A 47969-nucleotide genomic window follows, 5' to 3' on the forward strand; every position below is an offset into this window, starting at 1 on the left:
CTCCGCAATAGGCGCCACCCCTGAGGCGAGTTTCAGGTTGCTTTCAGGGCAGTGCGCCACCCGTGCCCTTTTCCTGGCCAGGAGTTTTATGTCATCTTTATCAAGCGAAACGCAGTGGACGGCAAGGAGCCTTTCGTTCAGAAGACCGAGCCTGTCGAGGTGGCAGACTGGTGAGGTCCCGAATCTCGTCTGTATTTCATGCGCCTCCCAGTCCGTCTCGGCAAGATGGATGACCGTCATGGCCCCATATTTGTCAGCCATATCCCTTGCTTTGATAAGGAGATCAGGCGAGCAGGTGTAGGGGGTGTGCGGGTCAACGGTTATGGTAATCCTTGGGTGGCCTTGCCACTTTGAGATAAGCCGTCCTGTCTCTTTCAGGGCCTCGATGCCTGATGAAAAGGCAGGGGAGGGGAAGTCAAAGACCCCCTCACCAATCCAGGCCCTTAACCCGATCCTGTCCACTACCGATGCGACTGTGTCTTCAAAGAGATACATATCCACAAAGCCTGTGGTCCCGCACCGGATCATCTCCGCACAGGCAAGCTCTGTCCCAATTGCTACAATCTCAGGCGTAAGGCGCGCCTCCTTTGGGAATATGTGTTCCTCAAGCCAGGTCTTGAGTGGCAGATCGTCTGCAAGGCCTCTGAATACGGTCATGGCTGCATGGGTGTGGGCATTTATGAGTCCTGGGGCTATGAGGCCATTGGGTCTGTCAATCCGTTTTGCGGCATAAAATGCCGTCTCTATTCCATTTTTTGGGCCAAGCGCAATGATTTTACCGTCCTTGACGGCCACAGCCCCGTCTTTTACAGGCGGGCTGAAGGGGTCTGTCACCAGAAGCTCCCCTGTAACGACGATATCTACTTTTTCCAATTGCGCCACTCCTCCAAGATATTTACTATGAGTTGCTCCAGGCGGCCTTCGGCCCTGTGCGCCTGCTCGATGACATCTTCTATCAGGATGGGCCTGAAGTTGTCAGGATCGTTTATATTTGCGATGACCGAGAGACCGATGACCTTCATCCCGGCATGAACTGCAGCGATCACCTCAGGCACAAGGGACATGGCTACAGCATCTGCGCCTATCATCCGAAGGAATCTGGTTTCTGCAGCTGTCTCGAGACTAGGTCCTGGCACGGCAACAAAGACCCCTTCTTTCAGCTTGATCCCCATACCTTCGGCCAGACTCAAGACTTTTTCCCTGATTTCTTTCGGATATGCGCATGAAAGGTCTGGAAATCTGGGCCCTGCAGCGTCTATGTTTGACCCCCTTAAAGGGTTATCCGGTATGAGATTTATATGGTCTTTGATCAGCATGATGTCGCCTTGGATAAGATCTGGGTTTAGCCCACCTGCGGCGTTACAGGTGATGAGGAGTCTTGCCCCAAGAAGGGCCATGATTTGCACAGGCATGGCCACTTCTCTTGCAGAGTATCCTTCGTAGTAATGGAATCTTCCTTGGAACAGGGCGGCCTTTGTCCCGTTAATGGTACCGACAAGGAGCTTGCCAGCGTGCGTCGGAGAAGTCGAGATCGGGAAGCCTGGTATGTCTTTATAGTCCTTCGACCAGGTCACATCCATGGCCCTTACTACCCCGCCAAGCCCTGTCCCGAGCACGAGGCAGACATCAGGAATTAAAGGGAGTGTCTTTTTAAAATAAGTAAGCGATGTGTTTAGCGTTTCATGCATGATGACGTTATTATGAATAAATGAGTGAATGGGCAAAGTCAATGATGCATTCAAATTTGTTGAAAAAGCCCTTGCTTTTTTGATTAAAGCTTGCTATGAATTTATAAAATTTAATCTTAAAGGAGGCGCTACAAAGATGAGGGTCAAATCATTAGGGTTGATAGCAGCGTCATTGTTGGCATTCGCACCTGTCCTGGCCTTTGCCGGCGACAAGGCTCCTGCCGACATAAATCTCAAAGAGAAGTTCGGGGTTAAGGGCAACAAAGAAGCGGTCATTTTTCCGCACGCAAAACACCAGGCTAATCCCAAGCTTACCTGCGATAAGTGCCATGAGACTGCACAGGGTGGAAAGCTCAAGGTAACTATTGAAAAGAAAGAGGGTATGAAAAACGATTTCCATGATAAGATGTGTTTTCCCTGTCACACTGAGATGAACGTACCAAAGGGCAAGGTCTGCACAACCTGCCACAAGAAGTAGCAGTATTGTAGTTTTTCATGCTAAGACCCCTTCAGGCTATGCCGGTCTGAAGGGGTCTTTGTTTATGGGTGACGATAAAAACACAATGGATGAACAACGATCGGCATATCTCTATTCACCAATAGATCCAGACCTTTTGAGGACGCTCGAGCCAATTGAGACCATTGGGCAAGGTAGGATCACAATAAACGGTAGGACCTTGGTCGACTTTGCATCCAATGATTATTTGGGCATTTCTCAAGATCTTGCCCTTGTAGAAGGCGCAATGGAGGCTATGAAAAGATGGGGTGCAGGCGCTAGGGCCTCGAGGCTCATGAGCGGCGATATGGAGATTCATCATGAATTAGAGGATGCAGTGGCCGGGCTCAAGGGCACAGAGGCCGCACTCCTATTTGGGAGTGGTTATCTTGCAAATCTCGGTATGATAAGCGCCCTGTGCGGAAAAGGAGATGCGGTCTTTGCGGACCGCCTGATCCACGCCAGCATGGTGGATGGCATACTCCTTTCAGGCGCGCGTCTTTTCAGATTCCGACACAATGACCTTGATCATCTAGAGGGTCTTTTGAAGCAACATAGAGGCAGACACAAAAAGGCCTTAATACTTGTTGAAAGCCTTTACAGCATGGAGGGCGACGAGGCCGATGTTGCAGGTCTTATCGAGCTTAAAAGGCATTTTGACGCCCTTCTTATGGTGGATGAGGCCCATGCGGTTGGGGTCTTTGGTGAGTACGGCGAAGGCCTGGTGACGATGTCACAGGCCAGGGATGTGGATTTGATGGTCGGGACGTTTGGCAAGGCCTTTGGCGGCTATGGTGCATTTGTGGCTATGTCCAAGGCGATGAAGGGGTTTTTGATCAATCGGGCAAGGACATTTATATTCTCTACCGCACTACCTCCGTCTGTGATAGGCACCAATATCGCGGCCGTTCGACTTGTCAGTAAAGAAAGGGCGATGGGACTTAAGGTCCTTGAGATTTCTGGATATCTCAGAACCAGGCTTCGGCAATCTATGGGCATGGACGTCGTCGGCCGTTCCCAGATCGTCCCGGTTATGGTTGGAGGGAACGAAGATGCGGTGAGGATTGCCGAGCGGCTTAAGGCCGTCGGTTTTTTTGTAAAGGCCGTCAGGCCGCCCACTGTCCCACGAGGAACAGCGCGCATCAGGCTCTCTGTCACTGCATGGCATTCAAAAGGAGACATCGACGCCCTTGTGGAGGCCATGGCAAGGTGAATTTCATTTTTATAGACAAGGGATTTGGTGCATCCCTGGTGTTGCTCCCTGGTTGGGGATTTTTGCCGGAGATATTTTCAAGGCTTGATCTCCCATTTAACTATATCCTTCCGACCCGGCCTGTCAACGGCGACATCTCACGTGGACTCTATGATTTTTTACACGCCTACGGTATACAATCGGTCCTGCTTTTTGGTTGGTCCATGGGGGCGTATCAGGCCGTTGATTTTTGCCTTGATTACGTCTGGATGGTTTCAGGCCTTATATTGGTCTCGCTGCGTCCATCTTTCGCGAAAGAGGAGCTATTGGCACAGGAAAGGGATCTTGAGGCGGATTTTGAGGGGGCGATGAGGCGTTTCTATAGGAGGGCGTTTTTGGGGCAGAAGGAAGACTATAGGTGGTTCAAGGAGGAGTTGCTTGATATCCATTTGTCACGCATAGATTTAAATGGACTTAAAAAGGGACTTGAATATCTTGCGCAAAAAGACGCATCCAGCCTTTTTGCGGCCCAATGTATCAGTAAGAGGCCTTGGCTCTTTTACGGGGCAAGGGATGTTATCTCGCCCTTTAACTCCATGTTTTTCAAGGAAATGGTCGGGGAGGTGAGGATTGAGATCATTAGAGCTGCTGGACATCTGCCATTTTTATCTCAAGAGTTTAGAGGGAGATTTCTCAGGTCTTGAAATCCAGTGTCGAAAGGTCATTCAGCAAGGCCTCTCTGACTTACGATGCCCATGCCGATGTACAGCTTGAGGTTGCAGGGCGTCTCATTGCGATGCTGACAGGGAGATCGTTCGGGCATATACTTGAAATAGGCTGCGGGACCGGCCGATATACCCTTATGCTTGCAGAGGCGTTTAGAGAAGCCGAGATCGAGGCCGTAGACATATCCCTTGCTATGTTGGAGGAGGCGAGGAAGAAATTTAAAGACCAAAGGATTAGTTTTTATGTGGCTGATGGGGAGCGCCTTCCTGCATTCATAACAGGGCCGTTTGACCTGATTACTGCAAACAGCGTATTTCACTGGTTCGATGATTTGGCTGGTGCGCTTGTGAGATATAGGGATCTCCTCGGACCTGGCGGGACAATACTCTTTTCAGTTTTTGGACCTAAGACCCTTTGGGAATTGAAGACTGTGCTGGATGAGGCGTTCGGCCGCTGGATTTTGCTCCCAGCTGTTGCCTTTCCAGACTATGCAGGTTTGAAGGGCATGATATCCGATCTTTTTAGACATACAGCTATGGAGGAAGTCGTGGTGTTAAGGGAATATAGGGACACACTCTCTCTCTTTCGTAGTCTGAAGGCCACAGGGGTTGCATCTTCTAGGGGCGGCCGTCCGCTGAGATTTACTGCCTCTAAGCTCTCTTTTATAGACGGTCTTTATAGGAGACGGTTTGGTTCAATAATGGCCTCATATCAGGTCTTTTTGTGTGAAGTAAGCTGATGTCTTTGCACGTACTTGAGGTTTTGACAAGGTTTTTAGGGGGTTCACTTTATCCTGCCATGCCTTTGCGTAAAGGACTCGAGGTGGCCAATGGATGGGTCTCTCTTTTTGATTCGGCAGGGATTTTAGGCTTTGACGCCCTCTGGGATTCGGGCAGGCTCAATCGTTTCGGCGAAAAGCCAGGTCGTGACATCTCCACTATGGAGCTTGGCGGTAAAACGCTTTTTGTCAAGCGTTATTATAAAAAGAGTCTATTGTCTTCCATATTGTCGAGGCTGGAGGGCAGCGTCGTCGAGTGGGTGGGCGCGCACGTCCTTAAGGACCTTGGATTCAAGAGTTTTGAGCCCGTGGCCATAGGTTTTGACGGTTCTGGTAGGTCAATACTCGTGATAGCAAAGATTGAAGGCGAGCGTCTTGAAGACTTTTTTAAGAGAGACGTTCCATTTGAGTATAAGGTAAATGTGACAGAGAGGTTGGCTGATTTTGCTGCAAGATTTCATGCCTGTGGTTTCACCCATCAGGATTTCTACTTGTGTCATCTGTTTTGGAACAAAGAAACTGGCGAAATCGGTGTGATCGATCTCCAAAGGTTGCGAAGGACGGGTCACCTTATCTTGCCATGGGTGATAAAAGACCTTGCACAGATCGGCTATTCTTCAAAAAACGTCCTTAAGATAGAGGAATGGGCCGAACTGTCAGATATTTTTTGGGATACCTATACTTCTGTGCTCCCGAAGTTTAAGGATGGGCGTATCGTGGAAAAGATCCAGAAGAAGATCGCCAGAATTGAAAGGCACGACATTAAGCTTAAAAAGGGGTCGGCCAGATGAATTTGGCCGTCATTCGCAGGGAGTGCAGCTTTGACATAGGCGGGGCCGAGGCCTATTGCGCAAATATCTGCAACCGGTTTTCCAGCCTCGGCCATAAGGTGACATTAGTAGCCGACAGGGCCGAGATAGATTCCGCATGTCTTCTAAGGGCAATGGTAATGGGCCGTGGAAGTATTATGAAAAATCTGAGCTTTTTTGTCAATTCAAGAAGGATATTGAAGGTCGGGGGCTTTGATCTGACCTATGGCCTTTCTAGAGTGGCCCCTGTTGATGTCCTTCGCATCTCAGATCCACTTCATGCCGCCTGGCTTGATCTTGGTTATCCATGGACAGGGAGGCTCAGGAGATTCATGCCGAGACACAAGATGCTCCTTTGGATGGAGAGGATGGCGATAGAGGAGGCAAGGGCCATCATAGTCAATTCTAATATGGTAAAAGCACAGATTGAACACTATTACGACATGGCCTTGGATAAGGTCCATGTGGTGTATAATGGTGTGGATACAAGCCTTTTTGCACCCATGCTGCCAGACGAACGAGAGATGGTCAGGCTTTCCATGGGGCTGCCAGCTGATATCACGGTGTTTCTTTTCGCTGGTACTGACCTGAGGCGCAAGGGCCTTGCCCCCTTGATCCATGGGCTTGACAGCCTTTCTTCTTGTTGTGATTTTGCACTCTTGATTGCAGGTGTCTGCAGCGACAGGGCCATGGAGGCAGAGATAAGGCGTCTCGGCCTTTCAAAAAGGGTCAGATGGCTTGGCTATACAAGGGATATGGCCCGACTTTACGGCATATCGGATCTCTTTATATTGCCCACTCTCTATGACCCGTTTGCAAATGCAGTCCTTGAGGCAATGGCGTGCGGGACGCCAGCCCTCACTACAGTGAACAATGGGGCATCAGAGGTGGCCCGTGAGGTTGATGAATGGCTGGTGATCAAAAACTCTACAGCCGATGCTATTCACGGCGCCTTAAGGCGTTTTGTCGGGTTGTCAGGCGACATGAGGTCTTTTCTGAGGGGGAAGGCAGTCTCTGTCGCCGCTAAGTACAGTTGGGAGGCCCATATGGCTTCATTGCAGACGGTTTTCCTTACCAAAGGTGTCAACCTTGCCTGATGTCCATCTTATTTTGTAGGTGTGTCTTGTTTGTTTTATAGGCCGGCTTGACATAAAGACCATTATGTTCATATTAAGCGGGAGATATTTAGGGCAGGCAGATGGGATTTGAGTCGTCTGCAGTGTCCGTTTCGATTCATGAAAGGTTTTTATATGTCAAGATATCCTGAAATAATCGGCTGGTTTTGTTCGCACACACCAAGGTCGTCGGCCTTGACCAATCTCTTTCTGGCTGGCCTTATGTGGTCGTTGGTAGGGACGTTTCTTCTTTTGAGGGGTGGACTGAACATGAATGGGTTCGTAGGTCGCCCCGTCTATCCGGTTTTCCTTGCAGCGTGGGCAGCGGTTGGCCTTTTGAAAGGTCGGCTGATCTTGGACAGGGCTGCAGTCAAGGTGCTTGAAAGGATAGTCGAAAGGGGCGACGGCAGGTGTATGGGCGGTTTTCTTGGTGCTAGGAGTTGGGGGCTCATCCTAGCGATGATCATGCTTGGGCGTATCCTGCGCCTGAGTCCCCTGCCTCCGAGTTTTGTCTGGGGCGTATATACGGCCATCGGCACCGGACTTTTGTTTTCAAGCCGCACATTCTGGGCGAGATGGATCGGGGAAATCAAGGCAAGACATCCCGTGGCATAGAAGGCCCATTGTTGCAATTGGTCTGATCGTGCTGGCATATCTCCCTGACGGTAATGCCTTTAGTCGAGATGTCAGGGCGAGGCGACGAACCTTGGGTATATTATTTATTATGCAAGGGCTTGGGCATGAAAACCTCACATGGTCTTGAGGGAGTGGACATGATTGATCTGTCGAATTTGAGAACAAGACTGGATTATGAGGAAGACAAGAGGCTTTCGCCGTATGCCGCAAGGAGCACCGAGGCCTTTCGCGAAATGGAGGAGGAGCGCATAAGCGCCGGCCACAGGCAGTGGTTTTCCATCGACGCCGACCGGATACTTCACTCACTTTCTTACACAAGATACATAGACAAGACGCAGGTCTTTTTCCTTATACCGAATGATCATATCACGCACCGCGTACTTCATGTCCAGCTCGTCTCAAAGATTGCAAGGACCATCGGCAGGCTGCTCCGTCTGAACGAAGACCTTATAGAGGCCATCGCGCTCGGCCACGACATAGGTCACCCGCCGTTCGGTCACGACGGTGAGCGCTATCTCTCAGAGATATGCATAGAGCACGGTATTCCGCCGTTTATCCACAGTGTGCAAGGCGTGCATTTCTTAAGACATGTCGAGCGCAAGGGCAAGGGGATGAACCTGAGCTGCCAGGTCCTGGACGGAATCTTGTGCCATGATGGCGAAAGGCACCTTAAGTCACTGAAGCCGTTGAGAAAAAAGGACTTTAAGTTCCTTGACCGCGAGATCGCAATAAAATTATCAGATCCTGACGTCGATCTGAGTCCACCCATGACCCTTGAAGGTTGCGTTGTAAGAATGGCGGATGTGATAAGCTATATAGGGCGGGATATCGAAGATGCCTTACGTATAAACCTCATAACGAAGGACCAGGTGCCGATGCAGTGTAGGGAGACGCTTGGAGAGACGAACGGCACTATAGTCTATCGCCTTGTTGAAGATCTCATCTCAAATAGTCTTGAAAAAGACGAAATTGCATTCAGCCAAGAGATGGCCGACGCCCTTTTTATGCTTAAGGAGTTTAATTATGAGTTCATTTATAAAAATCCAAAGATAAAGACAGAATCAGACAAAATAAAATGGCTTTATAGGATACTTTTTGATCGATTTTTGAATGATTTGAATCTGAACCGTAAGGAATCCGTAATATTTAAAGACTATCTTGACGGCATGGATCCGTCTTACAGGGAGGCGTTCAGTCCCCCTGAGATCGTAAGGGACTTTATCGCAGGCATGACTGATGCTTATTTTTTGAGGATGGGGAAGGATATCCTTATCCCGAGGCCATTCCCCGCTAGGTTTTAAGGCGTAACCCGCATTGGCATCCGCCAGTCGGGCGTACAAATGTAGTTTTTGAATCTTCTGAATATTGTGTCGATCTGATAGGAGATGTGTGTATGAAGGTGGTGGCATTCAACGGCAGCGCAAGGAAAGATGGGAACACGGCTATTCTCTTGAATGTTGTGCTCGAGGAACTTAAAGCCGAGGGCATTGAGACCGAGCTCTATTCCCTTGCAGGAAGGTCGATTCTAGGGTGCATCGCATGTTATCAATGTTTTGAGAAAAAGAACAGGCGGTGTGCAGTGGAAAACGATGTCGTTAATGACTGTATCCAGAAGATGGATAAGGCGGATGGCATACTGCTCGGTTCCCCTACGTATTTCGCCGATGTGTCCGCCGGGATGAAGGCCCTGATCGAAAGATGCGGCATGGTAGGGAGGGCTAATAACGGTATGTATAGACGCAAGGTCGGTGCTGCTGTTGTGGCGGCCAGGCGCGCGGGGGCGGTACACGTGTTCAATTCGATCAATTTCTTCTTTACAATCAGCGAGATGATTGTTGTTGGTTCGAGCTATTGGAATATAGGCATGGGTAGGCAGCCAGGTGAGGTAAGTAATGACACGGAAGGTATACAGACCATGAAAGACCTCGGCAGGAACATGGCATGGTTGCTGAAGAGGATCAATCCATAGACGGTATCAATAACGTCGGTTTGATGGCGGAAGACCAGCGGCCTGATCGGCAGGTGTGAACGGTGCGGTGTTGGGGGCGTCCACAAGCCTTGCAAGGATTGAAAGGAAGGTCTTTCGAGGTATTTCTTCTGCCCCTAGACTCAGCAGGTGCCTTGTTGTCATTTGGCAGTCGATGAGTTCAAAACTCCAGGCGTCAAGTTGGCGCACAAGTGTTACAAGGGCGACCTTCGATGCATCTCTTTCGGTACTAAACATGGATTCTCCGAAAAATACCCTGCCAATCGCCACGCCGTAGAGTCCACCGACAAGTCTGCCGCTGGCCCATGCCTCCGAAGAGTGGGCAATACCCATATTATGGAGTCTTGTATAGGCTGCGACCATCTCATCACTGATCCACGTCCCTTCACCGGCCTCGATCCTTGTCTCCCTGCATGCCCTTATTACGTCGCTAAAGGCGGCGTCAAAAGTTATCTTGAATTTCGCCTGTCTTATTGTCCTTCTGAGACGTCTTGAGACATGAAGTCTTTTTGGATTGAGGACAAGCCGTGGATCTGGCGACCACCAGAGGATTGGCTCCCCAGGGCTGTACCATGGGAATATGCCCAGTCTGTAGGCCGCAATGAGCCTCTGCGGGTCAAGATCTCCGCCTATAGCTAGCAGCCCGTCGGATCTGGCCGATTCTGGCGGCGGAAAGACGGGGTCGTTTCCAAGCACATAGACCGGCATCTCCCTATCCCTTTTATTTCAGACCTTCTGTCGGCAGCCCGGCGGGATCTTCCTCAAGTACGCCGGCCAGTCCGGTTTTTATCGCATTGGTCGCCAGGCCGTCTGCAATCTCGTTTTCGACATGACCATTGTGTCCTCTGACCCATTCCCAGTGGATGTCATGGACATTACAAAGCGCATCAAGCGCTTTCCAGAGATCGCTGTTTTTTACCGGTTTCCCCGATGCGGTCTTCCAGTCCCTCTTTTTCCAGAGGTGGATCCATTCAGTGATGCCTTGTTTGAGATATTGCGAGTCGGTCATCATGACGATGCGGGATGGTCTCTTGATCGCCTCGAGCGCCCTTATGGCGGCAAGGAGTTCCATCCTGTTGTTTGTGGTATGACTCGACCAGCCGGACAATTTCTTTTCGTGTCCCCCTGATCTGAGGACTGCACCCCATCCGCCTGGCCCTGGGTTTCCTGAGCAGGCACCGTCGGTAAAGATAAAAATGACGTCATTCATCTATCAGCCATCAACTTTGTTCGGAGATTTCTCTGAGCGCCTCTGGTCCTATTGATGTGGCGACCGTTCCGGCCCGGCCCGGCAGCTCCATAAAGGAAAGTTCACGAATCGGCACTGTACCGCCAAGCAAGATAGCTGCCATGTCCTTGAGTCTGACGATATTGTATTTGGTCTTGAGCATTCGAAGGAGACGGATGAGAAATCTGCTGAACGGTCCGCCTTCAACCTCTGCATGTATCGGGATCACCGGGTATTTTGCCTTGTATATCTGGCGCAGGATGGCCTTGAATAGGTCTTCATTGTCACGTATACCTATGGTCAGGAGTTCCTCGATGCATGGGCCTGTAGATGGGATTTGAAGGGTCTTGAATATCCTGTCGCCTATCGATAGCCTTGCCGGTTCGCCTCCCCTCAGGTCACTTGCATATAAAAGGCCGAGTTCGTCTTGGATCTCGAGGCTTTCGGGTGTAACCTGCCAGCCTGGGGCTGCAACCGCCTCAGGCCGTTTGTCCAGTATATCTTGAAATGCGGAGAATGCCCTGTCAAATTCGCGGGCAATCTCCTCGCTCGTCATATCAGTAAGTCTATCCTGCCATTTTCTGTGATCCCAGGCATGAACTATGGCCTCGTGTCCATCGGCCTCGATTCTTCTGACAAGATCAGGAAATGCAATTGCTATAGGCCTGGCAGGTAGAAGTGTCCCTGAAAGAATGGTCCTCAGGCCATAGAGCCTCGGGGCCCCTGTCTTTAGCATCTTTTTCAGAAACAGCGGGTCGTTAAAGAGCCTAAAGATAGCCTTCCCTGCATTGTCAGGTCCGAACGAGAGACAGAAGGTAGCCTTTATCTCTTCCTTGTTTAAGATGTCGAGGAGTTTCGGTACACCCTTGGCCATACCGTCATGTGTATCAACGTCTATCTTTAGGGCAAGCAACCGGCCTCGTCCGGTATTTTTAAGTTTAAGATCCATTCAAAAAATATCCTTGCACACCTTTTTCATGGTTTGTCTGGCACGTCTGTGTCAAGATGCCTCTCGCCGGAAGGCCGTATATCAATTAGGCTATAGGGGGCCTCTTGGAAGGACGGATCGAGCAAGGGTCCTTTTAAAGTATGGGTTTTAGAGGTAGTCAGGCCTCATCCAGCGTACCGAGGTCTTTTACAGTCCCATTGCTCTGGTCGAGCACATAGGCAGAGATGGTACGCCTAAGGGCCTCTTCGAGGCCGATCTTAGGCGTCCAGCCGAGGACCGTATGTGCACGAGTGATGTCGGGCACCCTATAACCTACGTCCTGATAATCAGGTCCGTAATAGACCTCGGCAGGCACTTCCCGAAACTCGACTTTGTCGGCAAGGGCGGCGAGGGACGGGAATTCTCTGACGACCTTTATCATGGTCTCCGCAAGTTCTCGCACAGAATAGTCATTGTTCGGGTTGCCAATATTGAATATCTGGCCGTCGCATCTTCCATTTTTATTTTTTAATATCTCGATCAGACAGTCCAGGCCGTCATCGACATATGTAAAGCAGCGCCTTTGGCGTCCGCCGTCAACTAGAGTTATTGGTTCACCCCTCAGTATGTGCCCAAGGAACTGCGTCACCACACGTGAGCTTCCCTCTTTCGGTGTAGTGAGGCTGTCAAGGCCAGGGCCTATCCAATTGAATGGCCTGATGAGCGTAAACTGGAGCCCCCGATCCCTTCCCATCGCCCAAATAACCCGATCCATCATCTGTTTGGCGCAGGCATAAATCCAGCGTTGTTTGTGTATTGGCCCATAGACCAATAGGCTTGTTTCTTCATTAAATATGGGATCTTGGCTCATGCCATACACCTCGCTGGTAGAGGGGAAGATGACCCTCGTTTTGTATTTGGCGCATTGGCGTACGATTCTTAAATTTTCCTCGAAGTCCAACTCAAAAACCGCGAGCGGATCCTTGACATATGAGGCTGGTGTGGCTATGGCCACGAGCGGTAGGCATACATCACATTTTTTTATATGGTATTCGATCCATTCCTTGTTGATGGAGATATCCCCTTCAAGGAAATGGAACCTCGGATCGTGTATGAGTCTGCCCAGCCTGTCGGAGGAGAGATCCATTCCGTATACCTCCCACTCAGTCTCGGCCAGGATGCGTCTGACAAGGTGGCTTCCTATGAAACCGTTTACGCCGACAATTAAGATCTTCAATTCAAGTTCTCCGTTTGCTAGATTTTTATATGTAATAGATTGGTCTATCCAAGGCTGTATTTGATTATGAATCTGTCTCCATCTCTGACCAATTTTAGGACATCAGGGCATTTATTAGGCGGTATATCATCTTCGCTGGCGTTAACCAGACGAAGAATGCCCTTACCTGTCTGTACGAATACATTGCATCCTTCAACCTTTATCGTGCCCGGGATAAGTCCAAGCTCCATGTCGCTCAATGGTTCAGCCCACCAGATTATGAGTTTTTTGCCGTTTAGGAATGAAAATGCCCCTGGATAAGGCCAGGTTACCGCCCTTATGAGGTTGTATATGTCACGGGCCGGTAGATTCCAATCAATTATACCATCCTCCGGACGTCTCCCGCCGAAGTATGTGGCAAGGCTGTGATCCTGTGGTGTCCGTGGCGCCGTGCCGTCCAGGACCCTAGGTATAAATTCTTTAAGGAGTTCGTAGGTCGCAGCCTCCATCTTCTTAAACAAGGTGAAGGCCGTATCGGTCTCCGAAATATCGACTTCTTTTTGTGCTACGATGTCGCCTGCATCCGCCTTCCTTACCATATGATGCAGCGTGACCCCTCCTTTGGTTTCGCCGAAGATTATCTGCCAGTTCACCGGACATCTGCCGCGGTATCTTGGGAGGAGCGAGCCGTGGAGGTTTAATGCGGCTATCTTCGGAATAGCGAGGATCTCTTCTTTTATCATATTTCTATAATAGCAGGAAAGTATGACGTCCGGTGAAAGCCTACGGATGAATCCCACCCACTCAGGCGTGTTTACATCGTCAGGATGGTAGACAGGTATGCCCATCGATCCAGCCATCGCCCTGAGAGATTCAAACCATATGTTTTCATTGGGGTTGTCTTGATGGGTTATCACTGCCGAAACGTCCACGCCGGTTTCTTTCAAGGCCTTTAGGGCGACACACCCCATATTGTGGTAACCGAAAAGCACTACCGACATCACTTACCCCTTTGGCCTTTTATAAACCAGGCCACATGTTTAGCCATCAATTTCCCCTTGCTCGTTTCCCACGGGTTGACGGATTCCCTGATGTCAGGTCCTCTCGCTGCACTACTTGTGCCAAAGATAATACCGGATAGTTCATTGGCATATCTCTGGGTAGTAATAATAAGTTTATCCCCATTGCCCCCATTTAGAAAGGCGCTGACGTCATTTTTATCCTTCAATATCTTGATCGGGCCTGGCATGTCTAGATAAAATACCAGGTTGGTTATAGTCTTCGGATAGAATGCGACAGAGCCTTGCGATATATTGGGCAGCCTTTGGCGGACATCTTCCACAAATGCCCTTTCTGTTCTGTAGTTGTCGAGCATATTAAATTGTATGCAAAAAAGGCCGCCCATGATTATCGCCGTGCTTAACAAAACTGCGGCGGTCTTTGGGGCGATGCCTGTGAGGGACTTGAGCGTTTCAGGTAATATACGTCTTAAAAACAGGGGTAAAAGGGCCATGAGTCCGATTAATACCGTCGCGATCTTGAACGCAGATGGGGTATAAAACCCAGTGAATCTTTCAAGTATGGGCAATATAACAGGGCTTAAGACCTCGATAAATGAGGCGGCGAGGACAATCCATGTCTGAATGAGCAGTGCAGTCTTTTTAAAACCGTTTTCCCCTGTCTTTTCAAGAAATACTGCAACCAGCAGGGCTGAGAAGGGGAATATGGGCAGGATGTAGTAGCTTCGCCTTGAGCCTGATGCAGTAAAAAAAAGGAATATTAGAAAAAATACAGTAATAAGCCACGTCGTTTTTTCGTCTAGTCGTTTCCATGAGGCGGTTGTCTTTGCCAGCGCCGCTATCAAGAGTGGGCTCCATGGCATGAAGAGCAGCGGGAGATAGTAAAAATAGACATAAAAAGGCTCTTTATGGTCAAATGGTTCGAAAAAACGCTGGATGTTTTCTTTGAATACCATAAACAATCCGTTTTCGCTGTAGTTTTTCGCTGTAATTGTCGCATAGACAAAAGGAGAGAGATATATCGCAAGCCCGATCATAAGGGCCAGGATGTGCCCTTGCGTAAAGATGGCCTTCCAGCGACCCCGTCTTAATAGATCGGGGGCGATGGCGATCATCGGTATCACTACTGAGGTCAGGCCCTTTGTGTGCGCCCCGATAAAGCATATGAGATAGAAGACGATGGAGATGTAAAAGGCATCCATGCCCTTCATATTTTCAAGGCCATCCCGTCTTGACCAATACCATGCTACTGCCAGGATGGAGGCTGCCAGATTTTCTGTGTCACTGACCCCGGTACGGGACCAAAATATCATGCCATAGGCGGTCAAGAGTATCCATCCAGCCACCAGGCCTGTTTCCCTTGACCACAACCTCCTGCCGAGGTCCATGACGGCCCAAAGGCTCAATGCCCCTGCAATAGCACTTGGAAGCCTCAAGGCCCATTCATTGAGTCCGCCTGTAATAAAAGAGGCAAGGGCTATTAGCCAATAGCTAAGAAGCGGTTTATCAAAATAGGGTTCCCAATTGACGGTAGGATGGAAAAAGTCGTGTTTTATGAACATCTCGCGTACTATCTCGGCCCAGCGTCCTTCTGCTACATAGAGGCTTCTTCCGCCCAACCCCCAGAAGAGTATGATCACCGCGGCGGCCCAAAAAACGGCCGTAAAATAGTCCTTTTTCGTCCTTATCGCTATCGTGTTATTCATTGCGGTATATCTCCCTAAGCACATAACCCGGCCGGCCCCTTACTGCCTGGAATATGCGGCCTATATAATCCCCGATCAAGCCGAGTGCAAAGAACTGGCCGCCGACAATAAAAAAAAGTACGGCAAACAAGGTGAAGACCCCTTCTGCCGCCCAACCGGCGCCGAAATATAGCCTCATGGCAAGTATAAACGCGCCCAAAAAGAGACCCAAGGCGGCGACTGCCGCACCCACAAAAAAGAGTATCCTCAACGGCCACATGGAAAAGCCAAGCATCAGGTCAAGCTGAAGACCCAGGAGTTTCATGAGTGAGTATTTAGAGCGCCCGCCCGCCCGTTCTTCATGTCTGACAGGTATCTCAACCGGATTCCTGGCGAAAAAAGTGGCGAGGGCAGGTATGAATGTTCGATATTCTGGATTTGAAAGTATCCCATTCACCACCTCGCGGCTGTAGCCTCTTAGCATACAGCCGAAATCTTGAAGCGATATGCCCGACATCTTTGTCGTAAGTTTGTTTGTAATGCGGGATGCGAATTTCCTGAACAAGGTGTCTTTCCTGCCCTGCCTTATTGTTCCGATTAGGTCATGGCCCTTTCTGAATGCGTCGAGGAGTCTTGGTACCTCTTCTGGTGGGTTTTGGAGGTCTGCGTCAAGGGTGACGACCCACTCCCCGCGCGAGATCCTGAAGCCTGCCATGACAGCTGAATGCTGCCCAAAATTTCTCGCCAGATCTACTACCACCATGCCTTTGCGCCGTTTCTTCTCCTCAAGGAGGAGTTTTAATGTGGCATCCCTTGAGCCGTCGTTTACACAAACCACCTCCCATGATTCTGGGATGGTATTGAGTGTATCGAAGAGCCTCTTTAACAGGGCCGTTACATTTGCCTCTTCATTATAGAATGGAATTACCACGGATACCTTTGGTTTGGTTTCGCTTGCCATGTTTCGTCTTTAGCTATCTCTCATATCGTTTGATTATACGTTTCATAGCCGATATCACATCAGCCTGATCATTTTCTTCAAGCGTCGGATATAGTGGGAGTGAAAACAGGCGCTCGCTGTTCCATTCGGCGTTGGGGAGCATCCCTTTTTGAAAACCATAGTGTTCGCGGTAGTATCTTTGGAGATGCACGGCTGGAAAATGCAGGCCGGTTCCGATGTTTTCTTCCTGCAGCGCCAGGATGAATTGATCTCTGTCTATAGTAAGGGCCTCTATCTCAAGCCTGACGACAAAAAGGTGCCATGTATGTCTGTGTTTGTATGGTACACTCCCAAGGGGCGTTATTCTGGGAACATCGGCAAGGAGCTTTCTGTAATTTGATGCGAGCTTGGCCCGTTTTTCATTGAATTTTTCCAATTTTTTAAGTTGATGTATGCCGATTGCGGCCTGGATATCCATCATATTGTATTTAAAGCCTGGTTCTTCCACCTCATACTGGGGGCTGCCGCCTTTTGAGTAGCGCCTCCATGCATCCCTTGATATGCCGTGAAACCTGAGTCTGCGCATCCTGGCAGAACGTTCTTCATTGTTGCAGACTATCATTCCACCTTCACCTGTGGTTATGTTTTTGATCACATGAAAGCTGAAGACAGCGGCATCCGAGCCATTTTTGCTGTTTCCGATGACACGGCCTTTATATTCAGTTCCTACGGCATGGGCCGCGTCTTCTATGAGATAAAGCCTATACCTTTTGCATATCTCAGAAAGGGCGTCCATGTCGCACGGCGCACCTGCGAAATGCACCGGGATTACAGCCCTTGTCCTTGGAGTGATTGAACGCTCGACGTCGTAAGGGTCGATCTGGAGCGTCTCCTTGTCCACATCAGCGAATATAGGCCTTGCCCCGCAGATTTCGATGGTATTTACCGTGGATGGCCAGGTAATGGGTGTTGTGATAACCTCGTCTTCAGGACCAAGGTCAAGCGTCTTGAGCACCAAATGTAGCCCCGAAGTGGCTGAGTTTACTGAAATCGCAGCCTTTGCACCGGTAAGCTCCATAAACGCTTCTTCAAGCTTGAGTACCTTCGGTCCAGTGGTGAGCCATCCTGAGCGGAGGCTGTCGATTACCTCGCTTATCTCTTCTTCGCCTATTGTAGGTCTTGAAAACGGCAAAAAATCTTCCCTTGTCGGTCTATTTGATGTCATTAGCCGCTCCTTGTTATGAGATATACCCCGAGACAGATGGTAATTATGCCAGCCCATCGCATTGGGCCGACCGCCTCCCCGAAAAACGCCATGCCGGATAGCGCAGCTACTATATAGCCTACGCTTAAAAATGGATATGCAAAGCTTACATCGACTCTTGAAAGGACGAGGAGCCAGACCACAAGGCTTATGACATAACAGGAGAGCCCAAGGAGCACATAGGGGCTTGATGCCACTTTTACTCCTATCGGGATCAGATTTTCCATTGAAAAAGTGAATTCTCCTATTGTACGCATCCCTTGTTTCAGGGCGATTTGGGCGAATGCATTGAGAAATACCCCAAGCAGAATGATCGGCAGATATCTGTTCATAATTGCCTTACGGTTACAGCCGTGACCTCCTTTTTGTGGATGTGGCCTATGGCGGTCTGAGTAAATGCAAGGGTGTGTCGAGTCCTTTCTTCAAGTTCAAGTATGTCTTTTTTGTATCCAACCATAATAAATTTTGTGGGAAGCATATATCTTTTAAGGTCTTTTACGGACTTCGGTATAAACAAGATGTCTTTTGACAGTGTTTTGCTGAACAGGGCGTATTTGACACCATCACCATCTTGTTTTATGCCATAGAGGACTATTTGCATCGGTCTTTTCAGATCCCTTTCGGCGTCCATTACAAAACTCTTTCCTGATTCGGCCTTGGATAAAGCGGGCTCAAAGATGAGTTCGTATCCTGAAATCCCACATGCCAGGATGAGTGCGGTCATGGACGGGAGCACCGTCTCAAGACTTGCTCGTTTTATAATTAAAAGCCAGCCCGCGATGACCACCGACAACCATATTAAAACCATGAAGGTCGGCACGGCAAGGCCAAATGGCGGCCTGAATACGCATACAAGGCCGACAATCAACAAAACAGCCAAGACGATGCCGGCAAGTCGGAGATATAGCCTATTATGTCTTGGGATGGGCGTGTTTACCACATTTTGGACGGCCATGCCAATGAGGATCGAAAGCGCCGGCAGGAGCGGCACAAGATATCTCCCATGTCTTGAGCTTGCGAGGCTAAAGATCAAAAGGACCGAGAAAAGCCAGGCCAATGAAAGCCGTAAGATATTATTTTCGGAAACGCCAATGACGAACGATCTTGCGCCTGACGCCTTTGATCTGAACGTCATAATCCCCCACGAAATTATCCAAATCCACCAGGGCCCTATACCCTGGGCTAAAAATATAGCGTAGTAATATGCAGGTTTATTCGCCTCCTCCCCAACCCTTCCAGTCACCTGGGCGGTCAGTATCTTTTGTGCAAGTGCTGTTCCGCCGGTATGCCAGGCGTAAAGAAGTTCACCCCCCATCAAGAGCGCACCCAATAACCCGATGAAGATGAAAAAGGGCAAGAGATCCCTGAATCTGCCACTCAGGATTAGATACCCGCCCCAGATGGCCAACGGCAGAATGACCCCTATTAGACCTTTTGTCAGGAACGCAAGGGATATGGCAAGGGCGACGAATAAATAATGCCTGAAGTTGATTTTCTTATTTTGTAGTAGATTTTTATCCTTCGAAAACAGGTATAGGATAGAAAGGCCGACAAAAAATGCAAGCAGCATATCGATCGCCGCATGGGCTGCCTCTTGCCAGAACTGGGGGTTAGATGCAAGTATCACGGCCGAGAAAAGACCTACACGTCTTGAGACCTTTGAACCGAGCTTGGACGTAATGGCCACGAGACCTGCAGCAGAGATGGCGCTTGGCAATACAGCGCTGAGTGTCGAGATATGTCCGGTGGGCATGGAAAAGACTGCTTCAAGCCAGAAATAGAGCGGGGTGTAGTCCGGATAGATATTGCCGAAAGCGGTTGGGAAAAAGCCCAGGCCTCTTTCGAGCATCTCGCGCGCTATGAGTGCAGTCCTGGCCTCCAAGCCGTAGAGGTCCCTGAGTGGTGCAGTCCAGATATATAATACGAAGGCTGCGACGGCGACAATGATGTGCCATGGTCCTTTATTATCCCTTTCATAGTCGGATGAATCCAAACTGAATAGCGTCAGGGCCTGCCTCCATTTAGTTTTTCTGATGACAAAATCATTAATAATTATACAGGCCAGAGATTAACAATTGTTTCCAGCAAGATTAAAAATCGGTAATGATTCAAGCGAGATCCCCTGAAGCGCCAGATATGATAGGGCCTTCTCCAGCCGGTATGAATATAATGAAAGTTGATCCCTTTTCGAGCGTGCTTTTGACCTCGATTCTTCCCCTGTGGGCATGAATCACCGCCCTCACAAGGCTGAGACCCAACCCTAGACCTCTTTGTGAACGGCTTTTATCCGCACGGAATAGGCGGTCGAATATCCTCGGCAAGTCATCCTGAGTTATTCCGGCACCTGTGTCTTTGACGGAGATGATGAGCTCCTTTCCTGTTTCAGTCTTGTCAGCGTTTATGAAGACACTCCCGCCCTTTTCTGTGTATTTGATCGCATTGTCGAGCAGATTGGCTATGGCTTGGCGGAACCGATTTGGATCGATCCGAGCCAGCAGACCCTTAGGTGCCGTCACCGATATGCTTATACCCTTGGTTTCCGCTACGTACTGATAGAGTTCAGCTATGTCTTTTATGATGCGGCCAACATCTGAATCCTCGAATCTGAGCCTTAACGTCCCTGTCTCGGCCTCCGAGATGTCCATGAGGGTGTTGAGCATGGAGGATATGCGCTCCGCCTCCTCTGCGCAATCCATAAGGGCCTCACGTAGCCTTTCCTTGTCGTTGTCAGCTGCCAGTGTAGTCTCGATCACGGCCCTGATGCGAGTGATGGGGGTCCTAAGGTCGTGGGCTACGTTGTCGAGGGCCTCTTTCATGCCGTTTACAAGGGTCTCAATCTTCTTCAGCATCTCATTAAAGAGCCTGATAAGCTCGTCCAATTCATCCCCTGTATTGCGGGACGGCACCCTCGCGCTTATTTTTCCGCTGCCTATTGTCTTTACGGTGGAGATTAGGTCCCTGATGGGCCGCAGGGTACGGAAGGCAAGGAAACCCCCGCCTATTAGGCTGAGCATGACGGTCGAGGCTATGATGCAGGCGAATATAATCTGGAATTCTTCGAGCAGATCTTCTTTAGCATCCAGGCTTCTCCCTACCTCTATGATAGTTCCGTCGGCAAGGCGGCTGTAGGCGGTTTCGATGGTGTCTTCTTCGCCCTCGCTCTTCAGTCTTAGTTTTATAAACAGCCAACCCTTTTTATTTTGCGGGATATTTTTTTCAATTTCATCTTTAAGTGTGTTGTAAAGTGTGTTGTACGGCCTTGGTATGTTTAAAAATAGGGTTTTGTTTTTTGCGTCGGCTATCCTTACAAAGAAGGTCGAGGCCTTATCTTTGGCCTGTTCGAGCCTGATCTTGTCTATGATACCCCTCCAGCCTTCGATTTTATATGCCAGGTTGTATTCGTTGAGTTCATCTTCGATAATACCTCGGTTGTCGTCTTCAATAGCAGAGGTAAGGAGCACGTAGGCTATTCCGAATATTATGAGTGAACTGATGAGGAATATAGATGAATACCAAAGGGTCAGCCTGAAGCCTATCGCCCTCGGCATCTTCAATATCTCAGGAATTTTTAAGGACATAACCTACGCCGCGAATGGTATGGATCAATTTTTTCTCAAAGTCTTTGTCCACTTTGTTTCTGAGTCTCCAGACCATTACGTCAACCACGTTTGTCTGTGGGTCGAAATTGTAGTCCCACACGTGTTCGAGTATCATGGTCTTCGAGACGACCCTGCCCGCATTGCGCATTAGATATTCAAGGAGCGAAAATTCTTTGGGTTGAAGTTCTATCTTTACTTCCCCCCTTTTTACCTCACGAGTGAGTATATTCATAGAGAGGTCACCAACGGTGAGGGTAGCAGGTTTTGGTGACCTTGTATGCCTACGGATAAGGGCCTGTACGCGGGCAAGGAGTTCAGAGAATGAAAATGGTTTGATGAGGTAATCGTCGCTGCCTGTCTCAAGCCCTTTAATCCTGTCTTCAACTGATCGTTTGGCGCTTAATATTATAACTGGTGTGTTGACGCCCCTATGTCTCATCTCTTCGATAAGAGACAGGCCGTCAAGGTTGGGCAGCATTATGTCTATTACAGCTGCGTCGTACGGTTCGGTCAACGCCAAATGGAGGCCTTCATCGCCGTCTTGCGCCTGGTCCACTGCGAAACCAGCTTGTTTCAGGCCGGATGCTACAAAAGAGCTGATCTTCTCGTCGTCTTCAACAACCAGTATTCTCATGATTTCAATTAATGTGCATCGTATATTTTTATTTTTTTAATGTGTCATTCCTATGCGCGCCGGGATTTGTAGTATACCCGCCTGCAGCAGGCAGGCCTGTCACTGATATATGGATTCAGAGTTTTTACGTCTCTTTGGAGATGGGGACCTTTTCATCTTTAAGTGTCAACCGCCTTCAACCAGTTTAGTGATGCGCTCCTTGGCTTCGGTGTCTTCATTCAAAGGGATGCATGAGTCAATATCGAGTTCGGCGAGGGCGAGCTTTGTTGCAAACGCCAGACATGATGCCTCTCCACAGGCCCTGCAGTTGGTCTTTGGAAGTAGTTTGTATATATCGAACGCCTGAGGGCGTTTACGTTCCCGATTGTCAGGGGTGATCGCCCCCCGCCTTTCCCACAGGGCATTTAGGTAATTTACGGCACTCGATACAGCCTCTCTGCCTTCGATGAGGTCAGGTACGGTTGCAACGGCCAGTTCATAAGGCCTTAAAGCAACTTTGTACCTGCCGAGTCTGAAGATGATCACCGGCCCTTCAGGGTCAAACGATATCACCCTTGCCTCAGCGTTCACATAGGGCATGACGGGCGACAGGTCTTTTTCTGTCTTTATTTTTGCCTTGTAGCAGGCCTTGTCTACATGACAGGCCACGGCTTCGAGTACGGGTTCTGTATATTTTACAAACTCTTCCATGCGACTCCCCCTTTTTTTATGAGATTTTCATGTATGATGCGTCTTTTCCTTCGAGATGAAATAGAGATTTCTGAGATATATAAGTATCCCGAAGGCCTGACCTGCAATAAAGACTATATCGCGCCTTAAAATTGCATAGATTAGCAGCACCAGGCTTCCTGCGATGCTCAGATACCAGAATGCCGTTGGGATCATGCTCTTTTTGCGCCTTTCAGAATATATCCACTGGATAAAAAAGCGCATAAAAAACAGAAACTGGCCGGTAAATCCTATCGCAAGGACTAAAATTTCTTTTTTTGTCAAATTTTCCAGGATCATAGCAGATATTTGTTTTGATAACCTCGTGGGGTGATCATACGGTTGTTCCAGACAAAGGTCAAGGAGTTACCTATGATAACCGTTGTCTGCATGTTGATTGCTGCATTGCACATGGCGTCAAGGTCTGTGATGGTCACTGACTCTTCGTCCCTTGTGGCTGCCATGACTATGCCAACAGGGGTTTCGGGCGGACGGTATTCAAGGATGATGTCCCTGGCCCTCATGATGTGTCCTTCCCTGCGTTTGGATCTGGGGTTGTAGAGTACTATCACCATGTCAGCGGATGCAGCGGCCTTGAGCCGCATCTCTATGACCTCCCATGGGGTAAGGAGATCCGAAAGGCTTATGGCTGCAAAGTCGTGCATGATCGGGGCGCCAAGCCTTGAGGCGCAGGCATTTAAAGCAGCAATCCCCGGAATGACCCGGATATCCACATCCAAACCATCTGCCCTTGCCAGTTCGAATACAAGACCGGCCATGGCATATATCCCGGGGTCTCCGCCCGAGACAAGGGCCACGGTCTTCCCGTTTCCCGCGAGATCAAGCGCCTTTCTGCAGCGCTCGACCTCTTTCATCATCTCTGAGGAGATGACTTCCTTGCCCGTAAGCAGGGCAGGTATGAGTTCGAGATAGGTCTTGTATCCGATGACCACGTCTGCCTTGCTGATTGCATCCATCGCCGCCGGGGTGACGTGCTCAAGCCCTCCTGGACCTGTTCCTACCACGTAAAGTCTGCTTCGGCCACCGCCACTGTAACTTCCTTCCATTTGGTCTTCTCCACTAAAAGTCTTTTTGTCCCGGCGCTCAGTATGGCCGCGGGCTCACATACCCCGCCTACACCTGTGGCCTCCATAACGATCATTGAAGACTCCCTGATCGGAATTTTGCTGAGGAGGTTTTTTGAATAAAATTCGACGTCTACGCCGAGCATCCTTGCATATTTCATCAGCCCGTCTTCATCCTTTTTTATGTCGATTGAGGCGAGATTGCGAATGGAAAGGGGGGAAAGGCCATTAATTTTAAATGTTTTGTTTACAGCGTGGGCGATTTTTTCCATTGATGTGCCCCGGTTGCACCCGATTCCTACGACAAGGTTCCTCGGCCTGAGGAACAGCGGACCTTTAAAAGACCATATACGGTTCGATACAACAATATCGGCTGTATCCGGCGCATCAGTCTTTACAAGTCCTGGCGGAAGGGCGGGGAGCCTGACCTCTGAATATATGCTGACCGAGCCCTTATTTACAAGCCTGGCGCTTACACGGGTGAGCGCCTTTCCGTCTTCCACCGCAAGATCAAGCCCTTTTGCCCAGAGATCAACGGCGGCCAGACCTAGGATGTCCGATGCAGTGGTTATCACGGCCTCGGCGCCTATGCTCTCTGCAACACGCCTTGCAAGGTCGTTTCCGCCGCCTATGTGTCCTGAAAGCAGGCTTATGGCGAATCTCCCTACCTCGTCCACCACCACTACACAAGGATCTTTTTTCTTGTCCTTAAGATGAGGTGCTATGGCCCTTACGACAATGCCGGTCGCCATGATGAAGACAAAACCGTCGTAATCCGTCCATATGCGTCCGACTGTCTCACGGACAGGGCTGGGCTCAGGGATCACCTCGGCCCTGCCGGTCTTGGAAAGATCATCGGCGATCCTCTTTGCAAGCCCTTTCGTCCTGTCTGTAAGGGCAAGAATCGCTACATTCATTTCCTATACCCATGTGTGAAGTCTTTTGCATAAAGCCTCGATTTTTCGTAACTTTCTTTTTCTCCAAAAACCTTGCCAACGGCTATGACGGCGGTCTTTTCAACCCCTGCATCCCTTGCCAGCCCTGATATGGTGGAGAGCCTGCCCCTTATTATCCTCTCTTCAGGCCATGTCGCCTTCTCTATCACTGCGACAGGCGTATCGTTCGGATATCCGCCGTCTATCAGATCATGCACGACCTCGTCTATCATGCCGGCGCTCAGGAGGATCATCATGGTGGCCTGATGCCCGGCGAGCGATTTAAGCCCCTCGCCTTCGGGCACAGGGGTGCGGCCTTTGCGTCTTGTAATGATGACGGTCTGTGAGATGCCTGGGATTGTAAGCTCGGTCTTTAACGCCGCAGCCGCCGCGGTCACAGAGCTGACACCAGGTATGACATCAAACGGGATGCCAAGGTCTTTGAGCGCGTCCATCTGCTCCTGTATGGCCCCGTAGATGGCAGGGTCCCCTGTGTGCAGGCGCACAATCCTCTTTCCCTCTCTCCATGCCCTGGCCATGATTGCTGTTGTCTCATCGAGTGTAAGCCCTGAAGAGTCATGGGCCTCGGCCTTTATGTCCTGAATCAGGGCCGTTGGCACGAGGCTTCCTGTATAGATCACCACATCTGCCTCATCGAGCAGCCTCCTGCCCTTTAATGTGATGAGCTCGGGGTCGCCTGGGCCCGCCCCTACAAAAGAGACCGGTTTCATCGCCGAACCCCTGTTCCAGTTGCCTTTCTTACAATAATGGTGGAAAAGTAGTGAAGCGGCCCAATGGATGAGGACTTTATGTCACGAATGACCCTTTCGTCCTCAAGACTTGAGCGCTCAATAAGTACGGCCCTTTTGGTCAGGCCGAGCTCATCCAGGATAGCTGTGATTTTATCCATTACGTTATGCACCTTCATAAGGACTATCGTATCAAAGGTCAAAAGGGCGTCTCTTATGCGTATGTCTTCAAATGTCGCAGGGATGACGACCATCTGTTCATCTCCAAGACACAAAGGGATGGTTGCAGAGGCCGCACCCGCGCTTATGGATGATACCCCGGGGATGATTGTGACATTAAAATCTGGCATGAGATCCATCAGGGTCTCGCAGACATAGAAACCAGTGCTGTATATGCCTGGATCGCCCATTGTCGGGAAGGCTACGTCTTTGCCCTGTAAGAGCCTTGCTGATATGGCATTTGCCGCCTCCCGCCAGGCCATGACCATGTCTTTGTCCCCAAGGCCTTTTCTGACCTTTTTCATGGGGAAGTGGACATCAAGGACCTCCTTACCTTCCCTTGAGACCAGGCGTTCAATGATGGAAAGGGCCACGCTTCCGCCATTTTCTCTCCCCTTTGGCGCAAGCCAGACGGGAGATTGTTTTAAGACATCCAAGGCCTTTAGTGTCATAAGCCCTGGATCCCCCGGTCCTACGCCTACAACAAAGAATTTTCCGGTCATTTTACCCCTGTTATAATGGAAATTGGATTTAGATTTAAAGACGTCCCGTCTTCGAGTTTCCGTCTCGTGACGCTTATTTCGCTTATATCTACTTCAAGCCCTGCCTCGCACATAAGCCTTGGGGCGAGATCCCTGGTCTTTGCCGTTACGGCGTTTATCACGATCCGCCCGCTGTTTTTAAGCCTTCTGGCAGTGGATGCGATGATCCCAGGGAGGCTTCCGCCGCTTCCGCCTATAAAGACCCGGTCAGGGTCCGGAAGGCCGGACAGCACGCCAGGCGCCTCGCCATGGACAGGGGTTATGTTCCAAACGCCAAATCTCATTATGTTTGTGCGGAGATTGAACATCTCAGCCCCATCTTTTTCGATGGCGAATATCTTGAGCCTAGGCGAGATGCGCCCGGTCTCTATGGAGACGGAGCCGCTTCCAGCCCCTATGTCCCAGAGTACGCCCTCTTTCGGGGGTCTGAGCCTGTGGATTGTAACGGCCCTGACCTCATCCTTGGTAATAAGCCCGCGGCTGTGCTCGATTTGAGACTCAGTGAGGCCGAAGACAAATGGATGATCTTCATCCTCAGCCCTTGTCTTCCTGATGACGATCATGACATTCGGCTCGGCGAATTCCTGGCCTACCGCCTCATCAAGTCTGCCCTCAAAGACCCGCTCGTCTTTCATCCCAAGCCTTTCCCCCACAAAGACCAGATAATCACCGCGGCGATCAGGCGGCAGGGCGTCAAGGAGCCTCTTTACTATGAAGGACGGGCTGCGCACGCTATCGGTCAAGATAAAGACCTTTTGATGCGGAAGGATGCGGCCATGGATATCGTCAATCTCCCTCCCGTGCAGGCTCAAAAAGTGTGCGTCGTCCCATGGCTCCTTAAGGCATGAAAAGGCAAGCTGCATGGAGGAAAGGGCAGGGTAGATCGTTATGACGTCCCTTTCAAATTCCTTGATGATCAGGCGGCCTATGCCGTAAAAGAGCGGGTCTCCGTCTGCAAGGACAGCGACATCTGTTTTGTTTAGCGCATCCCTTATGGCCTTTATGGCCTCTTTTATCGGGACGATCGGAATGATGCCGAGGTCTGCGCTATGGATAAAAGAACGGAATCTCTCAGGAGTTACTGCATAGCCACAAGATAAGATAGCATTTCTGCCCATTTTCGACGGACCTTCAGGCCCTATGCCGATAAGGTGCAACCTATGCACGTTCAGCCACCTCGCCTGAATCTATCAGATAGACCGAGACCGGGATACCTGCCACACCCTCTGCAAATGCCTTTGCCCTTTTGCACACAAGGCAGATTATCTCCTTTTCCCCAGCCTCCTTTAGCCGCCAATAGATCTCCCTTGCGGTGTTCGCATTATAGAACTTATCGGAGTCCTTGAGGCCGAGGTCTTTCAGGAACGAGACCATGCCGCCGATCTCGAGCACTCCATGCCGCACATGGGTCTGAGGGATGCCCATTGCGGCCTTTACAAGCTTTGCCCACATACACCCAAGGTGCAGCCTTGAAAAGCCGTGGGCCCTGGCCTCAAGGAGGGAGAATTCGAGGTAGTCGCCCATCATCACATAGGCCTCTTCAGGAAGCCCCAGTTCCGCCTCAAGGACTGCCTCTGATGTGCGGCCGGTGGAGAGCGCCACCTCTGAAAGCCCCGCTGCCCGCGCCACATCCATGGATGCCTTGATGGTGGCCGTCCATGCCTCGGCGGATATGGGCCTTACGATACCGGTGGTGCCGAGGATGGAAATCCCTCCCAATATTCCAAGGCGTCTGTTCAGGGTGTGCTCCGCAAGTCTCTCCCCATCCGGCACGGAGATGGTGACCTCGATGCTAAATGCCTCTTTGTTCGCACAGGCAGCCTCGGAAATGGCCTCTTCCACCGCCTTTTTGATCATCTTTTTTGGCATAGGGTTTATGGCTGGCTCGCCAACCTGTACAGGCAGTCCTGGCTTTGTAACAATGCCGACCCCTGGCCCCCCGAGTATCCTGATCCTATCTTTCCCTGTCTCGATAACCCTTATCAAGGCCTCTATCTCGGCACCGTTCGTTACGTCAGGGTCGTCCCCTGCATCCTTGATTATTGACGCAACTGCTGTGTAAGGGCCGGCCAGGGCTGCCATATGCACGGCGAATGTCACCCTGCCGCCTTGTGGAAATGGTATCTCGACCCGTGGCTGAAGGTCTTTTGTAAGGAGACAGAGTGTTGCAGCCTTTGCCGCTGCAGCTGCACAGGCCCCTGTGGTATAGCCTGAGCGGAGTCTTTTCATGTCTCACATTCCGCAAGACGAAGGAGTGCGTTTACAATCGCGGCGGCCGCAGGGCTTCCGCCTTTTCTGCCGAGGATCGTTATGAAGGGGTATGGCCTTGAAGACAGAAGTTCCTTTGATTCCGCTGCATTTACAAAGCCGACCGGAGTACCGACCAGCAGCGAGTTGCAGCCGTTCCTGTCTATATATTTGACGGCGCTTAAAAGTGCGGTCGGGGCGTTTCCTATGGCGATTATACCAATATCGTTTTGATCTATTCCGATCTCTATGGCCGCATCGGCCCTTGTACGACCCTCTTCCTGTGCCTTCTTCGCGGCACCAGGATCCGCGATCAAACACATGACCCTGCCGCCGAACCTTGAAAGCCTTGTCTTGTCTATACCTGCGGCAACCATGTTTACATCGGTCAGCACGTCTTTTCCCGCCCTTACAGCCTCGATTCCGGCCTGAATGGCCTTTGGATGAAATTTCATCTGGGAGGCGATCGAGACGTCACCAGTGGCATGAACCACCCGTATAACTACGGAGAGCTCATCCTGGTTAAACGGTGTCTGTCCGAGTTCCTCCCTTATTATCCTGAAACTCTCTTCTTCGATCTCGTCTGGCCTTGAAAACCTCAGCTCAAATTCCATGGCCTCCTGCTCCCTTTGAAAACTCGATGAACCTCCTGACCGCCCACGGTGTGTTGCCGAAATGGATGTGTATGTAGCTGCCCAGCGTATTTTTGATTAGGTAGCCACTGAACCTCCCGTCTGCAAGCCGGAATGTACGATCGACCTCAGGCGGCATCTCTTCTATGGTCGAATAGTGGAACTCATGGCCTTTGAGCCTGGGGATGCCATGCTGTGCAAAGGCGGTCCGCAAACCCTCCTTGTACATAGCCGCAAATGGTCCAGAGACAGGTTCTATCTCCCTGTATCCGAGTGCTGACAAGCGGTAGTTCATCTTGGCTCTGACCGGATATATGCCGACCATTGGATAGAATTTTTGGTCAAGGCCTTCTATACCCTGGGTAAGGTACATAAAACCGCCGCATTCGGCATAAACGACCCCGCCTCTAATCGACCAGTCCCTGATCGAATTGAGCATCTCATGGTTTTCAGAGAGCCGTTCAGCATAGAGTTCAGGATAGCCGCCGCCAAGATATATAGCATCTATACCATCAGGGATGGCTGTATCTGAAAGTGGACTGAATTCTGTTATCCTCGCCCCCATTTTTCGGAACAGATCGAGATTGTCTTCATAATAGAAACAGAATGCCTCATCTCTTGCAATTCCTATGGTTATTTCATGCCCTTGGGTGTATCCGTCATTGTTGTTCTTAGGACCGTCTCCGCCTGTCTCGGAAATAGTACAGTCCAGATTCAAAGGCTCTTTGATTTTAACTGGTTTTATCTGGAGGTCCATAAGTCTTTCTAGATCAATGAAATCGGACACCGCACAGGAAAGCCTTTCTACAGCCTTTTTATCGAGCGGGGCGTCGTTTGCCATAAATAGCCCGAGGTGGCGGCTTGGTATCTCAAAATTCAGGTCCCTTGGGAGGTACCCCAGAAACAGATCAGAGTTACAGTGCCTTTTAATGGCGTCTTTTAAGAGATCAAGGTGCCTTTGGCTCCCGACCCGGTTAAGAATTACGCCTTGGACAAGACCCGGGTCAAACACCTCGAAGCCCTTTATAATAGCGGCGACCGTTTCTGCCATTGAACGTACGTCAATGACCAGGATAACCGGTAATCCAAGGCATCTTGCGAGAGATGCACTGCTCGAGACCCCGCCGTCAAAAAGACCCATAACCCCCTCGACTACGGCTATATCCGCCCCTTTTGCATGGTCAAAGAAGGTCTCTTTTACAAAATCCTCCCCGCACATCCATATATCCAGGTTCCTTGACATCCTTCCTGTCACCATGTGGTGCAGGGTGGGGTCTATGAAGTCGGGCCCGCATTTAAAGGGTTGGACATCGAGACCCTTTGACTTAAGGGCCGCCATGATGCCAAGTGCCACGGTGGTTTTACCTACTCCGCTTTGGGTGCCGGCGATGAGGAACGTCTTCATAGAGACATTATTCACTTCTCTCCGCATATCTCTATACCACTGTCTTTAGCGGCATCTTTTATATGTCTTACAAAGATGTCTGCAAATGCATCGTTTTCACTAAGACCGTGGATGTCTGCGATCACCTTTATTCCAGCTGACTCAAGCCGCCGTTTCCACGAAGTATTAGCGTCGCCTGCCATATCATTTCGTGCATGGTCACCAGCCACTTCCATGAATGGTTTGAGCAGCACCTTTCTTATCTTTTCAGCCTTAAGTTTGTCCATGACTTGATCAAAAGATGGAAAGCCTTCTACTGTACCTATGAAGATCTTGGCATCCGGGTACATGGAGCGCATGACGTCTTGGAGTTCTGCATAGGCTCCTGACGAATAATATTTGTTTCCATGTCCCATATAGACAAGGGCCGCCTTTTTTCTTTGGGCCTCTCGGACATCTTCCGCTACAGCCCTTGCCGCTTCCTTAATATCGTCTATATACGGATGGACATCGCCGTTTGCGCCAAGTGCGGGTCTGCCTATAGCCAGCCTTTCAAACGGCATATTTTTGGTTTTAAGGGTTTTTATGGCCTCAAGCCCCTTGACATAAGAGACAAGGTCGTCGTACTCCTCGCCGTTATATATGTGTAGCGACTGAACTATTATATTAGAATAGCCTTTGTCTTGAAGGTCGGCTATGGTCGCCAACGGGCCTTTTACGCTGAAGATATCGGGCGGCAACGACTTGTTTGCTGCCTTAAAGTCCTTATCGTGTATCCTCTTGTGCCATATCTTGCGGATCATGTTTGATGTAAATGCGACCTTGACCGGTACGCCGGGGCAGGCATCTTCGACCCGTTTTTTGATATTCATGATGCCGGTAAGTGCCTCAGGATAGCTGGTTCCAAAGGCGGCAAGCACGATAGCGGCGTTTTCTCCTTTTGTCTCTTTTGCAGAGACGCTCACGGATTGCAATCCCAAAGATATTAAAAGCGTTATTATTAACCATGCTGATTCTTTGATCATTTTTTACCTCCTTAAGATCTAGTAGATTTTTTACATAAAACAAAAATCCCGAATCAAACGCCTTGGTTGATAGGCAGTTGGATTCGGGACAGCCCTTTTTATCCGCTTAAATCCTTAAAATTTATCGTTTCAGCCCAAATGGGCGGCCGTTGCTCTTTTTGCCGCGAAGAGCGCGGTTTCTTAAGACAGGCAGGTCTTCTGACTAACGGATCTTCCTAGCGGCTGCAAGTCTTCCCAGGCGATTATTATCTTGCCCAGTGACTCGTTGCAGTTGCAGCCTTAGTCCCCGATCACAGCGGCGGGCCCGTTCCTGATTTGCACAGGATTCCCTATTAAGCCTTACGACACCTGGTTTAGATTTTGGATGTAAATTATTTGCCTTAAAGGGGCTTGTCAAGATAGCGTTTATTTGCAAGGAAGACTTCGCACGCTTTTGATGGATTTTGTGTTATGGTAAATAAAAAGTAAATAAAAAATTAGATAAACCGCACAACCGGTAAAGATGCCAGAAACGATAAAAACAAGCCGCAGCCCGACTGGTTTTTCTGTGCCCTATCAAATTGTCGCATTTAGTATCTTGATGTTGTTTTCGATTGTCGTCGTAATAAGTGGCATAGGCACATATAAGATATCCATCGATGGGGCAAGGAACCTTATGGAGAAGCGGGCGGTGGACATAGCGGTGAACATTGGCATCACGCTAGACCGATTCGGCTTCAAAGAGGAGTTCTTCGAAGAGTTGATCCGCTCAGAGAGATGGAGAGATCTGGCCTTTTTAAGTTTGTATGATCAGGAAGGCACGATCATCCTACATTCAAATCCAAAACTCCTTGGTAGGGAACAGAAAGACGAATATATAGAGAAGGTTATAAGAGATGAATCTCCGCTCATACATTTTTCAACCCTTGCTACAGGCGAAGAGGTCTTTATTTTGGACTTCCCATTGCAGCTACACAAGAGGTTTCTGCGCGTATATCATTCATCTAGATTTAAAAGGGGCATGAAAAAGGATATGGATCAGGAAAAGACAGAAAAGGTATTTTGTCTCAGGGTGGCTATTCATCCATATCCTGCAAATGGGATCGTAAGGAAGGCGAATTTTCAGATAATCCTGGTAGGATTCTCGCTTGTGATACTTTGGGTGCTTGCCATTTTTTTCTTCCTTGCCTGGCGGCGCGGAGAGAGATTCAGGGCGCGGCTTCGAGAGCAGGAGAGGCTTGTGGCCCTGGGGGAGATGGCGGCGGTTCTTGCGCACGAAATCAGGAATCCATTGAGCAGTATAAAGGGGTTTGCCCAATATCATCTTGAACAGGGCGACCTATCGCCGGTCTTAAAGGAGGATATGGGCATTATCGTCGGGGAATCGGAGAGACTCGAGCGTCTTACATTCGATCTCCTGGCCTATGCCAGACCTGCTATGCCGCATGAAGAAGAATTTGATCTTGAAAAATTCTGTAAAGAGCTTGTAAGGGGTCTGGTCGTACCTTCCGACAGAATCAGCATTGTTTTAGACTGCAAGCAGGCAAAGATACGCCTGGATAAGGCTAAGCTTACACAGATAGGGATAAATCTACTTCAAAACGCGGTTGATGCTGTGCATGAGCATGGCGGCGAGGTCGGAGTCGCCATGCGATATGGTGAAGGAAGGTTTGTTATGGATGTCTGGGACAGCGGCCCAGGTCTTCCGGGGGAAGTAAGACAGCACCTGTTCGAGCCGTTTGTTACTACAAAGGCTAGAGGTACCGGGCTCGGCCTTGCCATTGTCAAGCGTCTGACAGAATCCCTTGGCGGTTCAGTAACCATTAAAGATCGAGGTCCTGTAGGGCCTACTGGAGAGGGTGGCGGTACGTTGGCAGAGGTCATTATACCGATTCCTGAGCAGGAGGAAGAATCTTGAGTAAAGAGAAGATGAAGCGGATATATATTTGTCAGTCTTGTAACTATCGATCATTTAAATGGCTTGGTCGATGCCCTGACTGTGGCGTATGGAATTCATTCACAGAAGAGATTGAAACCTGCGCAAGCGCGATATCCCTTAATGCTGGCGGTTGTCCTGAGCGTATGTCAGAGATTGCGACGCGAGCCGAAGGATGCCGCATAATCACCGGCATAAAGGAGCTGGACAGGGTCTTGGGTGGAGGGTTAGTTCCTGGTTCGGTTGTCTTGCTCGGCGGTGAGCCGGGGATCGGAAAATCCACGCTCCTCCTCCAGTTCCTTGGTCATATTTCTGGTCTCGGCAATAAGGTTTTATATATAAGCGGCGAAGAGTCGCCTGAACAGATAAGGATGAGAGCGGAGAGGCTCGGCATCGAGATGGGCGGGAAGGAAGATTTTTGGTTGGCTGGTGAGGTGATGCTCGAACGCATAGAGAGATATGTATCTGAACTGTCACCCATGTTTTTGGCGGTAGATTCCATCCAGACCGTGATTTGTGAGGATTTGGAATCGGCCGCAGGGAGCATCTCACAGATTAGGGAATCGGCTGCAAGGCTCATCCGCATGTCGAAACCGAGGGGGTTGAGCGTATTTCTGATAGGTCATGTCACAAAGGAAGGTGTCATTGCTGGTCCGAGGGTCCTTGAACATCTAGTGGATACCGTACTCTATTTTGAAGGGGAAAGGGGCCACGCCTTCAGGATATTGAGGACCGTAAAGAATCGCTATGGCCCGACCCACGAGATCGGAGTGTTCGAAATGACCGGCGAAGGTCTTAGAGAGATAGTGAATCCTTCAGAGATATTCCTTACCAGCAGATCGGAGGCCGTAGCCGGTTCGGTTGTGACGGTTTGTCTCGAAGGTACAAGACCAATGCTCGTTGAGATACAGGCCTTGGTGAGTCGGTCTTATCTTGCCAATCCCAGACGGACATCTACGGGTTTTGATGCAAATCGCCTTGCCATGCTTGTAGCTGTAGGCGAACGGCATCTGGGGACTGTGCTCTATGACAAGGATATCTTTATTAATGTGGCAGGCGGTCTCAGGATAATTGAACCAGCCGCCGACCTCGCGGTCCTGATGGCCATTGTTTCGAGCCTTAAGGGGATCCCGATCCCTGGAGGAACAGCTTTGTTCGGCGAAGTCGGGCTTACTGGTGAGGTCAGGGCTGTTACAATGTCAGGCGCCAGGCTGAATGAGGCAGCTAGACTAGGCCTTAAATGTTGTTTGATACCTTGGATGGGTGGTAAACAGTCAGATACGCCAAAGGGTCTTGATGTGGAGTTTGTGCGCGACGTCAAGGTATGTGCTGAGCGCCTAGGCCTCTGATCCCTTCTGTGGATAAAGAAATTTATTTGCTTTCCTTGACAGCCAGATGTTATTGCCATAAATTCACAAAAATTGATGCATGTTTTTATACACGATGAAATCAACAATTTAATAATAAAAGGAGTAAAATTATGTCTGCTGACAACGTGTTGCATGTTGGTGATTCCGATTTTGACTCAGTGGTGCTTAAGTCTGACCTACCTGTCTTGGTTGATTTCTGGGCTGCCTGGTGTGGGCCTTGCAGGGCCATCGCCCCTGTTATAGATGAGCTTGCATCTGATTATGCAGGAAGGGTCAAGATAGCCAAGATGAATGTGGATGAAAATCCAATCACCCCTGGAAGGTATGGTATAAGGGCCATTCCAACCCTGATTATCTTTAAGGGCGGCAAGGTAATGGATCAGATAACCGGCGCTGTCGGCAAGGGCGCTATAGAAGCGGTCCTAAACAGGTTATTGTCCTAATGTCAGAGCCGCAACTGATCATTATAGGAGGCGGACCAGCCGGCATGGCCGCTGCCCTCTATGCCGGAAGGGCCATGATCAATACCCTTTTGATCGAAAAGATAGCGCCAGGCGGTCAGATGTTATGGACAGATAAGGTTGATAACTATCTTGGCTTTCCAGACGGGGTGCTGGCCTATGAGCTGGTTGAGAAGATGGCTGCCCATGCGAGGAGATTTGGCGTAAAAGAGATGGCAGGCGAAGTCTCTAACATCGAATCCGATGAGGCGCATGGCTGTGTGCACGTAAAGGTTGGCGATAAGCTCTTTTCCCCTAACGCCGTCATTGTGGCCACAGGGGCAAGCCCGAGGAGGCTTGGTGTAAAAGGTGAGGCTGAATTTACGGGCAAGGGGGTTTCTTATTGCGCTACATGTGACGCTGCGTTTTTCAAAGACCAGAAAGTGGCGGTTGTAGGTGGTGGCGATACGGCCGTGCAGGAGGCCGTTTTCCTTACAAGGTTTGCCAGCAAGGTCTATATTATACATCGTAGGGATCGATTCAGGGCAGTTAAGATACTGGCGCAGCGTGCCTTGTCCGATCCTAAGATAGAGCCTATATGGAATACAATAGTCGAAGAAATAGAGGGCGATAGTGTGGTCAGTGCACTTGCCCTTAGGAACAAGGTAACCGGCGAGCCGAAGAGGCTGCCGGTGGATGGGGTTTTTGTCTTTATAGGCATGGATCCAAATACAGGGTTTGTGCCTGATGCTGCAAAGAAAGACGGACAGGGTTTTTTGATTACCGATGAATGGATGCGTACATCGCTTCCAAGGGTGTTTGCGGCCGGAGATTGCAGATCCAAGCCGCTGCGGCAGATAATCACTGCTGTCGGAGACGGCGCTACGGCCGCTTTTGCAGCAGAACAATTAATCGAGTGAATTAAAGTGATCACTAAATGAGAAAGACAACGTCTCTAATCAGGTGGATCTCCGCCGCGTTCCTGGTTGTATTTTTCGTTAGCCTCGTGTCAGGTTGTGGTAAAAATATTTTCAGCCGCAATGTAAAGAAGACCGGAGAGGAGGAGATGCCGTTTTCGTCTCTGTATCCAACAAGCAAGGCAAGCAGAGGCAATGAAAAGGAGATGGTCATGGAGGCCATGTACGACTATGAAAGGGGGCTTTATTCAACAGCTGCCGAGCAATTTCAGAAGATAAAAGACCAGTTTCCTTTCAGCCCTTATGCCACATTGGCCGAGCTTCATTTGGCGGATTGTAAATTTTATGAGGGTGAATATGAAGAGGCTGTAACCCTTTACGAAGAGTTTGAAAAGCTTCATCCCAACAATGAAGTTGTCCCTTATGTGATCTATCAGGAGGGCAGATGTTACCACAGGCTCATGTCAACTGCAGATAGGGATCAGACGGATACGCGTAAACTCATTGAGACCTATGATCGCCTTTTAAAGCGCTTTCCCAATAGCCCTTATAGCTTTGAGGCAAAGAGGCGCATAAAAGAAGCCAGGCAGATGTTGGCGGAACATGAGTTGGTCGTGGCCCGTTGGTATATACGAACCGGGCAGTATCCACAGGCAAGGGCGCGTCTTCAAAATGTCCTAGATCTATACCCTGATACTCCTGCAAGCATTAGTGCTCAAAAGCTATTGTCAAAGATAGCTCATTCAGGCACAAGGGCAGATCGGGTTGCGGGTGGGCGCGAAAAAAGGGGCTGGATATATAGGCTGTTTCCATTTTAGCCATAAGGCCTTATCAACGATCGGCGCGGATTGATTTTATAAGGTCTATAAAGGCGAGTGCAAGCGGCGACAGAGTTCTGTCTTTACGCCATAGGAGATAAAATCTACGCCGGAGATCCACGCCTTTTAGTGAGGCTGCATGAAAGATGCCCGTGCGGATTTCTTCCTCGACCGCCTTTCTTGAGATTATCGCAAGACCGAGTCCGGCCTTTATCGCCTGCCGCACTGCCTCTGTACTCCCTATCTCGGCTACTATATTTAATCTGTCAAAGCAAGGCCATCCTGCGGACGTAAGCGCCCTTTCCGCTGCCAGCCTGCTGCCCGATCCCTTTTCTCTGACTATGAACGGTTCATATAAGACGTCGTTGAGGTCTATCTCGCTTAAACCGTCTAGTCTATGGCCTTTTGGGACGATCAACACCATTTGATCGTCCATGCATGGCTCAAATATCAGCTCAGGTCTTTCCAGACATGCACCTGCAATGCCTAGTTCTATCTCTCCGGATGCAACCATATCGATGATCCCTGCCGTATCACTGATGCGGAGGACAATGTTTACGTCTTTTCGTGAGGTCTTGAATCGTCCAATGAGGTCTGGCAGTAGATATTGGCCGGGTATATTGCTGCCCCCGATGCGTAATCGTCCGCTTTCACCTTTTACAAAGGCACTCATTGCCTCTTCGGCCTCGGCTACGAGATGGAGGATCTGTTTGGCATATGGATAAAGCGCCTCCCCGGCCTTTGTAGGCAGCACTTCCTTGCCCGTTCTGTCGAACAACTTGGTGTTGAGCGCCTCTTCAAGGGCCTTTATGTGGCCGCTGACAGTGGGTTGAGTGAGATATACAGCCCTGGATGCGCCGCTGAAGCCTTTTTCTTGCCATACAGCCAAGAAGATTCTGAGTTGATGGATATCCAACATAATCTATTATATCTTATTTTGATCTCGGTCAGCAGCCCGATAATAATTTTGAATAAATACCTCGGCCTTTAAACAGGTTATACGGCCCGATATAAAAGACAAGGCCTTATTTTAATAATGATATCAATGACGCCTAGTCGTTGCAGCGGCGACTTCATCGACTTCTTCCAGGTCGATGTAGATCAAGAGTCCTGTTATGTTATTGTCTGGATAGATATCGCCGAAGAGTCTAATATATCTCTTTATCTGTTCGAGATCGGTCCGTTTAGAGCCGCTTGAGGTTTTGAATTCACCGATCAGGATGCCTGCATCGCTCTTGATCACCCTGTCAACCCTGGATATTTCTCCGTTTTCATCGGCGACCTCCATCTCAACCGAGATCTCCGCGCCATCTCCCGGCCAAAAAAGTCGCCTTGCAGCCGGAAGGCAGATGGTCCTTGCTGTTTTGGCTATCCACATATGTATTTCATCTGTCGGGAATCCCGCAAAGATATCTTGGTTTTTTAGCATGATCCTTAGATATGACTCAACCGCAGTAGGTTCGCATCCTGTTTTGATCGGTCCGTTCAATAGGGACAACAGCATGTGAACTGAATCTCCGATCCTGGCGGCATATCTCCTTGCCGCATCCGTCATGGCCTGGACATCTCTTTTTTTCAACAAATGCTGCCAACCAGGGTGTTTTTGTAGCCAATATTCCATGGCTTGCCCTGTCTCAGCTGTCCCCCTATTATCATCTCTAGTGTCCGCAAAGACTTCATGGATCTCGGGGCGTCCTAGTGAGAGGATGCCGTCACTCGGTTGCCAGACCATCTCCAAAAGGTCCTTGAGTCTATTTTTGCCACCCCCCAGTTTGGGCGGCACCAGCATATAAAGTTCATTTTCAGCCCTTGTGACAGCTACATAGAGGGTGTTCAGTTCATCGAGCCATGTCATTTTTCTTTCGTTTTCATACAGCCTTTTCAGCCCTGGCGAGAGCCCGACAAGTTTGGCCGGCAGCTTTAATACCTTAAGCCCTTCATCGGACTGTTCTACAATCCTTATCTTACTGCTGTTTACTGAGAGCCCGATAAAGGGCAGGATCACCACCTTCGATTGGAGCCCTTTTGCCTTGTGGATCGTCATGACCTTGACCGCATCAACCGAGGCGGCCCCTTTTAAAATAAATGGCTCATCCGGTCCATGCCTTATCCAGGACAGGAGGCCGGAAAGTCCGGTGTCCAGAGATTTTTGATGAAATATCTCAAGTAGGTGCAAAATGGCAGGCCAGTGCCTGGTAAACCTGGTCTTTAATTCAAGATCCTTGACGATATAGGTGGTAAGTTCATATGGCGTTAGATATCCCGAAATATCTATCAGTATTTTCAGTACAGCCTGCCAGAATCTCGGGGCCTTCTTTTTTATCTTGCTGTAAAGTGGTTGATCTCTGTCCGGTCCTATCGATTCCAAAAATCTCCATGGGTCTATTCCGACCGATGTCTTCCACCTGTCTTCGATGATCTTGCCTGTGACAACCGCCGAAAGGGCATGGTCGTCGGCAGGATTGTCGAGAAAGTTTAAAAATTGAAGGATTTCACGTACTATACCGTCTTGTCTTATATCCATCTGGCGATTCGATAGGACCGCTATGCCAGCCCGAGAGATAGCATGGGTAAATATTGCGGCCTGGTTGTTGTCTCTCACCAGTACATAGATATCCTGAGGCCTGTTGCGTCTCAATATGTCATCTAGCAGGACCAAGAGCCGCATTGCCGCATCCTCAATGGCTGTTTTGGTGTCTTCCGCCTCCTCTAAAAATTCTATCCTTACATAACCACCATTTTTTTTGCCATTCCGTCCCGGTGGCGGTTTTTGGGCGGCACTTGAAAAGCAGGAAAAGTCTGAATTAAAGCCAAGTTTTTGGTCTTCAGTCCATCTTTTCAGACAATCAGGGTCAAAGAGACTTGCCGTAAAATCCAAGATGACCTTTCCGCTTCTCCAGTTGTGGGGTAGTGCGATATTGAGTACGCCGGATTCAACGATACCTTTGAGGCTGTCAGGTTTTTTTTCAAAGACGTCCCTGTCGCTTCCCCTCCAGCGGTAGAGTATCTGCTTCACGTCGCCTACACAGAATAACGATCCACCTTGAGAGAGGGAGTTTTCTATCAGTGGTGCCAGCCCTTGCCACTGGATGAGGCTTGTGTCTTGGAATTCATCGATCAGGTAGTGAAAGAGCCTTTCTCCAATCCTAAACTCCAGCTCAGAGACGATGAATTTATCGTGCATCTTCTTGACCAATCTGGCGATATCGCTAAAAAAGAGGACATGTGATCGCTTCTTGGATAGGGCCAGTTCTTTCTTCCAATATTTCAAAAGGATTATATATGGAAATGACTCTTCTGTGGCCCTCGAGACAGCATATCGCCTGACTGTATCCCTTATCTTATGCCATGCCTTCATAAATTCTTTGGTTAACCGACGGCGGTCGCAGCGGTTGCATATGTCCCCCGGATCATCTTTTGCTAGATATTTGCTCGACAGACCGCCCGCTACGTCTCCGCACGCGATCTTATTTAAGGCGTCGAACGCCTTCTTGTTCAGCGTTATCCCTTGGGCGTCGGCAAGTCTCATGATCTCTGCCGCCTCATCGCTCAAGAGGTTTGTCAGGGCATGGATATTTTCTGGACGGCGGCCTTCATCAAGATCAGCCCCATATATGCATTCTATTTCATAGAGGTCCATGATCTCTTTGAGGATGGCGTCTCTTGGCCACCAGCTTTTATGGTCTTGAAAGGAAAGATAGTGCAGCACTGCTTTTTTTAGGAAGGCGGCTGCCTTTTCATTCTCTTTGGCAGAGACAAGTAGCACGTCCATGGCGGCTTCATAAAATGGTTTGGGAAATTCAGTCAGTTCATCCTGTTCCGTAAGGCCTAATTCTTGAGGTGCAGCTTTGACCAGTTTATAGAGGAAGCTGTCGATAGTCTTTATCTGCCATTTATCATAGGCATTGATGATTTCATCCACCAGCGCGTGTGCCCTATGTCTTGCCTCGTCTTCGGTTAGATCCGTCAGTTTCAAGACCTCGTCCATTGTCTCGGCATCTCCAAGGGCCATCTTTTTTAGAAAGAGCAGGATCCGCCTTTTCATTTCGGCAGTGGCCTCCCTGGTGAAGGTGATGGCCATGATGTTTTCGAGTATGTTATGGGGGATCTTGGCTGAAAGCAGCAATTGGATGAACCTCATGGCAAGGAGATGGGTCTTGCCCGCACCTGCCGAGGCGCTTACGCGTAATATATGCGGAAACTTCAATTCACTGTCGGACGGGAGCGGATTCATGGTTTTCAACTGTTGATACTTGCAATTAACCGGGGCTGGAATAAAATTTAATTATGTTTTGATCATCAATTTCAAAAAGGATAAACAACCTATGAAAAGACTGCAAGACGCACCATTTCCCTTGATCGCATTTTTTGTCACTGTCCTTGTCCTGTTTTTCTGGACCCAAGATGCCCTTTGTGTGGTTATAGACAGGGTGGCGGCGGTAGTCAATGGGGACGTGATCACCCTCTCTGAGTTGGAGAGATATGCAGAGCCGATACTTAAAAAGTATATGACAAGTGACATTGCACAGGATGAAAGAGAGGGCAAAAAGGAAGAGATACTCAAACAGGTCCTTGCACAGTTAATAGATGAGCGTCTTGTCGAGGCCGAAGTCAAGAGACTTGGCATCAAGGTCAGCGACAAAGAGGTGGATCTTGCAATCGACAGGATATGCAAAGAAAATAATATGACTTTGAATGATCTGAAGAACAAACTCTCTTCCGACGGCATTAAATGGGAGGACTATAGTAACGATATAAAAAAACGCATTGAAAACTCACAGCTTGTAGCTTCTCAAGTCCATTCGAAGATCGTCGTGACCGATGAAGAGGTGCTTTCATATATTAAACGCAACGGACAAGGGTCTTCCTTTGAAAACAAAGGATCCGGTGGAGACGTATTTTATGTATTGGAACAGGTGCTGATATCACCCAGAGATCCAGGTGATCCAAGATCAAAGGATGAGGCGCGAAAAAGGGCGGAAGAGGCCCTGGATGCATTAAAGAAGGGCCGAAACTTTGAAGATGTTGCGCAGGAATATTCATATCCGCCTCTTGATAAGGCAGGTGTCTATCTCGGCACATTTGCAAAGAGAGATATGTCCAAAGAGATACAGGATGCGGTCTGCAAACTGAAGGCCGGTCAGTTTACGGGCATAATAAACAGCCCACAGGGTTTCCAGATTGTGGGGGTCAAGGAGATCACCAAAAATCCTGCAGGACAGATCGATAAAGAGAAGATGGAGACTATCCGTGAGGAACTTTATCGTAAAAAATTGAATGCGAGATTTGAAGAATGGCTGAATGATTTAAGATCAAAGGCCACTATAAGGATACTCCTTTAACCTAAGATATTTAGATGCACGGGATCTTGAAGACAGATGCGGTTATCCTTTCTGTAAGCGATCTTGGAGAGTCCGATAGGCTTGTTACCTTTTATACGCCTGGAAACGGTAAGTTCAAAGCTGTAGCTAAAGGTGCAAAGAGGAGCCGCCGTCGTTTTTTAAACGTCCTTGAACCATTTACGTTGATAAGGCTTGGTGTTGTGCCGCCCCGCACAGACGGTTTGGGCCATGTAGATGCCGCAGAGGTATGTGAAAGCTTTCCAGCTATCAGGGCGGATATGCAGCTCTTTTGCATGGCCAGTCTTTGTTGCGAGATGGTGGATAGGTGGACAAGGGAGCTCGATCCGCACAGAGAGGTCTTTCATCTCCTTGTTTGGTGTCTGAAGGCGTTGGATTCGACATCGTCTCCCAAAAAGATCGCGCTGTTTTTTAAAGTGAAACTCTTGGGTCTTGTAGGCTATGCCCCTGACTGGACAAAATGTTCTATGTGCAAGGACGTTCCGGTAGGTAAAATCGTCCAAGTAACGCTTAAAGATGGCGGTTTTATATGTGAAGGCTGTGCCAACAGGGGGAGCGAGGCAAGGGTAGTCTCGCTCGGTACGCTCAAGACCCTCCATCACATTCAACAAAGGCCTTTAACTGCACTTGGGAGGCTTATAATCTCCGATTCGGCGTTGACAGAGGCATGGGCCTTGATCAAGGCGCTCCATTCATACCGTCTGCATATGACCCCGCTTGCATATCATGTTATAGAGGGGTGTGAAAGGCGTTCATGGCATTTAGGCGGCCGGTAGAGTGCGGCTGCGCCTGAATGAAAACGAGTACGAGACCTCTGCGCCAAAGAGTATCGCCATCCAGCTTATGAGGAGCCATAGTAGAAAGACAGGTATAGCGCCTATAGATCCATAAAGAATGGAATATATGAAGACCTTTCTGGTGTAGATGCTGTATAATTTCGCCGCAGCGAGCCAAAGGATGCCGCCGCTCAAGGCCCCGGCAACAGCCGCTTGGGATTCGACTTTCGTGTCAGGTATAAAAAAATAGATGCACCAAAGAAATATCCAGATAGAAAATAACGGCGCAAGCCTTAGTAATTTGAATATATGAAGGTATTTTAAGACTAACAGCGCCAGCTCGTGTGATGCGAGAAACGCCCTTGCTATGACGGGCATGGCGATCAGCATCGGGACAAATGTAAGGGCTGTTAGATATACTATCCCTTTTCGCCAAAAGGGTTTGCGGCTCTTGACCTTCCATATGTGGTTCAATATATCTTCAAGTTCTATTACAAGCATGACCGCTATAAGAAAGAAGAACAAGAAGCTGAACATACCCAAGGGGGCCTCTTGTGTCTTTTGGATAAGATTTTCTATGGTCTCGAATACGATTTTTTGGCGGCCTGGTGCAAGTATTTCTGAAAGATATCTGAAGAGTAGTGGTTCAAGATATGTCAGATCGCCGAAGAAAAAATGAAATAGCGAGAAGGAAAGGGAAAGGGCCGGGATCAACGTGAAGATGGTTGTATAGGTAAGTGCCTGTGCAGCCATTATACAGCGGTCGTCGATGAATTTTTTTGATGCCAACTTCAATGTCAGCCAGATATCCTTGGATAGCTGCATCGACATGGCAGTATATCGCATACCACAAATCCCTCTTGGAAATTTCTAGTTTAGATCCCTACACCATGAATGGATATCGTACAAGGTACTGTTTATATCTGACCCTGTGTATTGGGTCAAAGAGCAGGCGGCAAACTTCCGCGAGATACAAAGACCGGTTGGCTGTAAGCCGCCCGGCCTTTTGCTTTTAAGAGAAAAAGGATTTTTGTGTGGTCTTTTATATCCGTTATATCCGTTGCATCTGTGGACGTTTGACATTCAGCCATGTCTTGAAATCGGCGAGTGTCGGAACAGTGCTTGCTACAGATACGATTATCGCCGCCAGATATGGAATGGACTGTATAAGCAATACTGCGATCCAGGTCAACACCTCAAGGTCGCTGCCGCCGTAGAATACGAAGATATTGCACGCCGCCAGCATCAACAAGAGAAACATAAGCCCTTCTTCGCGCGCCATGAGTATTCCCTGTATTAATGGCGGTCTTGATTCGTCCTTTGGGGTTCGCAAAAAAGGCTGTTTGGATGTAATCAACCCGCGGAAGACCGCCTTGGCGATCGTGTGCGTCAGGGACATGCCTGCTATAGCAGCCCCTATCCTTTGGGGCAGGGTACATGGAACACGTGTCTTGTACAAGGCCAGGCTGTGCGTGATCTTGAAGGCGAATATACCAAGGGTCGGGACGATGAATGCCGCAAGCGGAAACTCGAAATATTGCGGCCATATAACCAGTCCAGCGGTCCAGCACAGCCCTGCAAAGGTAAATATCATGTGTAGGGCGTCGGCAAACCATGGCAGCCAACCCATGGCAAAGTGATATTTTTGGGCCATGGTTAGACCCCGTCCCTTTTTAAGGTCGGGTACAAGCCACCGCCAATGGTGTTTTATTATCTGCATGGCACCATATACCCAGCGGAAGCGCTGACCCTTATAACCGGCAAACGTGTCAGGCGTGAGTCCGCGGCCGAAACATTCATTTACATATACAGATTCATAGCCAGCATGGAGCAGTCTCATGCCGAACTCGGCATCTTCGCATATACACCATTCAGACCACTTGCCGATTTTATCGATCACCTTTTTCCTTATGAGCGTCATGGTGCCGTGTTGGATAATGGCGTTCCGTTCATTCCTGTGCACCATGCCAATATGGAAAAAGCCATTGTATTCCCAATTGCACATTTCTTTAAATAGGTTCCCCTCCCATCCCCTTTGGTCCTGCGGGGCCTGGACAAAGCCGACGGACGGCCTGTCAAAATGCGGAACAAGCGACCTCAACCAGTTTGGCTGTACTATATAATCGCTGTCTACCACGCCTATGATTTCAGCCTTTGGATCTGTCCGAGTCAAGGCAAAATTTAACGCCCCGGCCTTGTATCCAGGCCATCTGCCAAGGTGGAAGAATTTAAATCTGCGTCCCAGATGTTTGCAGTGTTTCTTGACAGGCTCCCACAGCCTTGCATCATAAGTATTGTTGTCTATTACAAGCACCTCATAGATTGGATAATCGAGCCTCGCCAGGGAGTTGAGCATCTGTATGACCATGTCTGGAGGCTCGTTGCAGACGGCGACATGCAGTGAGACCATAGGCCAATATCTGTCATTAGATCCATTGTAAGACAGAAAACGGCGCCTCAAATTCGGTTTCCATATCATCTCTGTCATCTCGAAGCCGTTTATCAGCACTACCATAAGGAGACCGAACTGGGCTGGAAGGAGTACGCCCCACATAATTTCGCTGAACAAGGGGAGATCGTCCACTATTGGCACAAAGGCCGTCCACGCCATTAAAGAGGCAGCAGCCTGTATCAAAAAGGCGAAGACTGCCTGGCCCAGGGGTCGTATCTCTTTAAAATGTATGAAAAACCAAAGGATGGGAAAGATGGCCAAGGCGAATGCGAGTCCTGCTTCCATGGGCCAGAGTGGATTCTCAAGGATGTCGCCCTGCATCGGGAACTTAGCCTGGCGCTCTACATTAAAGATGCCCCAGTGTGCACCGACAGAGCCTTCAAGTGGGAGTTTCCAGGGCTGATCAAACGCCTCCATTATAAAGTAGTCAAGTTGTTGTCGGCTTGCCACGTTTAGAAACTCGCGGACGAATTTCGCCTCGTTGATGACGCTTGGTTTTGCAGGCCCGCGCCTGGAGCCGGCGCTTGGCCAGCCCACCTCGGCGAGCAGTATGTGTTTTCCTGGAAAGGCATTTTTTACCTGTTCATATCTGCTCATGACCCAGTCGACCGCCCGTTCCGCAGGCACACGTTCCCAGTAAGGAAGGACGTGTATGGCTATATAATCCACATGTTGGGCAAGCTCTTTGTGGGCAAGCCACACATGCCACGGTTCAGCAGTGCTTACAGGGACCTTAACCTCTTTTCTCACCCTTTCGATATATCGGATGAGTTCCGGTACAGTAAGGTCTCCGCGCAGCACTGATTCATTGCCCACAATGACCCGTTCTATATTGTCGTATTTCTTTGCGCTTCTTATTAGGTTCGCTATCTCGCGTTCATTGTTGGCAGGACGTTTGTCAAGCCATGCCCCTGCCGTGACAGTAAGGCCGTATTTTTTGGCAAGGCGCGGGACCTCCTCCATGCCGTTTATTGATGAGTATGTACGGATGCTTGAGACCTTACCCTTAAGGAGGGCCAAGTCCCTGTCCATCTCTTTTACTACCGTTGGAAATTTGTCCTTGAACGGGTCTTCCCATTTTTGATAAGGTGAATAAGAGACACCGGCTACGATGCCGTTCCATGGTTCATCCTGTACCGGTCGATTAAGTCCGGCCCATAAGAGGAGATTCCCCCCGAGGATGAACAGTAGGATCAATGTGCCCGTCCTTCCTAATTTTTTGCCGCAGGTCAAGACAGTCCTTGCTATCTTGGCGGATAACTCCTTTAGATGAGGGATCAATAGCATCTTTTTTGACATGGGTTGTTCCGTTTCTATGGGTTAGTTTGACCGATTGGTCATAGAGTAACGATCTTGAGATGTGAATTTATCTTAGATGTTAGATCTAGTTATGGCGTCTTTTAAAAAATTTTTCTTCTAGTATAATTAATGTAGGTCCAATGCTAGCACTTTTTTAAAACTTGTCCAGTGGTTTTTTTTAATTTGTTTGGCTTTAGGCATATCTAACATATCTAAATATCCATATTTATCCATATTCCGGCAGAGTTTGTTTATCTGTTCAGAAAAAAGGAAATTGTTTTAGTTTCGCTGGTTCTCAGTTTACTGTAGACAGGTTTGTATAGGAATAACAAGATATTTTTTTTATGATAGGCCCTTTATTAAGGAAGGCCATTGATGCCGAATCATTTATTAAAAACAATTGACATCTTGCCTTCTGTTTCTTCTTTTGTATTGGCAAGGCGTAAGGATACTGGCGGATTCGCTGCTACTCCGAGGCTTCCAGCCACTATCGAAGATACATATCACGCCGTCAACATCTTCGGGCTTATCGACAAATTTTACCGCCATTGTACAGTGACCCCAGATTATTACCCAAAAGAAGACGGTGCCCTTCTGCGCTATTTTTCCATCCCTTTCCATTCGCTTCCCGACGACCCGAAGACCGTTTTCCGGTTCCTCAAATGCCTTCGTATCATCGGCCTCGATATAGACGACGACGCCATTTTATCTTATGTGTCTGCACAGCTAAACACGCCTTTTTCCATGCAAAGATGGTATTATCTTGCAAGGATATTGAATGAGGTGCTGGATGCAGGATCAGCATTTGTCGGTATCGTTTCAAAAGGTCCTAGGTATTTTACATGGCGGACTGTTGATGAGGCGCGTATGGGTCTATATCTTGCGAGGATAGGTTGCGGAATCGAGCTTGATGAAATCAAGATGGCCCAATGGCTCAAGGATTGTCAGAATGAAGACGGTGGTTTCGGTTTTTTACCACAAACTACATCTTATATAGAAAATTGCCATTTTTGTCTGGACACCCTTTTATCTCTCGGTGTTGCCCCGAAAGACGCGGATGCCGCATTCGATTTTATAATGGGCTGTCATACAGCGGTTGGTGGTTTTGCAAGAAACGGGATGGCCGCTCCTTTTCTTGACGCAACCTGGCACGCCG

General features: G+C 49.2%; 46 protein-coding genes and 1 riboswitch. Of the genes, 17 read left to right on the plus strand and 29 right to left on the minus strand.

The window, feature by feature from the left end; translation table 11 throughout:
- Positions 1–873, minus strand: an 873-nt coding sequence (locus tag ACP5SG_RS00565; protein WP_428120989.1) for an amidohydrolase family protein, incomplete at its 3' end; no start/stop codon positions are given.
- Positions 861–1688 carry a purine-nucleoside phosphorylase gene (locus ACP5SG_RS00570; protein WP_424661280.1) on the minus strand — a complete coding sequence of 276 codons (828 nt, stop codon included), beginning with the start codon at positions 1686–1688 and terminating at the stop codon, positions 861–863. The genes ACP5SG_RS00565 and ACP5SG_RS00570, both read right to left, overlap by 13 nt.
- A gap of 136 nt (positions 1689–1824) precedes the next feature.
- Between ACP5SG_RS00570 and ACP5SG_RS00575 the strand changes: the two genes are divergently transcribed.
- The 9 genes from ACP5SG_RS00575 (at position 1825) to ACP5SG_RS00615 (ending at position 9409) form a co-directional block, all read left to right on the plus strand.
- Complete coding sequence (locus ACP5SG_RS00575; protein ID WP_428120994.1) at positions 1825–2166, plus strand: cytochrome c3 family protein; 342 nt, start codon at positions 1825–1827, stop codon at positions 2164–2166.
- Positions 2167–2230: 64 nt separating this feature from the next.
- The gene (bioF, locus tag ACP5SG_RS00580) at positions 2231–3397 is read left to right on the plus strand and encodes an 8-amino-7-oxononanoate synthase (protein ID WP_237887876.1); all 1167 of its coding nucleotides are present in this window, start codon (positions 2231–2233) and stop codon (positions 3395–3397) included.
- Positions 3394–4080 carry an alpha/beta fold hydrolase gene (locus tag ACP5SG_RS00585; RefSeq protein ID WP_428120997.1) on the plus strand — a complete coding sequence of 229 codons (687 nt, stop codon included), beginning with the start codon at positions 3394–3396 and terminating at the stop codon, positions 4078–4080. The genes bioF and ACP5SG_RS00585 overlap by 4 nt, the downstream gene beginning before the upstream one ends.
- Positions 4077–4841 (plus strand): methyltransferase domain-containing protein, encoded by a 765-nt coding sequence (locus tag ACP5SG_RS00590; RefSeq protein WP_237887880.1) that lies wholly within the window; start codon positions 4077–4079, stop codon positions 4839–4841. The genes ACP5SG_RS00585 and ACP5SG_RS00590 overlap by 4 nt, the downstream gene beginning before the upstream one ends.
- Positions 4841–5671, plus strand: coding sequence for a lipopolysaccharide kinase InaA family protein (locus ACP5SG_RS00595; RefSeq protein ID WP_237887881.1), 831 nt, complete (start codon positions 4841–4843; stop codon positions 5669–5671). Before ACP5SG_RS00590 ends, ACP5SG_RS00595 begins: the two co-directional genes overlap by 1 nt.
- Positions 5668–6786 carry a glycosyltransferase family 4 protein gene (locus ACP5SG_RS00600; protein WP_428121001.1) on the plus strand — a complete coding sequence of 373 codons (1119 nt, stop codon included), beginning with the start codon at positions 5668–5670 and terminating at the stop codon, positions 6784–6786. Before ACP5SG_RS00595 ends, ACP5SG_RS00600 begins: the two co-directional genes overlap by 4 nt.
- 153 nt (positions 6787–6939) lie before the next feature.
- Entirely contained in the window at positions 6940–7419 is a 480-nt protein-coding gene (locus ACP5SG_RS00605) for a hypothetical protein (RefSeq protein WP_428121004.1), read from the plus strand.
- 125 nt (positions 7420–7544) lie between these two features.
- The gene (locus tag ACP5SG_RS00610) at positions 7545–8741 is read left to right on the plus strand and encodes a deoxyguanosinetriphosphate triphosphohydrolase family protein (protein WP_237887887.1); all 1197 of its coding nucleotides are present in this window, start codon (positions 7545–7547) and stop codon (positions 8739–8741) included.
- Positions 8742–8833: 92 nt separating this feature from the next.
- Positions 8834–9409, plus strand: coding sequence for a flavodoxin family protein (locus tag ACP5SG_RS00615; protein WP_237887888.1), 576 nt, complete (start codon positions 8834–8836; stop codon positions 9407–9409).
- Between the two features lie 6 nt (positions 9410–9415).
- On the opposite strand, the gene aat is transcribed toward ACP5SG_RS00615, so the two are convergent.
- From aat to ACP5SG_RS00730, 23 genes are all read right to left on the minus strand, one after another.
- Positions 9416–10135 carry a leucyl/phenylalanyl-tRNA--protein transferase gene (aat, locus tag ACP5SG_RS00620; RefSeq protein ID WP_237887890.1) on the minus strand — a complete coding sequence of 240 codons (720 nt, stop codon included), beginning with the start codon at positions 10133–10135 and terminating at the stop codon, positions 9416–9418.
- Positions 10136–10148: 13 nt separating this feature from the next.
- Positions 10149–10637 carry a ribonuclease HI gene (gene rnhA / locus ACP5SG_RS00625; RefSeq protein ID WP_424661282.1) on the minus strand — a complete coding sequence of 163 codons (489 nt, stop codon included), beginning with the start codon at positions 10635–10637 and terminating at the stop codon, positions 10149–10151.
- 10 nt (positions 10638–10647) lie between these two features.
- Positions 10648–11604, minus strand: a complete 957-nt coding sequence (locus ACP5SG_RS00630; RefSeq protein ID WP_237887894.1) for a polysaccharide deacetylase family protein — start codon at positions 11602–11604, stop codon at positions 10648–10650.
- A 157-nt stretch (positions 11605–11761) separates the two neighbouring features.
- A complete protein-coding gene (locus ACP5SG_RS00635) occupies positions 11762–12820 on the minus strand; it encodes a bifunctional UDP-4-keto-pentose/UDP-xylose synthase (RefSeq protein ID WP_237887896.1) in 1059 nt (352 codons plus the stop codon).
- Between the two features lie 44 nt (positions 12821–12864).
- Positions 12865–13800 carry a formyltransferase gene (locus tag ACP5SG_RS00640; protein WP_237887898.1) on the minus strand — a complete coding sequence of 312 codons (936 nt, stop codon included), beginning with the start codon at positions 13798–13800 and terminating at the stop codon, positions 12865–12867.
- Positions 13800–15524 carry an ArnT family glycosyltransferase gene (locus tag ACP5SG_RS00645; RefSeq protein WP_428121013.1) on the minus strand — a complete coding sequence of 575 codons (1725 nt, stop codon included), beginning with the start codon at positions 15522–15524 and terminating at the stop codon, positions 13800–13802. The genes ACP5SG_RS00640 and ACP5SG_RS00645 overlap by 1 nt, the downstream gene beginning before the upstream one ends.
- The gene (locus ACP5SG_RS00650) at positions 15517–16464 is read right to left on the minus strand and encodes a glycosyltransferase (RefSeq protein ID WP_237887902.1); all 948 of its coding nucleotides are present in this window, start codon (positions 16462–16464) and stop codon (positions 15517–15519) included. Before ACP5SG_RS00650 ends, ACP5SG_RS00645 begins: the two co-directional genes overlap by 8 nt.
- Positions 16465–16477: 13 nt before the next feature.
- The gene (locus ACP5SG_RS00655; RefSeq protein WP_237887904.1) at positions 16478–17668 is read right to left on the minus strand and encodes an aminotransferase class I/II-fold pyridoxal phosphate-dependent enzyme; all 1191 of its coding nucleotides are present in this window, start codon (positions 17666–17668) and stop codon (positions 16478–16480) included.
- A complete protein-coding gene (locus ACP5SG_RS00660) occupies positions 17668–18039 on the minus strand; it encodes an EamA family transporter (RefSeq protein WP_237887906.1) in 372 nt (123 codons plus the stop codon). The genes ACP5SG_RS00655 and ACP5SG_RS00660 overlap by 1 nt, the downstream gene beginning before the upstream one ends.
- A complete protein-coding gene (locus ACP5SG_RS00665; RefSeq protein ID WP_237887908.1) occupies positions 18036–19700 on the minus strand; it encodes an ArnT family glycosyltransferase in 1665 nt (554 codons plus the stop codon). The genes ACP5SG_RS00660 and ACP5SG_RS00665 overlap by 4 nt, the downstream gene beginning before the upstream one ends.
- Positions 19701–19815: 115 nt before the next feature.
- A complete protein-coding gene (locus tag ACP5SG_RS00670) occupies positions 19816–21285 on the minus strand; it encodes a sensor histidine kinase (protein WP_428121021.1) in 1470 nt (489 codons plus the stop codon).
- Positions 21266–21940, minus strand: a complete 675-nt coding sequence (locus ACP5SG_RS00675; RefSeq protein ID WP_237887912.1) for a response regulator transcription factor — start codon at positions 21938–21940, stop codon at positions 21266–21268. Before ACP5SG_RS00675 ends, ACP5SG_RS00670 begins: the two co-directional genes overlap by 20 nt.
- 165 nt (positions 21941–22105) lie before the next feature.
- Positions 22106–22630, minus strand: a complete 525-nt coding sequence (locus ACP5SG_RS00680) for a (Fe-S)-binding protein (protein WP_428121025.1) — start codon at positions 22628–22630, stop codon at positions 22106–22108.
- A 27-nt stretch (positions 22631–22657) separates the two neighbouring features.
- Positions 22658–22948 (minus strand): lipid-A-disaccharide synthase N-terminal domain-containing protein, encoded by a 291-nt coding sequence (locus tag ACP5SG_RS00685; protein ID WP_428121028.1) that lies wholly within the window; start codon positions 22946–22948, stop codon positions 22658–22660.
- Complete coding sequence (cobJ, locus tag ACP5SG_RS00690) at positions 22945–23715, minus strand: precorrin-3B C(17)-methyltransferase (protein WP_237887917.1); 771 nt, start codon at positions 23713–23715, stop codon at positions 22945–22947. The genes ACP5SG_RS00685 and cobJ overlap by 4 nt, the downstream gene beginning before the upstream one ends.
- Entirely contained in the window at positions 23667–24650 is a 984-nt protein-coding gene (locus ACP5SG_RS00695) for a cobalt-precorrin 5A hydrolase (protein ID WP_237887919.1), read from the minus strand. Before ACP5SG_RS00695 ends, cobJ begins: the two co-directional genes overlap by 49 nt.
- Positions 24647–25399 (minus strand): precorrin-4 C(11)-methyltransferase, encoded by a 753-nt coding sequence (cobM, locus tag ACP5SG_RS00700; protein WP_237887921.1) that lies wholly within the window; start codon positions 25397–25399, stop codon positions 24647–24649. Before cobM ends, ACP5SG_RS00695 begins: the two co-directional genes overlap by 4 nt.
- A complete protein-coding gene (cobI, locus tag ACP5SG_RS00705; RefSeq protein ID WP_237887923.1) occupies positions 25396–26139 on the minus strand; it encodes a precorrin-2 C(20)-methyltransferase in 744 nt (247 codons plus the stop codon). The genes cobM and cobI overlap by 4 nt, the downstream gene beginning before the upstream one ends.
- Positions 26136–27344, minus strand: a complete 1209-nt coding sequence (gene cbiE, locus ACP5SG_RS00710; RefSeq protein WP_428121036.1) for a precorrin-6y C5,15-methyltransferase (decarboxylating) subunit CbiE — start codon at positions 27342–27344, stop codon at positions 26136–26138. Before cbiE ends, cobI begins: the two co-directional genes overlap by 4 nt.
- Positions 27337–28407, minus strand: a complete 1071-nt coding sequence (locus tag ACP5SG_RS00715; protein WP_428121040.1) for a cobalt-precorrin-5B (C(1))-methyltransferase — start codon at positions 28405–28407, stop codon at positions 27337–27339. The genes cbiE and ACP5SG_RS00715 overlap by 8 nt, the downstream gene beginning before the upstream one ends.
- On the minus strand, positions 28404–29039 hold the full coding sequence (locus ACP5SG_RS00720; RefSeq protein ID WP_428121042.1) for a precorrin-8X methylmutase: 636 nt from the start codon (positions 29037–29039) through the stop codon (positions 28404–28406). Before ACP5SG_RS00720 ends, ACP5SG_RS00715 begins: the two co-directional genes overlap by 4 nt.
- Positions 29029–30462 (minus strand): cobyrinate a,c-diamide synthase, encoded by a 1434-nt coding sequence (locus tag ACP5SG_RS00725; protein WP_428121046.1) that lies wholly within the window; start codon positions 30460–30462, stop codon positions 29029–29031. Before ACP5SG_RS00725 ends, ACP5SG_RS00720 begins: the two co-directional genes overlap by 11 nt.
- Positions 30463–30473: 11 nt before the next feature.
- Positions 30474–31466: a sirohydrochlorin cobaltochelatase gene (locus tag ACP5SG_RS00730; protein WP_424661819.1), complete on the minus strand. Its 993-nt coding sequence runs from the start codon at positions 31464–31466 to the stop codon at positions 30474–30476.
- A 171-nt stretch (positions 31467–31637) separates the two neighbouring features.
- Positions 31638–31833: riboswitch (cobalamin riboswitch) on the minus strand.
- A 135-nt stretch (positions 31834–31968) separates the two neighbouring features.
- Here ACP5SG_RS00730 and ACP5SG_RS00735 point away from each other — a divergent pair.
- The 5 genes from ACP5SG_RS00735 (at position 31969) to ACP5SG_RS00755 (ending at position 36926) form a co-directional block, all read left to right on the plus strand.
- A complete protein-coding gene (locus ACP5SG_RS00735) occupies positions 31969–33363 on the plus strand; it encodes a sensor histidine kinase (protein ID WP_237887935.1) in 1395 nt (464 codons plus the stop codon).
- A complete protein-coding gene (gene radA, locus ACP5SG_RS00740) occupies positions 33360–34730 on the plus strand; it encodes a DNA repair protein RadA (RefSeq protein WP_428121052.1) in 1371 nt (456 codons plus the stop codon). The genes ACP5SG_RS00735 and radA overlap by 4 nt, the downstream gene beginning before the upstream one ends.
- Positions 34731–34861: 131 nt before the next feature.
- On the plus strand, positions 34862–35194 hold the full coding sequence (trxA, locus tag ACP5SG_RS00745; protein ID WP_428121056.1) for a thioredoxin: 333 nt from the start codon (positions 34862–34864) through the stop codon (positions 35192–35194).
- A complete protein-coding gene (trxB, locus tag ACP5SG_RS00750) occupies positions 35194–36111 on the plus strand; it encodes a thioredoxin-disulfide reductase (protein WP_237887941.1) in 918 nt (305 codons plus the stop codon). Before trxA ends, trxB begins: the two co-directional genes overlap by 1 nt.
- A 17-nt stretch (positions 36112–36128) precedes the next feature.
- Positions 36129–36926 (plus strand): outer membrane protein assembly factor BamD, encoded by a 798-nt coding sequence (locus ACP5SG_RS00755; protein ID WP_237887943.1) that lies wholly within the window; start codon positions 36129–36131, stop codon positions 36924–36926.
- 13 nt (positions 36927–36939) lie between these two features.
- Here ACP5SG_RS00755 and ACP5SG_RS00760 read toward each other — a convergent pair whose 3' ends face one another.
- On the minus strand, positions 36940–37845 hold the full coding sequence (locus tag ACP5SG_RS00760) for a selenium metabolism-associated LysR family transcriptional regulator (protein WP_428121062.1): 906 nt from the start codon (positions 37843–37845) through the stop codon (positions 36940–36942).
- A 123-nt stretch (positions 37846–37968) separates the two neighbouring features.
- Complete coding sequence (locus tag ACP5SG_RS00765) at positions 37969–41160, minus strand: UvrD-helicase domain-containing protein (RefSeq protein WP_428121065.1); 3192 nt, start codon at positions 41158–41160, stop codon at positions 37969–37971.
- Positions 41161–41251: 91 nt separating this feature from the next.
- Here ACP5SG_RS00765 and ACP5SG_RS00770 point away from each other — a divergent pair, with 91 nt between their 5' ends.
- Together ACP5SG_RS00770 and recO are read left to right on the plus strand one after the other, a co-directional pair.
- On the plus strand, positions 41252–42268 hold the full coding sequence (locus ACP5SG_RS00770) for a peptidylprolyl isomerase (protein WP_237887947.1): 1017 nt from the start codon (positions 41252–41254) through the stop codon (positions 42266–42268).
- A 14-nt stretch (positions 42269–42282) separates the two neighbouring features.
- Entirely contained in the window at positions 42283–43062 is a 780-nt protein-coding gene (recO, locus tag ACP5SG_RS00775) for a DNA repair protein RecO (protein WP_428121070.1), read from the plus strand.
- Here the strand turns inward: recO and ACP5SG_RS00780 are convergent.
- Both ACP5SG_RS00780 and ACP5SG_RS00785 read right to left on the minus strand, forming a co-directional pair.
- The gene (locus ACP5SG_RS00780; RefSeq protein WP_237887950.1) at positions 43048–43908 is read right to left on the minus strand and encodes a YihY/virulence factor BrkB family protein; all 861 of its coding nucleotides are present in this window, start codon (positions 43906–43908) and stop codon (positions 43048–43050) included. The two genes, recO and ACP5SG_RS00780, sit on opposite strands and share 15 nt — an antisense overlap.
- A 205-nt stretch (positions 43909–44113) precedes the next feature.
- The gene (locus ACP5SG_RS00785; protein ID WP_424661524.1) at positions 44114–46813 is read right to left on the minus strand and encodes a glycosyltransferase; all 2700 of its coding nucleotides are present in this window, start codon (positions 46811–46813) and stop codon (positions 44114–44116) included.
- Between the two features lie 432 nt (positions 46814–47245).
- Between ACP5SG_RS00785 and ACP5SG_RS00790 the strand changes: the two genes are divergently transcribed.
- Positions 47246–47969: prenyltransferase/squalene oxidase repeat-containing protein (locus tag ACP5SG_RS00790; protein ID WP_428121076.1), on the plus strand; the 724-nt coding region annotated here is incomplete at its 3' end.

The organism is Dissulfurimicrobium sp. (assembly GCF_049968175.1).
Classification (GTDB): domain Bacteria; phylum Desulfobacterota; class Dissulfuribacteria; order Dissulfuribacterales; family Sh68; genus Dissulfurimicrobium; species Dissulfurimicrobium hydrothermale.

Coding starts and splice junctions, on each gene's coding strand:
- ACP5SG_RS00645 (WP_428121013.1), bottom strand. CDS start 15,524: ATGAATAACACGATAGCGATAAGGACGAAAAAGGACTATTTTACGGCC.
- ACP5SG_RS00610 (WP_237887887.1), top strand. CDS start 7,545: ATGAAAACCTCACATGGTCTTGAGGGAGTGGACATGATTGATCTGTCG.
- aat (WP_237887890.1), bottom strand. CDS start 10,135: ATGCCGGTCTATGTGCTTGGAAACGACCCCGTCTTTCCGCCGCCAGAA.
- cobI (WP_237887923.1), bottom strand. CDS start 26,139: ATGACCGGAAAATTCTTTGTTGTAGGCGTAGGACCGGGGGATCCAGGG.
- ACP5SG_RS00670 (WP_428121021.1), bottom strand. CDS start 21,285: ATGTCCTTAAAAATTCCTGAGATATTGAAGATGCCGAGGGCGATAGGC.
- ACP5SG_RS00675 (WP_237887912.1), bottom strand. CDS start 21,940: ATGAGAATACTGGTTGTTGAAGACGACGAGAAGATCAGCTCTTTTGTA.
- ACP5SG_RS00765 (WP_428121065.1), bottom strand. CDS start 41,160: ATGAATCCGCTCCCGTCCGACAGTGAATTGAAGTTTCCGCATATATTA.
- ACP5SG_RS00605 (WP_428121004.1), top strand. CDS start 6,940: ATGTCAAGATATCCTGAAATAATCGGCTGGTTTTGTTCGCACACACCA.
- ACP5SG_RS00725 (WP_428121046.1), bottom strand. CDS start 30,462: ATGAAGACGTTCCTCATCGCCGGCACCCAAAGCGGAGTAGGTAAAACC.
- trxB (WP_237887941.1), top strand. CDS start 35,194: ATGTCAGAGCCGCAACTGATCATTATAGGAGGCGGACCAGCCGGCATG.
- bioF (WP_237887876.1), top strand. CDS start 2,231: ATGGGTGACGATAAAAACACAATGGATGAACAACGATCGGCATATCTC.
- recO (WP_428121070.1), top strand. CDS start 42,283: ATGCACGGGATCTTGAAGACAGATGCGGTTATCCTTTCTGTAAGCGAT.
- cobM (WP_237887921.1), bottom strand. CDS start 25,399: ATGAAACCGGTCTCTTTTGTAGGGGCGGGCCCAGGCGACCCCGAGCTC.
- ACP5SG_RS00575 (WP_428120994.1), top strand. CDS start 1,825: ATGAGGGTCAAATCATTAGGGTTGATAGCAGCGTCATTGTTGGCATTC.
- ACP5SG_RS00660 (WP_237887906.1), bottom strand. CDS start 18,039: ATGAACAGATATCTGCCGATCATTCTGCTTGGGGTATTTCTCAATGCA.
- ACP5SG_RS00755 (WP_237887943.1), top strand. CDS start 36,129: ATGAGAAAGACAACGTCTCTAATCAGGTGGATCTCCGCCGCGTTCCTG.
- rnhA (WP_424661282.1), bottom strand. CDS start 10,637: ATGAATGACGTCATTTTTATCTTTACCGACGGTGCCTGCTCAGGAAAC.
- ACP5SG_RS00595 (WP_237887881.1), top strand. CDS start 4,841: ATGTCTTTGCACGTACTTGAGGTTTTGACAAGGTTTTTAGGGGGTTCA.
- ACP5SG_RS00785 (WP_424661524.1), bottom strand. CDS start 46,813: ATGTCAAAAAAGATGCTATTGATCCCTCATCTAAAGGAGTTATCCGCC.
- ACP5SG_RS00735 (WP_237887935.1), top strand. CDS start 31,969: ATGCCAGAAACGATAAAAACAAGCCGCAGCCCGACTGGTTTTTCTGTG.
- ACP5SG_RS00760 (WP_428121062.1), bottom strand. CDS start 37,845: ATGTTGGATATCCATCAACTCAGAATCTTCTTGGCTGTATGGCAAGAA.
- ACP5SG_RS00730 (WP_424661819.1), bottom strand. CDS start 31,466: ATGATCAAAGAATCAGCATGGTTAATAATAACGCTTTTAATATCTTTG.
- ACP5SG_RS00650 (WP_237887902.1), bottom strand. CDS start 16,464: ATGGCAAGCGAAACCAAACCAAAGGTATCCGTGGTAATTCCATTCTAT.
- ACP5SG_RS00615 (WP_237887888.1), top strand. CDS start 8,834: ATGAAGGTGGTGGCATTCAACGGCAGCGCAAGGAAAGATGGGAACACG.
- cobJ (WP_237887917.1), bottom strand. CDS start 23,715: ATGGAAGGAAGTTACAGTGGCGGTGGCCGAAGCAGACTTTACGTGGTA.
- ACP5SG_RS00770 (WP_237887947.1), top strand. CDS start 41,252: ATGAAAAGACTGCAAGACGCACCATTTCCCTTGATCGCATTTTTTGTC.
- ACP5SG_RS00715 (WP_428121040.1), bottom strand. CDS start 28,407: ATGAAAAGACTCCGCTCAGGCTATACCACAGGGGCCTGTGCAGCTGCA.
- ACP5SG_RS00680 (WP_428121025.1), bottom strand. CDS start 22,630: ATGGAAGAGTTTGTAAAATATACAGAACCCGTACTCGAAGCCGTGGCC.
- ACP5SG_RS00600 (WP_428121001.1), top strand. CDS start 5,668: ATGAATTTGGCCGTCATTCGCAGGGAGTGCAGCTTTGACATAGGCGGG.
- ACP5SG_RS00780 (WP_237887950.1), bottom strand. CDS start 43,908: ATGCGATATACTGCCATGTCGATGCAGCTATCCAAGGATATCTGGCTG.
- ACP5SG_RS00640 (WP_237887898.1), bottom strand. CDS start 13,800: ATGTCGGTAGTGCTTTTCGGTTACCACAATATGGGGTGTGTCGCCCTA.
- ACP5SG_RS00685 (WP_428121028.1), bottom strand. CDS start 22,948: ATGATCCTGGAAAATTTGACAAAAAAAGAAATTTTAGTCCTTGCGATA.
- ACP5SG_RS00695 (WP_237887919.1), bottom strand. CDS start 24,650: ATGAATGTAGCGATTCTTGCCCTTACAGACAGGACGAAAGGGCTTGCA.
- ACP5SG_RS00630 (WP_237887894.1), bottom strand. CDS start 11,604: ATGGATCTTAAACTTAAAAATACCGGACGAGGCCGGTTGCTTGCCCTA.
- trxA (WP_428121056.1), top strand. CDS start 34,862: ATGTCTGCTGACAACGTGTTGCATGTTGGTGATTCCGATTTTGACTCA.
- ACP5SG_RS00720 (WP_428121042.1), bottom strand. CDS start 29,039: ATGGAATTTGAGCTGAGGTTTTCAAGGCCAGACGAGATCGAAGAAGAG.
- ACP5SG_RS00655 (WP_237887904.1), bottom strand. CDS start 17,668: ATGACATCAAATAGACCGACAAGGGAAGATTTTTTGCCGTTTTCAAGA.
- ACP5SG_RS00570 (WP_424661280.1), bottom strand. CDS start 1,688: ATGCATGAAACGCTAAACACATCGCTTACTTATTTTAAAAAGACACTC.